This window comes from Priestia iocasae (assembly GCF_016909075.1).
Classification (GTDB): domain Bacteria; phylum Bacillota; class Bacilli; order Bacillales; family Bacillaceae_H; genus Priestia; species Priestia iocasae.
This window is the reverse complement of the sequence record NZ_JAFBFC010000003.1, coordinates 1-55,144: the sequence shown is the minus strand read 5'-3', so window position 1 is coordinate 55,144 and position 55,144 is coordinate 1. Positions and strand designations below refer to the sequence as shown.

73 protein-coding genes and 1 riboswitch are annotated in these 55,144 nt (G+C 39.1%); of the genes, 56 read left to right on the top strand and 17 right to left on the bottom strand.

Annotated elements, in window-relative coordinates; translation table 11 throughout:
• The first annotated feature begins 191 nt into the window (after positions 1–191).
• The 7 genes from JOC83_RS08430 to acuI all read left to right on the top strand — a co-directional run bounded on the left by JOC83_RS08430 (position 192) and on the right by acuI (position 5,600).
• Entirely contained in the window at positions 192–413 is a 222-nt protein-coding gene (locus tag JOC83_RS08430) for a helix-turn-helix domain-containing protein (protein WP_205186192.1), read from the top strand.
• 172 nt (positions 414–585) lie between these two features.
• Positions 586–1,692: a tyrosine-type recombinase/integrase gene (locus JOC83_RS08425; protein WP_205186190.1), complete on the top strand. Its 1,107-nt coding sequence runs from the start codon at positions 586–588 to the stop codon at positions 1,690–1,692.
• A 121-nt stretch (positions 1,693–1,813) separates the two neighbouring features.
• Positions 1,814–2,344: a S66 peptidase family protein gene (locus tag JOC83_RS08420; protein WP_205186189.1), complete on the top strand. Its 531-nt coding sequence runs from the start codon at positions 1,814–1,816 to the stop codon at positions 2,342–2,344.
• Positions 2,345–2,489: 145 nt separating this feature from the next.
• Positions 2,490–2,585, top strand: coding sequence for a putative holin-like toxin (locus JOC83_RS19980; protein ID WP_239583430.1), 96 nt, complete (start codon positions 2,490–2,492; stop codon positions 2,583–2,585).
• A 273-nt stretch (positions 2,586–2,858) separates the two neighbouring features.
• Positions 2,859–3,818, top strand: coding sequence for a glycerophosphodiester phosphodiesterase family protein (locus JOC83_RS08415; RefSeq protein ID WP_205186188.1), 960 nt, complete (start codon positions 2,859–2,861; stop codon positions 3,816–3,818).
• 16 nt (positions 3,819–3,834) lie between these two features.
• Entirely contained in the window at positions 3,835–4,320 is a 486-nt protein-coding gene (locus tag JOC83_RS08410; RefSeq protein WP_205186187.1) for a GNAT family N-acetyltransferase, read from the top strand.
• Between the two features lie 308 nt (positions 4,321–4,628).
• Positions 4,629–5,600, top strand: a complete 972-nt coding sequence (acuI, locus tag JOC83_RS08405) for an acrylyl-CoA reductase (NADPH) (protein WP_205186186.1) — start codon at positions 4,629–4,631, stop codon at positions 5,598–5,600.
• Between the two features lie 37 nt (positions 5,601–5,637).
• Here acuI and JOC83_RS08400 read toward each other — a convergent pair whose 3' ends face one another.
• Positions 5,638–5,760 (bottom strand): FbpB family small basic protein, encoded by a 123-nt coding sequence (locus JOC83_RS08400; protein WP_205186185.1) that lies wholly within the window; start codon positions 5,758–5,760, stop codon positions 5,638–5,640.
• Between the two features lie 323 nt (positions 5,761–6,083).
• Here JOC83_RS08400 and JOC83_RS08395 point away from each other — a divergent pair, with 323 nt between their 5' ends.
• From JOC83_RS08395 to JOC83_RS08385, 3 genes are all read left to right on the top strand, one after another.
• Positions 6,084–6,320 carry a hypothetical protein gene (locus tag JOC83_RS08395; protein WP_205186184.1) on the top strand — a complete coding sequence of 79 codons (237 nt, stop codon included), beginning with the start codon at positions 6,084–6,086 and terminating at the stop codon, positions 6,318–6,320.
• 82 nt (positions 6,321–6,402) lie between these two features.
• Positions 6,403–6,834 (top strand): hypothetical protein, encoded by a 432-nt coding sequence (locus tag JOC83_RS08390; protein ID WP_239583429.1) that lies wholly within the window; start codon positions 6,403–6,405, stop codon positions 6,832–6,834.
• A gap of 24 nt (positions 6,835–6,858) precedes the next feature.
• Positions 6,859–7,314 carry a hypothetical protein gene (locus JOC83_RS08385; protein WP_205186182.1) on the top strand — a complete coding sequence of 152 codons (456 nt, stop codon included), beginning with the start codon at positions 6,859–6,861 and terminating at the stop codon, positions 7,312–7,314.
• 21 nt (positions 7,315–7,335) lie between these two features.
• Here JOC83_RS08385 and JOC83_RS08380 read toward each other — a convergent pair whose 3' ends face one another.
• Positions 7,336–7,896 carry a DedA family protein gene (locus tag JOC83_RS08380; RefSeq protein ID WP_205186180.1) on the bottom strand — a complete coding sequence of 187 codons (561 nt, stop codon included), beginning with the start codon at positions 7,894–7,896 and terminating at the stop codon, positions 7,336–7,338.
• A 161-nt stretch (positions 7,897–8,057) separates the two neighbouring features.
• On the opposite strand from JOC83_RS08380, the gene JOC83_RS08375 reads away from it, so the two are divergent.
• The 7 genes from JOC83_RS08375 to JOC83_RS08345 all read left to right on the top strand — a co-directional run bounded on the left by JOC83_RS08375 (position 8,058) and on the right by JOC83_RS08345 (position 13,747).
• Positions 8,058–8,561 (top strand): GNAT family N-acetyltransferase, encoded by a 504-nt coding sequence (locus JOC83_RS08375; RefSeq protein WP_205186178.1) that lies wholly within the window; start codon positions 8,058–8,060, stop codon positions 8,559–8,561.
• A gap of 712 nt (positions 8,562–9,273) precedes the next feature.
• Positions 9,274–10,050, top strand: coding sequence for an NUDIX domain-containing protein (locus JOC83_RS08370; RefSeq protein ID WP_205186176.1), 777 nt, complete (start codon positions 9,274–9,276; stop codon positions 10,048–10,050).
• A gap of 71 nt (positions 10,051–10,121) precedes the next feature.
• Entirely contained in the window at positions 10,122–10,670 is a 549-nt protein-coding gene (locus JOC83_RS08365; protein ID WP_205186174.1) for a cysteine hydrolase family protein, read from the top strand.
• 24 nt (positions 10,671–10,694) lie between these two features.
• The gene (locus JOC83_RS08360; protein WP_205186172.1) at positions 10,695–12,146 is read left to right on the top strand and encodes a nicotinate phosphoribosyltransferase; all 1,452 of its coding nucleotides are present in this window, start codon (positions 10,695–10,697) and stop codon (positions 12,144–12,146) included.
• A 15-nt stretch (positions 12,147–12,161) separates the two neighbouring features.
• A complete protein-coding gene (gene nadD, locus JOC83_RS08355; RefSeq protein WP_205186170.1) occupies positions 12,162–12,779 on the top strand; it encodes a nicotinate (nicotinamide) nucleotide adenylyltransferase in 618 nt (205 codons plus the stop codon).
• A 36-nt stretch (positions 12,780–12,815) separates the two neighbouring features.
• Positions 12,816–12,986 (top strand): hypothetical protein, encoded by a 171-nt coding sequence (locus JOC83_RS08350; protein ID WP_205186168.1) that lies wholly within the window; start codon positions 12,816–12,818, stop codon positions 12,984–12,986.
• A gap of 215 nt (positions 12,987–13,201) precedes the next feature.
• Complete coding sequence (locus tag JOC83_RS08345) at positions 13,202–13,747, top strand: GNAT family N-acetyltransferase (RefSeq protein ID WP_205186166.1); 546 nt, start codon at positions 13,202–13,204, stop codon at positions 13,745–13,747.
• A 29-nt stretch (positions 13,748–13,776) separates the two neighbouring features.
• Here JOC83_RS08345 and JOC83_RS08340 read toward each other — a convergent pair whose 3' ends face one another.
• Positions 13,777–15,075: a voltage-gated chloride channel family protein gene (locus JOC83_RS08340; RefSeq protein WP_205187199.1), complete on the bottom strand. Its 1,299-nt coding sequence runs from the start codon at positions 15,073–15,075 to the stop codon at positions 13,777–13,779.
• Between the two features lie 65 nt (positions 15,076–15,140).
• Positions 15,141–15,201, bottom strand: a riboswitch (Fluoride riboswitch).
• Positions 15,202–15,284: 83 nt separating this feature from the next.
• Here JOC83_RS08340 and JOC83_RS19975 point away from each other — a divergent pair.
• The 7 genes from JOC83_RS19975 to JOC83_RS08305 all read left to right on the top strand — a co-directional run bounded on the left by JOC83_RS19975 (position 15,285) and on the right by JOC83_RS08305 (position 24,679).
• A complete protein-coding gene (locus JOC83_RS19975; protein ID WP_205186164.1) occupies positions 15,285–15,941 on the top strand; it encodes a VanZ family protein in 657 nt (218 codons plus the stop codon).
• 83 nt (positions 15,942–16,024) lie between these two features.
• The gene (locus tag JOC83_RS08330) at positions 16,025–17,494 is read left to right on the top strand and encodes an S-layer homology domain-containing protein (RefSeq protein ID WP_205186162.1); all 1,470 of its coding nucleotides are present in this window, start codon (positions 16,025–16,027) and stop codon (positions 17,492–17,494) included.
• A gap of 249 nt (positions 17,495–17,743) precedes the next feature.
• The gene (gene mprF, locus JOC83_RS08325; RefSeq protein WP_205186160.1) at positions 17,744–19,414 is read left to right on the top strand and encodes a bifunctional lysylphosphatidylglycerol flippase/synthetase MprF; all 1,671 of its coding nucleotides are present in this window, start codon (positions 17,744–17,746) and stop codon (positions 19,412–19,414) included.
• 189 nt (positions 19,415–19,603) lie between these two features.
• The gene (locus JOC83_RS08320) at positions 19,604–20,836 is read left to right on the top strand and encodes an MFS transporter (RefSeq protein ID WP_205186158.1); all 1,233 of its coding nucleotides are present in this window, start codon (positions 19,604–19,606) and stop codon (positions 20,834–20,836) included.
• Between the two features lie 133 nt (positions 20,837–20,969).
• On the top strand, positions 20,970–22,094 hold the full coding sequence (locus JOC83_RS08315) for an MBL fold metallo-hydrolase (RefSeq protein ID WP_205186156.1): 1,125 nt from the start codon (positions 20,970–20,972) through the stop codon (positions 22,092–22,094).
• 105 nt (positions 22,095–22,199) lie between these two features.
• The gene (gene cdr / locus JOC83_RS08310) at positions 22,200–23,849 is read left to right on the top strand and encodes a CoA-disulfide reductase (RefSeq protein ID WP_205186155.1); all 1,650 of its coding nucleotides are present in this window, start codon (positions 22,200–22,202) and stop codon (positions 23,847–23,849) included.
• 113 nt (positions 23,850–23,962) lie between these two features.
• Positions 23,963–24,679 (top strand): cytochrome c biogenesis CcdA family protein, encoded by a 717-nt coding sequence (locus JOC83_RS08305; RefSeq protein ID WP_205186152.1) that lies wholly within the window; start codon positions 23,963–23,965, stop codon positions 24,677–24,679.
• A 47-nt stretch (positions 24,680–24,726) separates the two neighbouring features.
• On the opposite strand, the gene JOC83_RS08300 is transcribed toward JOC83_RS08305, so the two are convergent.
• Together JOC83_RS08300 and JOC83_RS08295 are read right to left on the bottom strand one after the other, a co-directional pair.
• Positions 24,727–25,179 (bottom strand): SRPBCC family protein, encoded by a 453-nt coding sequence (locus JOC83_RS08300; RefSeq protein WP_205186150.1) that lies wholly within the window; start codon positions 25,177–25,179, stop codon positions 24,727–24,729.
• Positions 25,176–25,520, bottom strand: a complete 345-nt coding sequence (locus tag JOC83_RS08295) for a MerR family DNA-binding transcriptional regulator (RefSeq protein ID WP_205186148.1) — start codon at positions 25,518–25,520, stop codon at positions 25,176–25,178. The genes JOC83_RS08300 and JOC83_RS08295 overlap by 4 nt, the downstream gene beginning before the upstream one ends.
• A 542-nt stretch (positions 25,521–26,062) precedes the next feature.
• On the opposite strand from JOC83_RS08295, the gene JOC83_RS08290 reads away from it, so the two are divergent.
• The 11 genes from JOC83_RS08290 to JOC83_RS08240 all read left to right on the top strand — a co-directional run bounded on the left by JOC83_RS08290 (position 26,063) and on the right by JOC83_RS08240 (position 31,387).
• On the top strand, positions 26,063–26,323 hold the full coding sequence (locus tag JOC83_RS08290) for a metal-sensitive transcriptional regulator (protein WP_205186146.1): 261 nt from the start codon (positions 26,063–26,065) through the stop codon (positions 26,321–26,323).
• Positions 26,324–26,406: 83 nt separating this feature from the next.
• Complete coding sequence (locus JOC83_RS08285; protein ID WP_205186144.1) at positions 26,407–26,634, top strand: sulfurtransferase TusA family protein; 228 nt, start codon at positions 26,407–26,409, stop codon at positions 26,632–26,634.
• Positions 26,635–26,695: 61 nt separating this feature from the next.
• Positions 26,696–27,172, top strand: coding sequence for a DsrE/DsrF/DrsH-like family protein (locus tag JOC83_RS08280; protein WP_205186142.1), 477 nt, complete (start codon positions 26,696–26,698; stop codon positions 27,170–27,172).
• Between the two features lie 16 nt (positions 27,173–27,188).
• Positions 27,189–27,548 (top strand): rhodanese-like domain-containing protein, encoded by a 360-nt coding sequence (locus JOC83_RS08275; protein WP_239583428.1) that lies wholly within the window; start codon positions 27,189–27,191, stop codon positions 27,546–27,548.
• Between the two features lie 13 nt (positions 27,549–27,561).
• Positions 27,562–27,858 carry a rhodanese-like domain-containing protein gene (locus JOC83_RS08270; RefSeq protein WP_205186140.1) on the top strand — a complete coding sequence of 99 codons (297 nt, stop codon included), beginning with the start codon at positions 27,562–27,564 and terminating at the stop codon, positions 27,856–27,858.
• Positions 27,859–27,896: 38 nt separating this feature from the next.
• On the top strand, positions 27,897–28,460 hold the full coding sequence (locus JOC83_RS08265) for a sulfurtransferase TusA family protein (protein WP_205186139.1): 564 nt from the start codon (positions 27,897–27,899) through the stop codon (positions 28,458–28,460).
• A gap of 14 nt (positions 28,461–28,474) precedes the next feature.
• Positions 28,475–28,651, top strand: a complete 177-nt coding sequence (locus JOC83_RS08260) for a thioredoxin domain-containing protein (protein ID WP_338038889.1) — start codon at positions 28,475–28,477, stop codon at positions 28,649–28,651.
• Between the two features lie 53 nt (positions 28,652–28,704).
• Positions 28,705–29,097, top strand: coding sequence for a DsrE/DsrF/DrsH-like family protein (locus JOC83_RS08255; RefSeq protein ID WP_205186137.1), 393 nt, complete (start codon positions 28,705–28,707; stop codon positions 29,095–29,097).
• A 41-nt stretch (positions 29,098–29,138) separates the two neighbouring features.
• Positions 29,139–30,266, top strand: a complete 1,128-nt coding sequence (locus JOC83_RS08250; protein WP_205186135.1) for an MBL fold metallo-hydrolase — start codon at positions 29,139–29,141, stop codon at positions 30,264–30,266.
• A 61-nt stretch (positions 30,267–30,327) separates the two neighbouring features.
• Entirely contained in the window at positions 30,328–30,555 is a 228-nt protein-coding gene (locus tag JOC83_RS08245) for a sulfurtransferase TusA family protein (RefSeq protein WP_205186133.1), read from the top strand.
• Between the two features lie 55 nt (positions 30,556–30,610).
• Positions 30,611–31,387: a sulfite exporter TauE/SafE family protein gene (locus JOC83_RS08240; RefSeq protein ID WP_205186131.1), complete on the top strand. Its 777-nt coding sequence runs from the start codon at positions 30,611–30,613 to the stop codon at positions 31,385–31,387.
• A gap of 55 nt (positions 31,388–31,442) precedes the next feature.
• Here the strand turns inward: JOC83_RS08240 and JOC83_RS08235 are convergent, their stop codons facing one another.
• Positions 31,443–32,444, bottom strand: a complete 1,002-nt coding sequence (locus tag JOC83_RS08235; protein WP_205186129.1) for a DUF3231 family protein — start codon at positions 32,442–32,444, stop codon at positions 31,443–31,445.
• 265 nt (positions 32,445–32,709) lie between these two features.
• Here JOC83_RS08235 and JOC83_RS08230 point away from each other — a divergent pair, with 265 nt between their 5' ends.
• The 3 genes from JOC83_RS08230 to JOC83_RS08220 all read left to right on the top strand — a co-directional run bounded on the left by JOC83_RS08230 (position 32,710) and on the right by JOC83_RS08220 (position 34,312).
• Positions 32,710–33,309 (top strand): YdhK family protein, encoded by a 600-nt coding sequence (locus tag JOC83_RS08230; RefSeq protein ID WP_205186127.1) that lies wholly within the window; start codon positions 32,710–32,712, stop codon positions 33,307–33,309.
• 260 nt (positions 33,310–33,569) lie between these two features.
• Positions 33,570–33,917: a hypothetical protein gene (locus JOC83_RS08225; RefSeq protein WP_205186125.1), complete on the top strand. Its 348-nt coding sequence runs from the start codon at positions 33,570–33,572 to the stop codon at positions 33,915–33,917.
• 119 nt (positions 33,918–34,036) lie between these two features.
• Entirely contained in the window at positions 34,037–34,312 is a 276-nt protein-coding gene (locus tag JOC83_RS08220) for a hypothetical protein (protein ID WP_205186123.1), read from the top strand.
• 38 nt (positions 34,313–34,350) lie between these two features.
• Here JOC83_RS08220 and JOC83_RS08215 read toward each other — a convergent pair whose 3' ends face one another.
• Together JOC83_RS08215 and JOC83_RS20315 are read right to left on the bottom strand one after the other, a co-directional pair.
• The gene (locus JOC83_RS08215; protein ID WP_205186121.1) at positions 34,351–34,605 is read right to left on the bottom strand and encodes a hypothetical protein; all 255 of its coding nucleotides are present in this window, start codon (positions 34,603–34,605) and stop codon (positions 34,351–34,353) included.
• Positions 34,606–34,618: 13 nt separating this feature from the next.
• Positions 34,619–34,831 carry a hypothetical protein gene (locus tag JOC83_RS20315; protein ID WP_378913287.1) on the bottom strand — a complete coding sequence of 71 codons (213 nt, stop codon included), beginning with the start codon at positions 34,829–34,831 and terminating at the stop codon, positions 34,619–34,621.
• 188 nt (positions 34,832–35,019) lie between these two features.
• On the opposite strand from JOC83_RS20315, the gene JOC83_RS08205 reads away from it, so the two are divergent.
• The 3 genes from JOC83_RS08205 (at position 35,020) to JOC83_RS08195 (ending at position 37,138) form a co-directional block, all read left to right on the top strand.
• The gene (locus JOC83_RS08205; RefSeq protein WP_205186119.1) at positions 35,020–35,550 is read left to right on the top strand and encodes a sigma-70 family RNA polymerase sigma factor; all 531 of its coding nucleotides are present in this window, start codon (positions 35,020–35,022) and stop codon (positions 35,548–35,550) included.
• The gene (locus JOC83_RS08200) at positions 35,543–36,574 is read left to right on the top strand and encodes a DUF4179 domain-containing protein (RefSeq protein ID WP_205186117.1); all 1,032 of its coding nucleotides are present in this window, start codon (positions 35,543–35,545) and stop codon (positions 36,572–36,574) included. The genes JOC83_RS08205 and JOC83_RS08200 overlap by 8 nt, the downstream gene beginning before the upstream one ends.
• A 132-nt stretch (positions 36,575–36,706) precedes the next feature.
• Positions 36,707–37,138: a GNAT family N-acetyltransferase gene (locus tag JOC83_RS08195; RefSeq protein ID WP_205186115.1), complete on the top strand. Its 432-nt coding sequence runs from the start codon at positions 36,707–36,709 to the stop codon at positions 37,136–37,138.
• Between the two features lie 57 nt (positions 37,139–37,195).
• Here the strand turns inward: JOC83_RS08195 and JOC83_RS08190 are convergent, their stop codons facing one another.
• A complete protein-coding gene (locus JOC83_RS08190; protein ID WP_239583427.1) occupies positions 37,196–37,384 on the bottom strand; it encodes a hypothetical protein in 189 nt (62 codons plus the stop codon).
• A gap of 203 nt (positions 37,385–37,587) precedes the next feature.
• On the opposite strand from JOC83_RS08190, the gene JOC83_RS08185 reads away from it, so the two are divergent.
• Positions 37,588–37,851 carry a hypothetical protein gene (locus tag JOC83_RS08185; RefSeq protein WP_205186112.1) on the top strand — a complete coding sequence of 88 codons (264 nt, stop codon included), beginning with the start codon at positions 37,588–37,590 and terminating at the stop codon, positions 37,849–37,851.
• 65 nt (positions 37,852–37,916) lie between these two features.
• Here JOC83_RS08185 and JOC83_RS08180 read toward each other — a convergent pair whose 3' ends face one another.
• On the bottom strand, positions 37,917–38,681 hold the full coding sequence (locus JOC83_RS08180) for a MerR family transcriptional regulator (RefSeq protein ID WP_205186111.1): 765 nt from the start codon (positions 38,679–38,681) through the stop codon (positions 37,917–37,919).
• Positions 38,682–38,833: 152 nt separating this feature from the next.
• Here JOC83_RS08180 and JOC83_RS08175 point away from each other — a divergent pair, with 152 nt between their 5' ends.
• The 8 genes from JOC83_RS08175 to JOC83_RS08140 all read left to right on the top strand — a co-directional run bounded on the left by JOC83_RS08175 (position 38,834) and on the right by JOC83_RS08140 (position 46,312).
• The gene (locus tag JOC83_RS08175; protein ID WP_205186110.1) at positions 38,834–39,286 is read left to right on the top strand and encodes a GNAT family N-acetyltransferase; all 453 of its coding nucleotides are present in this window, start codon (positions 38,834–38,836) and stop codon (positions 39,284–39,286) included.
• Between the two features lie 431 nt (positions 39,287–39,717).
• A complete protein-coding gene (locus JOC83_RS08170; RefSeq protein ID WP_378912934.1) occupies positions 39,718–40,293 on the top strand; it encodes an RNA polymerase sigma factor in 576 nt (191 codons plus the stop codon).
• A complete protein-coding gene (locus JOC83_RS08165) occupies positions 40,268–41,026 on the top strand; it encodes a hypothetical protein (protein WP_205186108.1) in 759 nt (252 codons plus the stop codon). Before JOC83_RS08170 ends, JOC83_RS08165 begins: the two co-directional genes overlap by 26 nt.
• Positions 41,027–41,899 carry an ABC transporter ATP-binding protein gene (locus JOC83_RS08160; protein ID WP_205186107.1) on the top strand — a complete coding sequence of 291 codons (873 nt, stop codon included), beginning with the start codon at positions 41,027–41,029 and terminating at the stop codon, positions 41,897–41,899.
• Positions 41,896–43,167, top strand: a complete 1,272-nt coding sequence (locus tag JOC83_RS08155) for an ABC transporter permease subunit (protein ID WP_205186105.1) — start codon at positions 41,896–41,898, stop codon at positions 43,165–43,167. The genes JOC83_RS08160 and JOC83_RS08155 overlap by 4 nt, the downstream gene beginning before the upstream one ends.
• 13 nt (positions 43,168–43,180) lie before the next feature.
• A complete protein-coding gene (locus tag JOC83_RS08150) occupies positions 43,181–44,323 on the top strand; it encodes a hypothetical protein (protein WP_205186103.1) in 1,143 nt (380 codons plus the stop codon).
• Positions 44,324–44,442: 119 nt separating this feature from the next.
• Positions 44,443–45,408, top strand: a complete 966-nt coding sequence (locus JOC83_RS08145) for a nucleoside hydrolase (RefSeq protein WP_205186101.1) — start codon at positions 44,443–44,445, stop codon at positions 45,406–45,408.
• Between the two features lie 130 nt (positions 45,409–45,538).
• Complete coding sequence (locus tag JOC83_RS08140) at positions 45,539–46,312, top strand: SDR family NAD(P)-dependent oxidoreductase (RefSeq protein ID WP_205186100.1); 774 nt, start codon at positions 45,539–45,541, stop codon at positions 46,310–46,312.
• Between the two features lie 59 nt (positions 46,313–46,371).
• Here the strand turns inward: JOC83_RS08140 and JOC83_RS08135 are convergent, their stop codons facing one another.
• From JOC83_RS08135 to JOC83_RS08115, 5 genes are all read right to left on the bottom strand, one after another.
• The gene (locus tag JOC83_RS08135; protein WP_205186099.1) at positions 46,372–46,656 is read right to left on the bottom strand and encodes an antibiotic biosynthesis monooxygenase family protein; all 285 of its coding nucleotides are present in this window, start codon (positions 46,654–46,656) and stop codon (positions 46,372–46,374) included.
• Positions 46,653–46,802: a hypothetical protein gene (locus JOC83_RS08130; protein ID WP_205186098.1), complete on the bottom strand. Its 150-nt coding sequence runs from the start codon at positions 46,800–46,802 to the stop codon at positions 46,653–46,655. The genes JOC83_RS08135 and JOC83_RS08130 overlap by 4 nt, the downstream gene beginning before the upstream one ends.
• Before the next feature lie 263 nt (positions 46,803–47,065).
• The gene (locus tag JOC83_RS08125) at positions 47,066–47,230 is read right to left on the bottom strand and encodes an MFS transporter (protein ID WP_205186097.1); all 165 of its coding nucleotides are present in this window, start codon (positions 47,228–47,230) and stop codon (positions 47,066–47,068) included.
• A gap of 533 nt (positions 47,231–47,763) precedes the next feature.
• Positions 47,764–48,630, bottom strand: a complete 867-nt coding sequence (locus tag JOC83_RS08120) for a Cof-type HAD-IIB family hydrolase (protein WP_205186096.1) — start codon at positions 48,628–48,630, stop codon at positions 47,764–47,766.
• A gap of 1 nt (position 48,631) precedes the next feature.
• Positions 48,632–49,411, bottom strand: a complete 780-nt coding sequence (locus tag JOC83_RS08115; RefSeq protein WP_205186095.1) for a DeoR/GlpR family DNA-binding transcription regulator — start codon at positions 49,409–49,411, stop codon at positions 48,632–48,634.
• A gap of 154 nt (positions 49,412–49,565) precedes the next feature.
• Here JOC83_RS08115 and JOC83_RS08110 point away from each other — a divergent pair, with 154 nt between their 5' ends.
• The 4 genes from JOC83_RS08110 to JOC83_RS08095 all read left to right on the top strand — a co-directional run bounded on the left by JOC83_RS08110 (position 49,566) and on the right by JOC83_RS08095 (position 52,601).
• Positions 49,566–50,153: a histidine phosphatase family protein gene (locus tag JOC83_RS08110; protein ID WP_205186094.1), complete on the top strand. Its 588-nt coding sequence runs from the start codon at positions 49,566–49,568 to the stop codon at positions 50,151–50,153.
• 35 nt (positions 50,154–50,188) lie between these two features.
• Positions 50,189–50,638, top strand: coding sequence for an SRPBCC family protein (locus JOC83_RS08105; RefSeq protein WP_205186093.1), 450 nt, complete (start codon positions 50,189–50,191; stop codon positions 50,636–50,638).
• Between the two features lie 20 nt (positions 50,639–50,658).
• Complete coding sequence (locus tag JOC83_RS08100; RefSeq protein ID WP_205186091.1) at positions 50,659–51,141, top strand: GNAT family N-acetyltransferase; 483 nt, start codon at positions 50,659–50,661, stop codon at positions 51,139–51,141.
• Positions 51,142–51,350: 209 nt separating this feature from the next.
• On the top strand, positions 51,351–52,601 hold the full coding sequence (locus JOC83_RS08095; protein WP_205186089.1) for a S8 family peptidase: 1,251 nt from the start codon (positions 51,351–51,353) through the stop codon (positions 52,599–52,601).
• A gap of 64 nt (positions 52,602–52,665) precedes the next feature.
• Here JOC83_RS08095 and JOC83_RS08090 read toward each other — a convergent pair whose 3' ends face one another.
• A complete protein-coding gene (locus tag JOC83_RS08090; RefSeq protein WP_205186087.1) occupies positions 52,666–53,283 on the bottom strand; it encodes an NUDIX hydrolase in 618 nt (205 codons plus the stop codon).
• A 147-nt stretch (positions 53,284–53,430) separates the two neighbouring features.
• On the opposite strand from JOC83_RS08090, the gene JOC83_RS08085 reads away from it, so the two are divergent.
• The gene (locus tag JOC83_RS08085) at positions 53,431–53,946 is read left to right on the top strand and encodes a methylated-DNA--[protein]-cysteine S-methyltransferase (protein ID WP_205186080.1); all 516 of its coding nucleotides are present in this window, start codon (positions 53,431–53,433) and stop codon (positions 53,944–53,946) included.
• A gap of 162 nt (positions 53,947–54,108) precedes the next feature.
• Positions 54,109–54,696 (top strand): DUF6944 family repetitive protein, encoded by a 588-nt coding sequence (locus JOC83_RS08080; protein WP_205186079.1) that lies wholly within the window; start codon positions 54,109–54,111, stop codon positions 54,694–54,696.
• 248 nt (positions 54,697–54,944) lie between these two features.
• Here JOC83_RS08080 and JOC83_RS08075 read toward each other — a convergent pair.
• A partial coding sequence (locus JOC83_RS08075; protein WP_205186078.1) for a zinc ribbon domain-containing protein occupies positions 54,945–55,144 on the bottom strand: 200 nt, incomplete at its 5' end.

Here is a 55,144-nt window from a genome sequence, read left to right as displayed (position 1 = left end):
GCGGGCTGTTACAGATGAATCCAGCCAAGGTTTGAATAGAGGGAAATATATTAAAAGACATCGTAACCAGAAGGCTAGAGAAGCGAAAAAGCTAAATCAAGAAGCTCCTAAAGACAAAACTATGTGAACTGCCAATTGGAGATATGTCATGCTAATCATAAGTATCAAGGTGTTGTTAAAGGAGTGTTATAATGAATAGTTTAGATCAGTACCCAGATGTGCTAAACGTTGATGATATTCAAGAGATTTTAGGAATTGGCCGACGCCAAGCTTACGAATTGGTTTCTTCAGGCCAGTTTCACACAGTGAGAGTCGGCAAGAGAATTAAGATTTTAAAAGCTGTATTTGTACGTTGGCTGGACGGTGAGGAAGAGACGGATAACATTCATGAAAAAATTAGCAATTTAGATTAATAGGTTGATTAAACATGCAGATCCCATATATATTTGAGATGGTATATACTGTCACATCTCAAAAGTTAAAATTGAGATGTGCTATAACAAAGCACTCTCTTCTAAAAAGGTGCTGTAGCCGTTCATTGAGATGGCTTAGCACTTTTTATTTTCAAAATGGGGAGAGATTTGTATGAAAGGAACCGTAAAAAAGGAAGGGAAAAGTTGGTACTATGTCTTTACGTTAGGATATAAGGCTGACGGTAAACGCCAACAAAAGAAAAAGCGGGGATTTAAAACAAAAAAAGAAGCACAGCAAGCACTGGCTGAGGCCATAAATACTGTAAATACAGGTAGCTATATTGAACCATCCACTATCTTATATAAAGATTACTTAGACGACTGGTTTTTGACAAAGCAAAACAGTATTGGTGTTCAAACCACAAAAGTTTATAAAGCCTACCTACAAGGAAGAATTGTACCGGAGCTGGGGAATTACAAGCTATCAAAGCTCTCCACGATTCAAATTCAGTCTTTCATCAACCGCTTGAGTGAAGAGGGCCTGAGCAGTTCTACGATTAAAAAGATTCATGAAATTATAAGAAATTCGTTGGAGCATGCAGTGGATTTTGAGTTAGTGCCTAAAAATGTGGCCTTGAAGGTCAAACTGCCAAAAGCAAATAAAAAAGAGATGACGGTATGGAATGAAGATGAGGTAAACCAATTTCTTAAGGTAGCTAGAGAGGATCCCTCCTATATCGTCTTTCACTTAGCATTAACCACTGGAATGCGTCAAGGTGAGGTACTTGGGTTACGCTGGAAGGATGTCGATTTGGAGAAAGGGTTAATAAGGATTAAGCAAACGCTCAGTCATGATGGAAAGGAAATGATGAGTGGGGCCAAAACCCAATCAAGCCTCCGTGCAATCAATTTGTCAGAGGTAACAATAAGGGCGTTAAAAACTCGTAAATTAACCGTTTCAAAAGAAAAGCTTAGCTTAGGGACCATTTACGAGGATTTCGATTTAATAGCTTGTACACAGCATGGCACACCTTTTAATCCAGCAAATGTGAGAAGGACTTTCAACCGACTGATTAAATTAGCTGATGTTCCTAAAATCCGTTTCCACGATTTAAGGCATACTCATGCAACGTTACTTCTATCAAAGGGTGTAAATGTCAAGGTTATCTCCGAGAGGTTAGGTCACAGTAACATAAAAGTTACACTTGATACGTATTCACATGTGCTTCCAACTATGCAAGAGGAAGTGGCCCGAAAATTAGATGAAATGATTAAATGAGTGCGTGTGTGACCAAATGGTGACCAAACGATAATTTAATGAGTGTTCCCGTAAGTGAGATAAACCTAGATAAAAAAGAAGAAACCTTGATATATCAAGGTTTATCCCGCTTGCATATGGTATGGAGCATAGGGGGCTCGAACCCCTGACCTCTACACTGCCAGAGATGTGGTCAGATGAAGCCGTCAACTGGGAAACAAAAACGACAGAAAAGACACTATATCAAAACGAATGGATTTGCGCAGCGGAAGGAGTTTCAGAAGGACGCTTAATCGGTGGAAACTTAAATGCGATGTATGGAATTCTAGGAAGCTCTTATATGCCTACGATTCAAGAAGGCGACATTTTACTCATTGAAGATTGTGCAAAAAACATAGCAGTTGTTGAAAAAAACGTGGCGATGCTGAAAGTAAATGGGATTTTTGATAAAGTTGGCGGAATTATTCTTGGTAAGCATGAGCAATATGATGACTTAGGAACAGGACGCAAACCATATGAGGTTCTTTTAGAAATCATGGATGACAGGAATATTCCAGTTCTAGCGGACTTTGATTGCTGTCACACACATCCGATGCATCCGATGCCAATTGGACGAAAAGTGACGTTAGACGCTACAAATAAAAAGGTGAGTTTAATAGAAGAATGGCTTTAATTTGGGAAGAATGAATGAAAGTAAATGCTAGCAAACAAGCAATTAGATAAATATGGTATAATAAAAGAACAATATAGCGCTTCGGTTCAAGTGTGGTCGGCTAAGCTCCTTGTTTCATCTAAAGGTAATTAGGTGAAAGGGGGTGATGCCTATAATGTCAATCGCGGAAGCTTTGTCGTTAATGATTTCGTTTTCGATGCTTGTTATTGCGATTTTATCTTTTCATAAAGATAAAAAATAGACCTCACTTGACGGCAATCAGGCGAGAGGTCTATTTTGAGTAGGCCGATCCTTAACGGAACGCTATATTGGGATGACCGTCGATGTTCCACCATCTGCGGTCATTTTTATGCTGTGTATCTTCTACCATGATATTACCATATTATGATGAAAAAGAAAAAGAAATCTGGTAAATTTTCAGAATCTTATCATATGAATATGATTTTGATGCAATTGAACAAGGAGAATGTTCCTATTATGATAAGAGCGATTTCATACATAATGGGGGATGACAATGAAAAAGAAAAAGGTAATAGTAGGACTGATGCTCGTTATTGGATTGGTTTATCTCAATAATACGACGCTGCTTGCAAGTCCAACTTCACAAGAGCCAGAGCTTCTTGCACATAGAGGGCTTGCTCAAACCTTTCATCGAGAAAATCTTGAAAATGACACGTGTACAGCTGAACGCATTTACAAGCCGGAACATCCTTATCTTGAAAACACGATTTCATCAATGAAAGCAGCATTTGAAGCAGGAGCCGATCTTGTTGAGTTTGATCTTAAGTTAACAAAGGATGATCAGTTTGCCATCTTTCATGATTGGACGCTTGATTGCCGGACCGATGTCAACGGGAAGGTGAGTGATTATACGATGGAAGAGCTAAAAAGCATAGATATTGGTCACGGATACACAGCCGATGGAGGTAAGACCTATCCATTCCGTGGAAAAGGAGTTGGAATGATGCCATCACTCGATGAAGTGTTTGCATCTTTTCCAAAAGAATCATTTTTACTCAATATAAAAAGCGATGATCCAAATGAAGGAAAAGCACTTGCTGCTTACCTAAAAAACCTACCTAAAGACCGGCTAAGCCAGTTAGCGGTATATGGAGGAAGTCAACCAATTGATGAACTTGAAAAAGAGCTGCCAGAGCTACGTACGATGTCGATGGATTCTCTAAAGTCATGCTTGTTGTCTTATACAGCAGTTGGTTGGACGGGTTATGTGCCACAAGCTTGTGAAGAAACACAGCTTCATATTCCAGAAAGATTTGCTCCTTTCTTATGGGGATGGCCAGAAAAGTTCGTGAATCGAATGGAAAACCATCATACACGCGTCATTCTCGTGGCTGGAAAAGGGAAATGGTCTGAAGGATTTGATACAACAAACGATGTGACACGTATTCCTTCTACCTTTAAAGGAACGATTTGGACAGATCGAATTGATGTTATTGCACCGTTATATGAATAATAAATGGGGGAGTACAGTGGGAATTTATATTGAACTATTAAAAGAAGAAGATGCGTACGAGTTGCTGCGTTTTGAACGTGACAACCGCGCGTTTTTTGAACAAATGGTACCAAGTCGAGGAGAAGAGTACTACGATTGGGACACGTTTCAAGTGAGGCATAACGAGCTGTTAAAGGAGCATGATGACGGAACGTCTTTTTTCTATTTAATCCGAAACGAAGAGGAACAACTTGTTGGACGTGTTAATCTAGTTGACATCAATTTCGTTGAAAGAAGTGGTCACATTGGCTATCGTGTAGGGGAAAGGCATGTCGGCAAAGGCATTGCCTACCAAGCGGTTCAGCTTTTACTAACGGAAGTGATGCAAAAAGGGATTAAAACGATTCATGCAAAAACGACGAAAGAAAATGTAGCGTCACAAAAGGTATTGAAGCGAAATGAATTTGAAGAAGAAATCGATAACGAACCATTCTTTGTTCACTATCGTTGGCATGCCAAGTAATAAGCGTCCTTGCAACAAGACGCTTATCACTTTATTAATAATTCACCATTCATTCGCGTTAAACCTGTTGGAATAATTGTGTAACGCCTTGTGAATGGATCAAAATCGACACCGAATGTGACGTTCCCTTTATTAAATTCTAAGAGAGTGTTGTCTAAATCTCCTTTCACAAGACGAATAAGCTAATTTGACTAACATTACCTCTTTTTATTTTAAAAATTCTGAAATATATAAGCGTAATAGTTGAGTTATGACCTTTAAAAGTCGTACACTACATATAAAGTCAAAATAAAGAGAGGGATAATAGAATGAGTCATTTCCAAGCACTTGTGTTAAATAAGGATCCAGAGATTAAAGAGCTTTCAGTAGATGAATTACCAGAAGGAGAAGTTCTTGTTAAGGTTCATTATTCAAATTTAAACTATAAAGATGGACTAGCCGTAACGGGAAAAGGGAAAATTGTGCGCGAGTTTCCATTTGTTCCTGGTATTGATTTTGCTGGTGTGGTAGAGGAATCAAGCTCCCCAGATTACAAGCCTGGTGATGAGGTTATTTTAACAGGTTGGGGCGTTGGAGAACGTTATTGGGGTGGCTATGCACAATACGCACGAGTGAAAGCAGACTGGCTCGTTCCACTTCCAGATGGACTTACGTTAAAAGAAGCGATGATTATTGGTACAGCAGGCTTTACGGCAGCACTTTCAGTCGTAGCACTTGAAGAACAAGGTGTCAAAACAGGAGAAGAGGTGCTTGTAACAGGCGCAACTGGTGGTGTAGGAAGCTTTGCTGTGTATCTTTTAGCTAAACAAGGCTACCACGTAACGGCATCTACAGGAAAAGAATCTTCTCATGATTACTTACGTAAACTAGGTGCGTCAAATATGATTGATCGTGCACTTTTATCTGAAAAAGGAAAGCCACTTGATGCGCAAAAATGGGCAGGGGCAATTGATACGGTAGGCAGTCAAACGCTCGCTAACGTACTAAGTCAAATGAAGTACGATGGAACAGTGACGGCGTGTGGACTAGCAGGCGGAAATGATCTACCTTCAACGGTCTTCCCATTCATCTTGCGTGGAGTAAAGCTTGTTGGCATTGATTCCGTAATGGTTTCATATGAAAAACGAGTAAAGGCATGGAAGCAGTTAGCAGAAACGGTTGATGCGACTGTTCTTGAATCAGTGGTCACGGAAATTACATTAAAAGACGTTCCTGAATATGCAGAACGCATTACAAACGGCGAGATTCAAGGACGTACCATTGTAAACGTACAAGCGTAAATAAAGAAGACTTCCCAAACATATGGGAAGTCTTTTTTTATACTTCGTGTCGCTTTTCAATTCGTTTTTCAATCTTTTCTATGGCTTGCTTGTCTTTTAATAATGCTTGTTTGTTTTCTTTAACAAGCTCTTTTAATGATTTTTTAAATTTACGTCGCATTTGCTCACTTCTTTCCTTAAAATAATATCTAATTATCTAAATAATAAAATAATTCTGTCTTTTTAGGAAGGTCCAAATGTCACAATTATGTGAACTTTTTAACGTAGTTGACACTGGGCTTCAATCTTTTCTTATCGAAGTGAGGAAAATACCCAAAACATCGTGAGGTATGATAGAAGGTTTACCATTTTAGTTATGTATGGAGTGATAGACAGACGAAGATGAAAAAATCTGGAATTTAAGTGGAATAAATATGAAAAATTTGAAACTTTTTCCCTTTCTTTTCGTATATACTAATAACGAACAAAAAGGGGGTTGTTTTGATGGAAATGTTTGTTTTGTTTATAATCATTGCATTTATTTTTATCGTAGGAATGGTAGCGGTGAAGGGATCTGTATCTCCATCAAAGAAGCGAGGAATTCGTACGCAAAATCATAGTACAGATAGCTCTGCAGGCAGTATCGGCTTCTTTAGTGGCGACAGCGGTTCAGACTGTGGAAACGGCGGCTCGGGCGGTGGAGATAGTGGCGGAGGCTGCGGCGGCGGTGGCGGAGATTAAAGGTACCAAAAGCTGTAGCGAAACGACTAAATGAGTCGAAAGAAGATAAGTGCCCTTTTGTAAGAATAGGAGGAAGCTTCGCATGAGGAGAATGGGGTTATTGATAGCTGTTGGGCTGCTGCTAACAGCATGTTCACAAAAGGAAACGACTCATTACGACTATACGTTTAAAGGAGAAAGTGAGCACTGGACCGGAGCATACTCAGCAAAAGGAACAGAAGTGTGGAAAGAAGAGAATGAACGCGCTGGCTACGAACATAAGAGCGAAGAGGCGCTCATTATCACTTACAAAGGCGCACCCGAACCCATTCAGTTGGTGAACTATACTTATGAAACGACTGCAGGTAGTGGAAGCGGGACAAGGGACTTTACAAACGCTAAGCAAGATGATGATGTCTCTATTAAAACTCACTCCTCTTCAGAAGGAAGCGCCAAAGTAAATGAAAACGATCTGATTCATGTGACGGTCAAGTGGAATGGTCAAGAGGAGACCATTGAATTGAAAAACAAATAGAGTTGAAGGATTAGAGGATGAGAGATGTTCAAAACGATTCGACGATTTTGTAGTCTTTTAACAATAGTCAGTGTCATGCTTCTATTCGGGTGTTCCTCTTATTCGGAGCCTCCAAAAGCAATCGTGAAAATCAACAATGAAAAAGTGAAAGCCGTAAAAGGTACGTATCAATGGCAAACAAAAGGGCTCTTTTCAAGCCGTGTCGTTGTGGCAGATGCAGCTTCTCCCTTTCAAATTTCAGAAGAGATGGATGCTAAACAAATTAGACAAAAATCAGTGGCTATCATTCAATTCAATAATGGTTCAGAGCCTGAGTTAGAAGCGTATACATGGAATGAAGAAGGAAGAGAGACGGAGCTGAGCATTGATGAAAATGAACTAAGCTTACCTTCACACAAAGGCAGACACGTAATCGAAATTAGGGGAGTATGGCCAAACGGTGATGCTTCTTATACGCTGGTGATAGAGTTGAAGGAATAAATAAAAAAACGACGCGTTCCCTTAATGACAAGGAACGCGTCGTTTTTTCCATATATATATAACGGCTATAATGACCACAAAGATGACAGCTATCCACTGCGCTTGATCAATGATTCTTAGAACGTCTTGCTTACTTCCATCATAAAACTGTCCGAGGCTTAAAAATAAAAATGTTGTAGGTGCGATGCCTAGCATCGTTAGCAACGTATAAGGAAGTAATTTCATTTTCGTCATGCCAGCTAAAAAAGGAATGACATTGCCAAGAGGAAGAGGACTTGAGATGGCTACGGTCCACATTCCGTATTTATGAAACGACTGTTTTGCTTTTGCAAATTGCTGACTATTCACCTTGTTTTCGACGGCATCACCAAGTTTAAACCCAATCCAATAAGGAATATAACTACCAACTGCATAAAGAAAGCTTCCAAGTAGAGAAATGCTCATCATCTCAAGCCATGATAAGTTTTTAATAAAACCAATCGTAATGATATAAACAGTGCCCACAAAAGGAAGCGCACTGCCTTCAATGAATAATGAAAGCCATACACCTAAAAGTCCTAACTCGTTTAATACAGTCATCATGTTTCTCACTCCGTTTTCTTTCAATACCCAAAGTATAGCGGTTGTTAAACGTAATCAATAGAAGCGGAAGCTGTAAAAGTGACTCGGTCTAGAGTCGTAGTTTACGAGTAAGGAATAGAAAAAGTATGATGATGAAAAAAAGATGGAAGGGGAATAAAGAGATGCTCATTAGACAGTTAAACCCATCAGATGCAAAATCATATAGAGAGTTACGATTAGAAGGATTAAAGTTTCATCCAGATGCGTTTGGTGCTAGCTATGAAGAAGAAAAAAATAAGCCACTTTCTTTGTATGAAGGGCGCTTTCAGTCCGATCAGTCCTATACGTTTGGTGCATTTGTGGAAGGAGAGTTAGTAGGTGTAGTAACGCTTCTTCTAGAATCAGCGATGAAAATGAAGCACCGAGCAAACATTGTTGCGATGTATGTTACTTCATCGGTACGAGGACAAGGAATTGGAAAGCAGCTTTTATTAACAGCACTTACCCAAGCAAAACAGTTATCGACAATTGAACAAGTACACCTTACTGTCGTTTCAACGAATCAAGCGGCGAAAAAGTTGTATGAGTCCGTTGGGTTTCAATCGTATGGCATTGAAAAGCGGGCGTTGAAGATAGGGGATGCATATATTGATGAAGAGTTGATGGTGAAATACTTGATAAAATAAAACAAGAACATTAATCGTAATATCCTATAATTTTTATAGTGTTTGTAGAGGTGTTTCTTCTATTTTATCATTCTTACCGATTCATCCCCCACCTCAAGGAACACAGTGAGTAGGTGGGGGATGAATCGGTTTTTTAAACTTTTTTTCATTTAATCTTTACGTTAAAGATATTGATGAGGCTGACACGTTTGTGAAAGGCAGGGGGAATAACGGTTGTGAAAGAAATTGAGCGTATTGGTGAATTTGCCTACTTTAATATTGAAGACTTAGATGGAAATGTACTAATGATTTGCAATTGTTAAATGAGTGAGCCGTGGTTAGCGAAATCTAATCATGGCTATTTTTTATTCTGTTCAATTCTATACACTTAATAGTATCTTTTAACATGTCGGCTCTTTTCTAAAAGGCTGTTGATTTTAAATCGTTTTTTAAAGATAACTGTTTAAAGTTCATTAGAGCGGAAGGGAAAAGACTCCGGTAGGAACTACGAATGAGATAAGGTCTTACAGGAGTTTAACGATGAGTGTGCTCATCACGCATCTCGTAAACCGAATTGAAAATCAATCATTCTTCACTACTTTATAAACGGTAACGAAACTTATGGAAATAAACTAAATAAAAAAAAACTACCCATTTTTGTAGACATTTTCTGAAAAATGGATATAATATAATTAACAATTAACATATCGTTAATTAAAAAGGAGGCGACATCGTGTCCAACGAAGAAGCATTAACACAATACAACGTATCGAAATATCGAACACCAGACGGCTATACATCTGATATCGCGGTGTTTACCATCGTCTCTGAGCAAGTGATGGAATACAAGCCACCTAACATGACACTCAAGCTCATGCTTATTAAACGCTCTTCTCATAATGCAGAAGGGAAAGTGAACATTGAAGCGAGCAAGTGGGCCTTACCTGGAGGATTTGTGCAAGAAGATGAATCCGCTTTTGAAGCAGCCAAGCGAGAATTAGAAGAAGAAACAGGCGTACAAGGTATTCATATGAAGCATTTTGGCGTCTATGACAAGCCAGAGCGAGACCCGCGTGGTTGGATCATCTCAAACGCTCATTATGCGATTGTACCAGAGTACTTATTAACAAAGCGACAAGCGAACGATGATGCGGCAGAAGTCGAATTATTTTCATTAGAGGAAATTCACACGCTCGACTTAGCATTTGATCATGCAGACATTATTCAAGCGGCAATTGACATCATTACAAATGACTTGCTGCAAACAACAGTTGCGAAGCAGTTTTTACCAGAAACCTTTACGTATTCAGAGTTACAAGCGGTACTTCTTACTGTTACAAATGATCCCGCAATCGCAAGTGATCAAGCATTCGCGCGAAAAATTAAAACGTTGCCATTTATTCAAGCTGTTGAAGGACAAAAAACACAGCGAACGTCAAAAATTCCAACACAGCTTTATCGGTTTGTTGAGATGAACGTCATCAAGCCAATTTACACAGCGCGTTATTGACTAATTTAGCTTTTAGTTTTGGAGACAACTAAATAACGATGATTAGAAAAGGGATATGGGAGGAATAAACAATGAAAAAAGCATTAATTCACATTGATTATACAAATGATTTTGTTGCACAAGATGGCGCGTTAACATGCGGAGAACCAGGTCAACAAATCGAAGCAAAGGTTGCAGAGATTACGAAGCAATTCATTGAAGAAGGCGACTATGTCGTATTTGCGATTGATTTACACAATGAACATGATGCATATCATCCAGAGACAAAATTGTTTCCACCTCATAACATTCAACATACAGAAGGTCGTCATCTTTACGGAGACATTCAAGGAATTTACGAAGAATCAAAAGAAAAAGACAACGTGTACTGGATGGACAAAACGAGATATTCCGCATTTGCAGGGACCGATTTAGAGATAAAATTGCGTGAGCGAGGCATTACAGAGGTTCATTTAGTAGGGGTTTGTACCGATATTTGCGTACTTCACACCGCGGTCGATGCCTACAATAAAGGCTTTACCATTGTCGTTTATAAAGACGCTGTCGCAAGCTTTAATTCAGCAGGACACGAATGGGCACTGACTCATTTTGAAACGTGCATGGGAGCAACCGTAAGATAAAGGTAGACAAACGGAGGGTGAAAGATGAACGACGATAGCTTAACATTACACACAGATTTGTATCAAATTAATATGGCCGAAACGTATTGGAATGATGGGTTTCATAACAGAAAGGCCGTATTTGACGTCTATTTTCGGAACTTACCATTTGGAAATGGGTATGGCGTATTTGCAGGATTACAGCGTGTGATTGAATATTTAGAAGGCTTTCGGTTTACAGAGGATGATCTAGCTTATTTAAAAGAGCAAGGGTACGCGGACGATTATTTAGCTTTTTTAAAAGACGTTCGTTTTACAGGAAATGTTCGCTCTGTAGAAGAAGGAGAGCTTGTATTTGCCAATGAACCAATTTTACAAGTGGAAGCACCGATTGTGGAAGCACAACTCATTGAAACAGCAATTCTAAACATGATTAACTATCAAACGTTAATCGCCACAAAAGCATCACGCATAAAGCAAGTAATCGGTAACGATGTAGCAATGGAGTTTGGAACACGCCGAGCACATGAATTAGATGCGGCAATTTGGGGGACAAGAGCGGCATTTATTGGTGGGTTTAACGCAACGTCAAACGTGCGCGCTGGTAAACGATTTGGCATCCCAATTGCCGGAACTCATGCGCATTCGATGGTGCAAGCATATGGAGATGAGTACACGGCATTTAAAAAGTACGCAGAACGTCATAAAGAGTGCGTCTTTTTAGTTGATACGTATGATACGTTAAAATCAGGTGTGCCAAATGCGATTAAAGTCGCCAAAGAGCTCGGGAATACGATTCAGTTCAAAGGTATTCGTCTTGATAGTGGCGACTTAGCGTACCTATCGAAAGAAGCACGTAAAATGCTCGATGAAGAAGGGTTTACTGAAACAAAAATTATTGCTTCAAACGACTTAGATGAACAAACCATTATCAACTTAAAAGCACAAGGAGCAAAAATTGATAGCTGGGGAATTGGCACAAAACTCATTACTGCTTACGATCAACCAGCGCTTGGAGCAGTTTATAAGCTTGTTGCGATTGAAAATGAACAGGGTGACATGGTTGATCGTATTAAAATTAGTGCGAATCCTGAAAAAGTCTCCACTCCTGGTCGTAAAAAGGTGTATCGAATTGTCAACAAAGCGAATGGCAAATCAGAAGGAGATTACATCACGCTTCACGACGAACAGCCGCAGCAAGAAGAACGATTAAAGATGTTTCATCCCGTTCACACCTTCATTAGTAAGTTTGTGACGAACTTTGAAGCACGTGAGCTTTTAAATCCGGTTTTTGAAAACGGCCAATGTGTGTATGACCTCCCATCTCTAACAGATGTTCAAGCATTTGCGAAGAAAAATTTAGAGCTATTGTGGGATGAATACAAGAGACCGATCATGCCAGAGGAGTACCCAGTCGATTTAAGTGAAGCGTGCTGGGAGAATAAAATGAAGCGAATAGCTGAAGTAAAAGAAAACGTGAAACAAATGCGTAAATAAAGCGGGGGGATGACGATGGCGAAAATCGGAATTTACGGATCCTCATTTGATCCAATTACAAATGTACACCTTTGGACGGCAAGCACTGTTGCGCACCGCTGTCGACTAGATCAGGTGATTTTTCTCCCATGTTCAAGCAAGCGAAAAGATAAGCGCCTGCATACAACTGATGAGCACCGCTGGAACATGATGACGCTTGCGATTGAAGGAAATGATACGTTTGTAGCCGATGATTATGAAATGAAGCAAGAAGCGTGGAAGCTTTCAACGTACGAAACGCTAAAGCACTTTAAAGAAAAGTACCCAAATGACGATATTTATTTTATTATGGGGGCGGATTTACTTATCGACATTGGTAATCGCAAGTGGGCGTATGCAGAAGAATTAGTGAAAGAAAACAAGTTCATCGTCATGGCGCGAAATGGCATTGATATGTTAAAAGCCATTAGCAAGTCACCCATTCTTCGTAATAACGATGATGGTGGTACGTTCCAACTCATTGATAAAGGACTTGCGATGGAAATTAGCTCAACGTATATTCGTGATGAGCTTGCACTTGGAGGAGAACCGCGCTATTTGCTGCCAGAGGTGTGCTATGAGTATGTGAAGGAGCATAGACTATATACAAGCTAATGTACTTCACCCAATCAAAAGAGAGGGGAGAATCCGATGCTTGATTTAGTCATTGGCCTTGTTCTTTTAGCGATAGGTGGATGGTGTTTAGTAAAAGCGTTTCAACGTTCACCACGCTTGAAAGCACGTGATGAGCATGATGAAAAGAACTCGACAGATGAATCGAGCTCTCCGTCAAACCATTCGTCAAACGGACCAGGTATTTAACAAAACGAGGCACATCTCTTGCTTCTATTATCCGTCATCATCTATGGATAAGTGAAGAAGAGGTGTGTTTTTTGTACATACGATGAAACTTCTTTTTCTGCCAACTCGTACTAATTAGTAGAAGGAGGAGTTGAAACGTACTTATCGAATAGAAATAAGTCAGCTCAAATTAAAAGGAGTGCTCGTATCCCTCCAAATAGAAAGGTGAGAGGGTCATGACCTTCCCTATTTTAGAAACAAAACGACTACAATTACGTGAACTTACGCTTGACGATGTAGATACGCTGTATGACTACTTCTCAAACCATGACGTCACACGCTACTATGGAATGAGTGCATTCACGGGTATTTATCAAGCTGAAAATCTCATTACTCACTTTGAGCAAATGGCTCGGGACCAAAAGGGAATTCGATGGGGAATCATGCTGAAAGAAGAAAACGAGTTAATCGGAACCATTGGCTTTCATTCAAAAAGCTCGCTACATAAACGAGCGGAAGTGGGCTATGAGCTACACCCAGCTCATTGGGAACAAGGTTATGCGTCTGAAGCGTTAGATGCTGTTATGATATACGGCTTTGCCCATTGGCAGCTTAACCGAATTGGTGCGGTTGTGTTTGTTGAAAATGAAGCTTCGCACCGACTTCTTCAAAAGAAAGGCTTTCAAAGAGAAGGGATTTTGCGCGAATACATGGTGCAAGACGACATCACTCATGATGCTGTCAGCTACTCCCTCTTAAAAAAAGAGTGGGAACAAAACTAAGCCGTTCTTGAATTAAGAACGGCTTAGTTTTAGATGTTTAGCTGTTTGTTGTCTGTTTCTCTTTCACTAGTTAACGTATCTTGTTCACTCTTTATGGCAAAGCGACCTTTCCTAATGGCCACTTTTTGAGAGGTATAAATACCTGTATGACTTGAAAAAAGATAGCTGACGATACAAACGAAAAACAAATAAAAACTTGCTTCTGCACCGAATAATTCAATTCCCATAATAAAGCAGGCAATCGGCGTATTGGTTGCACCGCAAAATACACCAATAAATCCAAGCGCAGCTAAAAATGGAACCGAGACGTTTAAGACATCACCGAGTGAGCTTCCAAGTGTTGAGCCAATAACAAACAATGGTGTAACTTCTCCGCCTTGATAGCCAGCACCTAGTGTAATAGACGTGAAAAGTAGCTTAGTGATAAACGCAAAAGGAGAGACGTCACCAGCGAAGGCGTCGTCAATAAGCGGTATCCCTAATCCGATATAGTCACGTGTGCCAACGATGTACACAAGCGCAATAATAAGTAATCCCCCTATGAAACTTTTAATCATTGGGTTTGGCATTAGCCTCGTGAGGTGATTTTTAAGTTGATGTGTAAGCTTAGAAAAAAGTGTAGCGGTTAAGCCAAACAAAATAGCCGCGAATCCAATCTTTAAGAAAAGGAAAGCAGATACACTTGGAATCGCTCCAATTTCATAAGAATGATGATGCACTCCCCAAGCGGTTGTGACGAAGTCACCAATAAATGCAGCCATAAAAGCAGGGAAGAGCGCTTCATGACGAATGAGCCCGAGTGCTAACACTTCTAAGCCAAAGACCGTACCGGCAAGCGGTGTGCCAAAGACCGAAGCGAATCCGCTGCTAATGCCACAAATGATGATGATTTTACGATCAATGGCGTCTAACTTGAACAGCTTTCCAACGGCCTCGGAAAACGCACCTCCCATTTGTACCGCCGTTCCTTCTCGTCCTGCTGAACCTCCAAATACGTGCGTCACAATGGTGCCAACTAATACAAGTGGCGCCATTCGAAACGGCACGCTTTCACTTGCTCCATACGCTTGTTCAATAAGGAGGTTGTTTCCTTTTGCTGCATTTAAGCCATATTTCCAGTAAAGAAAGCTAACGAACACCCCTCCAACTGGTAATAAAAACAATAGCCACGCATTCGCTTCACGCGCTGAGGTTGCCCAGTCCAGGCTTACTAAAAAAAACGCAGAGGCAGACCCTGCAAGAACCCCTACAATGCCGCTTAATAGTGTCCACTTTACGAGATAGAACACTAGATTCATTTGTCGTTGATTTTGAATAAATGATTTCATCACAAACTCCTTCTTCTGTTTATAAAACAAAGAAACTCCTCCCAGTAATTGATCACTTCAGATCGATACTGGAAGGAGTCATTAGCTCGTTGGCGGTTTATGGCGAACTCCATCGCCTATTTGAATAGCTTTATTTTACCAAAGAATGTATATCTTGCAAACCTTTTTCCTTCCTCAACCGTCTTATAAATAGAAAAGGAGGGAGAATGGTGAAGTCAGTATATAAAAGATTTGCATTAGGCAGCGTATGTCTTTATTTTCTCTATAATGGTCAACAAACAAGTTTACTAAATACGACAGTAAATATGCTGCTTTTACTGTTACTATCAAGTTGGATCATTCATCGAGCTAACGTAAAAACAGGTGTTCAATGGGGAGTATTGGCGGCATTTCTGTTGTACTTATGCATCTTGCATTCCTATGTGACCTATATCGATGCGTATTATTATATGAATCAACCATATGTGGGGTATCACACAATTGACTATGAACAGATAAATATCGTTCCATTTCAGACCATTTACCAAAATGTCATGGGAAGCAATGTATCACTTGTGACAGTCGTTCAAACAATAGGAAATCTTCTATTACTAACACCACTTGCTTTTTCGTTATTACACCTTAAAATGATGAACCGTCTGTTTAGCGTTCTTCTAATCATCTTTTTCACAACGCTTGGAATTGAGTTGACTCAGCTAGTAATGAATTACATAGGATCAGGCTATGAATTTGGACAAGAAGGCGCGCGTGCAATTGATGTAGATGATGTACTATTAAATACACTAAGTGGTGGCATTGGCATTGGGTGTTACTTGATTTATCAACAAATCTTTTTATCTAATCAAAAAGACCACTCAATCTATTAACCTTTCATCTCCTTCTATCTTATGGTAGATTTAGTTAGTAGAGTTAAAATGATGAAGAACGGTATTTTTGGAGGGGAAATAAGTTGAAAAAAAGCATAGTTAAATCTGTCGCTGTTTCGGCTGTTGCAGCGGTTTGGTTGGCAGGATCGGCGCTGCCACTTCATGCACAGGCTGCAAATTTTACCGATGTGCCAGATAATCACACGCATAAGGAAGCGATTGATCGGTTAACGGAGCGTGAAATGATCAACGGATATGGCAACGGAGAGTTCGGTCCAGAAAACGAAATTACACGTGGACAAGTGTCAAAGATTTTTGCACGTTACTTGCCAGGCGACGGAAAGGTTGAGCAAGTCTTCACAGATGTTCCAGCCAATAGTAAAGATCAAGAATTAGTAACAGCAGCATATGAAATGAAGGAAAAAGGGATTTTTTCTGGAGCAAATGGAAAGTTAAACTGGAAAAACAACATCACGCGTCAACAAATGGCAAAAGTGTTAGTCGAGACGTTTAAATTAGAGGACGATCCTAGTGCACAAAGCAAAGTAACGGATTTAAACGAAGCCTTTGATGATCAATATCGCACGTACATTACGATTCTATCAAAGAATGGTGTAACGGCTGTAGAAACGTTTAATCCAACCGCTAATGTGTCTCGTGGTCAATTTGCAACGTTTGTCTATCGTGCTTTGGATAAAGCGTCATCATGTAGCGAGCATGGCGAGCTAAAGCCAAACACAAACCCAACCATACAGCATACAAATTGTTTACTAACAGAAGCAGCGTTAAAAGCAAACATTCCACCTGAAGTAGTGAAAGCAGTCGCGACACAAGAAAGTGGAAATTGGACTCAATTTAATGCAGATGGCACGCCTGTTTTATCGAATGATGGTGGAATTGGTATGATGCAAATTACAAATCACCCAGGATATAATCAGGAAAAATTAAAAACAGATATTCAGTATAACATTGACTCAGGGGTTGCAATTTTAAATGAAAAATACAACTCCTCAGCCTTACCGAAAGTAACGGGAGCAAGTCGTGATGATATTGAAAGCTGGTACTTTGCGGTGATGGCGTACAATGGAATCAAACCGGTCAATAGTCCAATTGAACAGTTGACTGGAAATCGAAATGCAAATGCGTACCAAGAAGAAGTGTTCGCGCGTATTTTAAGTGATAGCTTATGGGGAGATCGTCAGTTTGCGGATTTTACATTCACACCTGCAGACTTTGATTATGATCGTAACAGCTCTGACAATATCAAGTTTACAAAAATGACCTACACATTAGCTGAGTCGATGAACAAAACGAGTTACAAGTTTAAAAAAGGTGATCAAGTGACGGTAACCGATTCAAATGTGAATGTAAGAAAAAATGCAACAACGGATTCTCAAAGTGTAGGAAAACTTGCAAAAGGCACGAAATTAGTCATTGATGGCCGCTTTGTCTATGAAACAAGTACGCAACGTGATAATAAATTTGTATGGTATCCTGTACGTACAGTAGACAATCGTGTCGTTGGCTATATGGCGTCGTCTTACCTGAAGTAATGCAAAGCACATGGATGATTCTCACTCATTCATGTGCTTTTTTTAATCAAAACGTGACGTTCTTTGTCGGAGAAACGGGTCTAGGAAATCCACGTTATTAAAAGGAATATCAAATCACAAAATATTTTCTTGAAAACAGAGAACGTATGCTTCATCATTTATTTCAAGACGATGAAGATTTGACGGATTCATAGATTTGTATAAAATGAGAATAAGACTATTTTCATCGCTACAATCAAAGGAGCAAACATGAATTTACTAGGAATAAATGAAGTGAAGGATGTCGTTATTCAGTCAAAGCTTGGACAATCGTTAAAAAAGTACCGATTAATCCCTGAGCATGTGATTCCAAACGTGAGCCACTGGATGCTTTCGTTTTTAGTGTTTGTGAGTGGACTCATTTTATTAGGATCAGCTGCCACGCCAGGTGTCCTTGAGCGAATTACCATTGCAGAGAAAGTATTGTCGGAAACGATTTTAAATGTATCCAATCAATTGTCTGTGACAGCGGGAATTTCGCTTTTACTGTTATCAAGAAGCATTTATTTAAAAGTAAAACCGGCGTATAAATTAACATACATCGTCTTATTAAGCGGTGCACTCTTTACGTTCTCAAAAGGCTTTGATTTTGAAGAAGCGTTGTTTTTACTCGTTATTGCGGCACTTTTACGCTTTTCGAAAAAGCGATTTTATCGTAAAAGCTATCCGTACTCATGGACCGGCTTTTTAACGATGAGTGCTTTAACCATTGCTTCAATTGTTTCTTATGTTGCCATTGGTTATATTAATCAGCCGCTCTCGAAAGTATCATTGCCACCGCAAGTTCAAAGCATTTTAATTAAACAGCCTGCCGATTTAATTGTGACAGGTATGGTTGGCTTTATTTTAGCGTTACTATTTAACATGGCAGGCTTTCGCTTTTTAGTAAATAAAAAACAAAAGCCAAATGCCAATGAAGACGAGTTACAAGCATTTTTACAAGAACAGCGTGGAAATGTGTTAACACACTTTGCCTTTTTACGCGATAAGGAGTTTTTCTGGTCAAGTGATCGACAAGTGTTCTTTATGTTTTCAACCATTTCGAATAAATTAGTCGTATTAGGAGATCCAATTGGGAACGAAAAGGCATTCCCACAGGCGATTTGCGAACTTCATGAATATGCAGATATACGAGGATTAACACCTGTATTTTATCAAGTCGAATCGAAGTACCTTCCGCTTTATCATGAAAATGGCTGTCAGTTTTTTAAGCTTGGTGAAGAAGCGTATGTGGACCTTGACGAATTCACATTAGTAGGGAAAAAGAAAACGAATCTGCGAACGGTTTTAAATAAGTTTGCCAAAAGCGGCCATGCATTTACTGTTCATGAACCACCGTTTTCAGATGCATTTATTCAACAACTCAACGATGTTTCAAATGAATGGCTCGGAAATCGACGAGAAAAAGGGTTTTCACTTGGTTTTTTTGATCGTGATTATTTACAAAAATCACAAATTGCCACCCTTTCTAATGAGGAAGGGAATATTATCGCCTTTATGAACCTTGTACCTATGTATGATGAAGGACACACGTTATCGGTTGATTTGATGCGTCATAAAAACGAAACGCCAAACGGGACGATGGATATGATGTTTCTTTCTGCAATTCAGTATGCAAAAGAAAAAGGGTATCGTGCGTTTAACTTAGGGATGGCTCCATTATCGAACGTTGGGCGCAATAAACATGCGTTTTTAGATGAAAAGGTAGCGGCGAATATTTATCGTCACGGCCATTATTTGTATCAATTTGATGGCATTAGACGTTTTAAAGAAAAATTCGCTACAAGATGGGAGCCGAAATATTTAGCATGTCGACGAAGACAGTCGCTGCCGATGATTGTTTTTCAATTGTCGTTGTTGATTGCGAGAAAAAGAAAGTAAAATGGCAGTAATCGTACAAGTAGATAAGAGAAATCATAGAAAGAGGGTCAGTGAAATAGACAAAGAAATCTAAGTTGACTGACTATGTTGCATCCCTTGCTCATAAAATCCAGTAAAGAAATGGATCGATGGGCAAGGGATGTTGCATGAAAGAGATCTTTTTTATTCATTGGCTTGGAGGTAAACAGCTTGAAGAACGTACAGATAGGTATTAAAGAGAACATCATCAACTTTATTTTATTAGTGATAACGAATTTCTTTGTAGGCTCGATGGTGGGGCTAGAGAGAACAATCCTTCCTATTATTGGCGAAGAAGAATTTGGGTTAGCATCCGTGAGTGCCGCATTATCATTCATTGTAAGCTTTGGGTTTTCAAAAGCGATTGTTAATTACATCGCAGGTGGAATTGCAGATCGGTTAGGAAGAAAGAAAGTTCTTCTTTTTGGGTGGAGCTTTGGATTACTTGTGCCGCTGATGGTGATATTTGCAACGTCTTGGTGGATGATTGTTGTAGCGAATATCTTTTTAGGAATTAATCAAGGATTAGCTTGGTCAATGACAGTCAATATGAAAATTGACATAGCCAAGCCAACGCAACGAGGATTTGCCGTTGGATTAAATGAATTTGCAGGCTACACAGGGGTAGCGGTGATGGCTGCAGTGTCAGGCTTTATCGCGTCTACTTACTCTAATCGTCCAGAGCCGTTCTATATAGGAATAGCTCTTGTAGTAGTAGGGTTTCTGCTGTCGTTGCTCGTAAAAGATACGAAGGAGCATCTTGCCTTACAATCACAGGGTGCTTCCCAAAGCGCAACGTTATCAGCAGGTGAGGTATTTAAAAAGACAACGTATCAAAATAAAAACTTATCTAGTATTACATTTGCAGGGATTAGCACCAATTTAAAAGATGGAATGGCTTGGGGGCTATTTCCGTTGTTTTTTACAAATGCAGGCTTAACTGTATCAGAAATTGGTGTGGTTGTCGCTCTTTATCCAGCAGCGTGGGGGTTTTTTCAGCTGTTTACTGGAACGTTGAGTGATAAAATCGGGAGAAAATGGTTCATTGTAGGTGGGATGTGGCTTCAAGCATTATCATTGTGGCTCATTTTAGCGGTAGGCAGCTATAGTATGTGGATAGTAGGAGCTGTCTTATTAGGCTTAGGTACGGCTATGGTTTATCCGACATTGCAAGCAGCCATTAGCGATGTCGCTCAACCAGGGTGGCGGGCATCGTCAATGGGTGTTTATCGCTTTTGGAGAGATAGTGGCTATGCATTTGGTGCGTTATTGGCAGGCTTATTAACGGATATATTAAATGTCAATTGGGCAATCGGGTTAGTGGCGATTTTACCATTAAGTGCAGGAATTGTAGCAGCCATTCGATTAAGTGAAACGTTACCTTCTTTAAGCAAGGAAACGTAAGGATAAGCATCATTCAATACAAACGTGTTGAATGATGTTTTTTTGTTTAGATGTATACCTAAAGAGGTATACATCTAAACAACAGGGTACACACTAAACGAGGAATGACATTCGGACAAAAGAGGTGATCGCGATGGAAAAAATCAACCATCTTTCAGTAAAGGAACTTACAAAAAAGATTCTAAATCACGAAAAGCTGTTCATATTAGATGTGCGGCCCAAAGATGCATTTGACGATTGGAAAGTAGAAGGAAAAAATGTACATATTATCAACACGCCTTACAGGGAGTTAATGGAAGGCATTGATCCAGTTGTGAACGATTTACCCAAAGATGAACCTGTTTACGTGATTTGTGCAAAAGGTGGCTCATCACAAAAGGTAGCCGAACAAATTGCTGACGCAGGTTATGACAATGTGTATTCGGTTGAAGGTGGCATGAAAGCATGGAGTGAGCATTTAGAGCCAATTAAAATTGGTGATGTAAAAGGTGGAGCGATTTATCAATTTGTACGTATTGGAAAAGGATGTTTATCTTACATCATTGAATCAAATGGTGAAGGTGCGATTATTGATACGAACAGAATGCTTGATCAATATGAAACGTTTATAAGTGAGCACAATATCAAGATTACACACGTATACGATACGCACCTTCATGCCGATCATATTTCAGGAGGAAGAGAGCTTGCTGAGAAAATGGGGGCAACGTACTATCTGCCACCGAAAGATGCGGATGAAGTTGTGTTTGACTATACACCTTTACGTGACGGTGATGAGTTTAAGGTTGGAGAAACGAACATCAAATCGGTGTATTCTCCAGGACACACAATGGGGAGTACCTCGTTTGTAATTGATCATCAATACTTGTTAACGGGGGATATATTATTTATCGACTCAATTGGCCGACCAGATCTAGCAGGTAAAGCAGAAGATTGGGTAGGAGATTTACGAACAACGCTCTATAAACGCTACAAAGAATTAACAGATGATTTACTCGTATTACCGGCGCATTTTATGACGAGTAAAGAAATGAATGAAGATGGTAGTGTATGTGAAAAGCTTGGTATGCTTTATCATGAAAATCACGGGTTAAACATTTCAGATGAAGGGGAATTCCGCAGTCTTGTAACGGAGAATTTACCCCCTCAGCCGAATGCTTATCAAGACATTCGTCAAACGAATATGGGCAAGATTAGTCCAGATAACGAAGAAAAGCGTGAAATGGAAATTGGTCCAAATCGCTGTGCTGTGCGTTAAGTATGTCAAAAGTGTGAAAGTACTTAAAAAAGCCTTTCGCACTTTTTGTTTTTTTGTTATCATACCCCTATAGGTATAAAGGTGTTTTTGTAGGGGGAGATATAAATGAAGAAAATATTAATTGTTGGTGGCGTTGCAGGTGGAGCTTCTGCAGCTGCTCGATTACGTCGTTTAAGTGAAAAAGATCACATTGTGATGTTTGAGCGAGGAGAGTATATTTCATTTGCAAACTGTGGGTTGCCTTATTACATCGGTGAGGTTATTGAAGAACGAAGCAAATTACTCGTTCAAACGGTAGAAGGTATGTCAAAGCGATTTAATCTGGACATTCGCAATTTAACAGAAATTGTGCGCATTAACTCTGATGAAAAAACCGTAACGGCACGCAATGTGACAACAGGGGAAGAGTACGACGAATCCTATGATGTGCTTATTTTATCACCAGGATCAAAGCCCATTGTTCCACCGATTCCGGGCATTCATGAAGCAAATGCACTGTTTACGTTGCGTAACGTACCTGATACAGACCGCATCAAACAGTACGTTGATAACGAAAAGCCAAAGCGAGCAGTCGTCATTGGTGGTGGCTTTATCGGAGTGGAAATGGCTGAAAATCTAGTAGAACGTGGGATGGATGTTACACTTGTTGAAATGGCTAATCAAGTAATGGCGCCGATGGATGTTGAAATGGCACAGCTTGCTCATACACATATGCGTGAGCAAGGAGTTAATCTTATACTAGAAGACGGCGTTCAAGCATTTGAACAGCAAGGAAACATGGTTCGCTTAACAAGCGGAAAAGAGCTTGAAACAGATATGATTATTCTAGCGATTGGTGTTCAACCTGAAAGTACGCTTGCGAAAGAGGCAGGATTAGAGCTGGGCTTACGTGACACAATCAAAGTAAATGAGCATTTACAAACGTCTGATTCATCCATTTATGCTGTTGGAGATGTGATTGAGGTAAAAGACTTTGTTAATGGATTTGAAACGTTTGTTCCGCTTGCATGGCCAGCAAACCGTCAAGGCCGACTTGTAGCCGATCATATTCATGGAAAAGACGTCCGCTATAACGGGACGATGGGTACATCCATTGCAAAAATCTTTGATTTAACCGTTGCAGCAACAGGAAATAACGAGAAAACGTTAAAACGAATTGGTATACCTTATGAAGTGGTTCACGTTCATCCAATGAACCATGCAGGGTATTATCCAGGCGCGTCTCAAATGACGTTAAAGCTTATTTTTAGTAAAGAAACAGGTGAGATTTTTGGCGCGCAAGCCGTTGGAAAAGACGGTGTAGACAAACGAATCGATGTCATTGCAACCGCGATAAAGGGTGGATTAACGGTTCAGGACTTACCTGATCTAGAATTAGCTTATGCACCACCGTTCTCTTCCGCAAAAGATCCTGTTAACATGGCTGGATATGTTGCAACGAATATGATGGAAGGTACAGTCGAAACGGTTCAATGGCATGAAATCGATGATCTTGTCGCAAATGGCGGTTATTTAATTGATGTGCGCGACCCAGGAGAGGTTGCTCGTGGTGCCATTAAGGGTTCTGTTACTATTCCCGTTAATGAACTGCGTGAGCGTCTAAACGAAGTTCCAACTGACAAAGATTTATATATCACATGTCAAGTGGGCTTACGAGGTTATTTAGCTTCACGCATTTTAATGGAAAATGGTTTTAAGGTGAAAAACTTAGACGGTGGATACAAATTGTATGCATCCGTGTATCCGAAAAAGTAAACGTTACGAAAAAGCAGAGGACATGTTCTTCTGCTTTTTTTTATGTTCTTCATCAAAATTTAACAAATACCCGTTACAATCAGTAGAAATAACTATGTAAGGAAGGTGAAGATATGGAACAAGTATCATTATGGATTGCATTAGGGGCAGGGGTATTATCATTTTTTTCTCCTTGTATTTTTCCGATTCTTCCGGCTTATTTATCGCACTTAACGGGTGGAAGCATTCAAGAACAAAAATTACAAGTGAACCAACGAGTGCTTCTGCAACGCTCCATTGCATTTGTGCTTGGCTTTAGCTTTGTGTTTATTTTAATGGGAGCATCCGCTACTTTTTTAGGGCAGTTTTTTCAAATGAATCGTCAGTTGATTGAACATATAAGTGGAATTTTAATTGTCATGTTTGGCTTGCAGATGCTAGGGGTGCTTCAATTTGCATTCTTAATGAAAGAAAAAAAGTGGGATCATCGCCTTGAAAAGCCGAAAAATTGGTTTTCATCCGTATTGCTAGGCATTGCGTTTGGAAGCGGGTGGACGCCGTGTGTCGGGTTCACACTGTCATCCATTTTACTTCTTGCTAGTTCGAGTGGGACGTTAAGTGAGGGAATGATGCTATTAGTCGTGTATTCAGTAGGAATGGCGATTCCATTTTTATTGATTTCATTTCTTATGACTAAATCAGTGCGCATCATTCGGGTAATTAATCGGTACTTAGGAAAGCTAGCGATTGTAAATGGCTCGATTATGATCTTACTTGGCGTGCTCGTCTTTACCGGTCAAATGACTAAAATTAGCGCGTACTTTGCCCGATTTACACCCTTTACGTTTTAGAATGAGGAAGGGGACAAACGGAGCAAAGGATGCTCCGTTTGCCTTCATCATGAGTGAATCGCTTCTTCTCTCACTCGCTGCATAAATTCCTCTACCACTCTACGGTTGCTTTTTTCACTACCAAGTTTCAACATCGCTCTACCAACAAAATTGACGCCTTTGTTTTGCCCTTCATAAATAAATTTTGTGTGCGTTTCATTGATTTTAACTAAGCAAAACGAAAGGGTAATCTCAAATGCTTTACCAAGAACAAAGGTGATTTTCTTATACTTTCTCTCTGGATCATCTTCATAATCTAGCGTTTCAACAATATATGTTTCCACGCGCTTGCCTTCACGATACGTTTGACGATGCTTGGCGCCTATTTGATGTTCATTTTTTTCGATTAAGGTATGTTCCTCGACTTTAGGCATAATTCGTTTAATATGCTGATCAGAAAATAACGCCCAAACGTTCTCAATATTTGTTTCAATCACGATTTCTTCTTTCCATTGAATCACAAGCTTTCATCCTTTCCAGATGCGAGAAATTCATCAATTTCCTCAACTTGAAGTTGAAGATCCTCCATCTGAATGTGTATTTTTTTCTTTTTTTGTTTTAACAAATCTTCTAAATGTGCAAAAGATTCGTCCTCCATGACAGACGTCATCTCTTGAACCGTAAATCCGAACCTTCTCAGTTTTCCTAAAAGGATAGCAAGAAAGTAACTTCCATCATCGTAATAACGGTAATTGTTATTTGGATCAATGAAGGCAGGCTCAAGTAGTTTCACTTCTGCATAGTATCGTAATGTTTCTTTGCTTAATCCAGTCATTTCAGCAAACTCGCTAATCTTATACATGTCCGTCCTCCTATCATTATCATAAACCGTGGGGTACACCACAGAGTCAATGGTTATTTTCTTTCATTGCTGTGGAAAAAGAACGAATGGTTACCGTTCTAGCATAACACCTTCTCTTCTATTATGAATGGCTTATGACAAGTGAAATAATCTTCTCGTTCTTATGCTTTTATATTGATTGTAATCGAAACTTCCATTTGAATCATAAAGAAGTTGTTTTAATAGGAGAGAGTCGATGAAAGAATCCGCTCAATAGTAGATGTTAAAAAAGATTTTAAATAAACGGTTGACATTATACCTATAGGGGTATACAATAAACATTGTCAGCGATACTTCTTCTGAAAACAACTAAGAAGGAGCGCTTTAAAATTAAAAAACAAATGATTTTAAAAAAACATAGAGCTTTATAAAAAAAGGTTGTTGTTTATAGAGTGGTTGGAGCGAAAAGCGATCAACCTGAAGTGGACATTAACTACACGTTAAACAACAATCGAAGAAGTAGACGAAGCATAAAACAACTAAATAGAAAGGGGGCGTTCTACATGGAATACAACGCTCAAGTGAAAAACCGATTAAAGCGTATGGAAGGTCAGCTTCGCGGTATTTTAAAAATGATGGACGAAGAGAAAGACTGCAAAGAAATTATTACGCAGCTATCAGCCGTTCGCACAGCCGTTGATCGTACAGTCGGTGTCATCGTAAGTACAAATCTAGTTGAATGTGCACTAGAAGCAGAAAAAAACGGTGAAGCAGCGGATGATATGATTAAAGAGGCAGTAAACTTACTTGTAAAAAGTCGTTAAAATAAACGGTTGACAATTATTTTTTTACTTGTTACTATACCCCTATAGGTATAAAAATGATAAAGAACACGGAGGGAATACAAATGAACGTAAATAAAGTATTAGATGCAAAAGGATTAGCTTGTCCAATGCCGATTGTCAAAACAAAGAAAGCAATGAACGAATTAGAGTCAGGTCAAGTGTTAGAGATTCATACAACGGATAAAGGTGCTAAAAGTGATTTAACAGCATGGGCAAAATCAGGTGGTCATGAATTGCTACAGCATGAAGAAGAAGGTAACGTATTTAAATTCTGGATTCAAAAAGGATAAATTTTTTTACACACTCATATACCTATACAGGTATTAGTAATTACACCAAGGAGGACTTACAATGGAAAAGAAAAAAACAACAATCGTCTTATTTAGTGGTGATTATGATAAAGCAATGGCAGCGTACATTATCGCAAATGGTGCAGCAGCATATGATCATGAGGTAACCATCTTTCACACATTTTGGGGATTAAATACATTACGTAAAGAACAATTAGTTCCTGTTAAAAAAGGTTTCATGGAGAAAATGTTCGGCAAAATGATGCCGCGTGGAGCAGATAAAATGGGCTTATCGAAAATGAACTTTGCAGGTATGGGACAAAAAATGATTAAAGAAGTCATTAAAAAGCATAATGCTGTTCCATTACCACAATTAATTGAAATGGCACAAGAGCAAGACGTAAAGCTTGTTGCATGTACGATGACGATGGATTTACTCGGTTTGCAAGAAAAAGAATTATTAGACAACATTGATTATGCAGGAGTTGCCGCTTATTTAGCAGATGCTGAAGAAGGCAATGTAAACTTATTCATCTAAAAAGGAGAGAGGCTCGTTGGAATATATTCAATACGTACTCTTTGGACTAGTCGCTTTCTTTTTACTAAGACGGTTATTACCAACAAGCGGTGTTCGCAACATGACAACTACTCAATTAAAAAATGAGTTAGGTGATAAAAACAAGCAATACATTGATGTTCGTACACCAGGTGAGTTTAAAGGAAGAAACATTCGAGGTTTTAAGAACATCCCACTACAGCAACTACCAAATCGAGTGAATGAATTATCAAAAGAAAAAGAAGTCGTAGTGATTTGCCAAAGTGGCATGAGAAGTAACGCAGCAAGTAGACAGCTAGTGAAACATGGCTTTAAAAACGTAACAAACGTCAAAGGCGGCATGAACGCTTGGCGATAAGGAGGAATTAAGGATGAGAGAGATTTCACCAAAAGAATTAGAGCAGTTCATTGATGAAGGAAAAACGTTAAATATGATTGATGTACGTGAAGTAAGTGAAGTAGCGGAAGGGAAAATTCCAGGTGTTATTAACATTCCATTAGGCTTAGTTGAGTTTCGTATGCATGAGTTAGATAAAGAAAAAGAGTATATTATCATTTGTCGTTCGGGTGGCCGAAGTGGTCAAGCGTCACAGTTCTTAGCATCACAAGGGTTTAACGTCATCAACATGACAGGCGGTATGCTTGCTTGGGAAGGACGCACAGAATAAATTTTTTTAACAGAAAATATACCCTAGGAGGTAAAAGAATGAAAGCAAATGTAACGTTAGACGCAAAAGGATTAGCATGTCCAATGCCAATTGTGAAAACGAAAAAAGCAATGAATGATGTAGAACCAGGTCAAGTGTTAGAAGTGCAAGCAACGGATAAAGGTTCAAAAGCAGATATTCAAGCATGGGCTGAGCGTACAGGTCATCAATATTTAGGCACGATTGAAGAAGGGGACGTATTAAAGCACTTTTTACGTAAATCATCAAACGACGAAGCAATTGAGAAAAAGCACCCGCATGTAGCAAGCAACGAAGATCTAACAGCTAAGCTTGATGCAAACGAAGACATTGTCGTGTTAGACGTACGTGAAGAAGCAGAATATGCATTCAATCATATTCCCAACGCTGTCAACATTCCATTAGGAGAGTTAGAAGCACGCGTTAGTGAATTGAACAAAGACGCACACATCTTTGTTGTATGCCGCACAGGAAGTCGTAGTGATTTAGCTTCTCAAACGTTAACAGAGAAAGGTTTTACAAATGTCATCAACGTTGTACCTGGCATGAGCCAGTGGTCTGGAAACACAACGAGCACAAACTAAAAGGAGCGACTGATATGAAGTCCCATGCAAGCTGTTTGTATGGTGTCATGTTAAAGCACTTTTTATCAGCTCAACGAATTCCATTTCGTGAAATGAACGTGGAATATGACCCATTCCTTATGCAGAAGCTTGTGATTACAACTAGACAAATGGGTGTGTCACAAACAGAAGTAAACCACAATGGGTCATAGGTTTCGGCCTGCATTCAATCATATCATTATTACAAAACTAGGAGGAACTTTAGATGAGTAACAAAGTAGCAATTATCGCAAGTAACGGTGGATTATTTGACGCATACAAAGTATTTAATATCGCAACGGCAGCAGCAGCTACCGAACAAGAGGTCGCGATTTTCTTCACATTCGAAGGATTAAATTTAATTCATAAAGAAGCAAATGCAAATCTTCCAATGCCTGAAGGAAAAGAACAGTTTGCAGAAGGATTTGCGAAAGCAAACGTACCATCAATCCCAGAGCTAGCAGCAATGGCAAAAGAAATGGGTGTCACATTCATCGGTTGTCAAATGACAATGGACGTGATGGGATTAGAAAAAGAAGATTTTGTTGATGGAATTGAAGTAGCAGGAGCAGTCACATTTTTAGAATTTGCGAAAGATGCAATGACATTAACATTTTAATATTTTTTTAACTAAAAATATACCTTGGGGGGTAATTGAAAATGGCAGTAAAACCAATGACAGCGAAAGAAGTTACGAAAAAAGTAATCAATAAAGAATCATTGTTTATTTTAGATGTGCGTAATGAAGATGCATTTCAAGATTGGAAAATCGAAGGTGAAAACTTTAACTACTTAAACATTCCTTATTTCGATTTATTAGACGGTGTGGAAGAAATCATGGATAAGCTTCCAAAAGATCAAGACATTTTAGTTGTCTGTGCAAAAGAAGGTTCATCCATTATGGTTGCTGACATGCTTTCAGATGAAGGATTAGACGTTTCTTACCTACAAGGTGGCATGCGAGCATGGAGTGAGCATTTAGAGCCAGTTAAAGTGGGCGATTTAAAAGATGGCGGTGAACTGTATCAATTCGTACGAATCGGTAAAGGTTGCTTATCGTACATGGTTGTATCAAATGGTGAAGCAGCAATTATTGATTCAACTCGTATGACAGATGTGTACATTGAGTTCGCCAAAAGCATTGACGCAACCATTACACACGTATTTGATACGCACTTACATGCCGACCACATTTCAGGTGGACGCGTCATTGCAGAAAATACAGGTGCAACATACTGGTTACCACCGAAAGATGCAGAAGAAGTAACGTTTAAATACGAAGCATTAGAAGACGGTCGTGATGTGACAATCGGAAACACAACGATTAACATTCACGCATTGTATTCACCAGGTCATACAATTGGTTCAACATCATTTATCGTTGATGAGAAGTACTTGTTATCAGGTGACATTTTATTTATTGATTCAATTGGTCGTCCTGATTTAGCAGGTATGGCTGAAGATTGGGTAGGAGATTTACGTGAAAGTCTTTATACACGCTATAAGGCGTTATCAGATGAGTTAATCGTATTGCCAGCTCACTTTATGATCATTGAAGAGTTAAACAGTGACGGAAGTGTAGCGAAAAAATTAGGTGCACTTTATGCAGAAAACCATGGTTTAAACATTGAAGACGAAGGTGAGTTCCGTAAATTAGTAACAGAAAACTTACCACCTCAGCCGAATGCATACCAAGAAATTCGTCAAACAAACATGGGCAAAATCGCACCAGACGAAGACAAACAACGTGAAATGGAGATTGGTCCAAACCGTTGTGCGGTACGCTAAACAATCAATTGTGGAGGGATCAAGCTCCCTCCCAACTAACACATTCTAGGAGGTACTTATGATGGAAGCAACAAAAGTATTAGATGCAAAAGGATTAGCATGTCCAATGCCAATCGTACGAACAAAAAAAGCAATGAACGACTTACAGTCAGGTGAGGTATTAGAAATTCACGCAACAGATAAAGGAGCAAAAAGTGACTTAACAGCTTGGGCAAAATCAGGCGGCCACGAATTAGTGAAACACGAAGAAGAAGGCGACGTGTTCAAATTCTGGATTAAAAAGGGTTAATGAATAAAGGGAACCAAGAAACGGTTCCCTTTTCTTGATTAAAGGAGGAGTCAGCATGGATTTTGCATTTATTATTACCATTTTCTTAATTGGCTTTATTGGCTCTTATATTTCAGGGATGCTTGGGATTGGGGGTTCCATAATTAAATACCCCATGCTATTATACATTCCACCATTATTCGGTTTAGCTGCCTTTAGTGCGCATGAAGTGTCAGGAATTAGTGCTGTACAAGTGTTCTTTGCGACAATCGGTGGTGTATGGGCATATCGTAAAGGTGGCTATTTAAACAAAACGCTCATCGGTTACATGGGTGTGAGTATTTTAATAGGTAGCTTTATTGGTGGTTTCGGTTCACGTGTGATGTCAGAAGGTGGCATTAACGTCGTCTATGGAGTGTTAGCCCTAATTGCAGCGGTTATGATGTTCATACCTAAAAAAGGAATTGATGACATTCCATTAGATCAAGTGAAGTTTAATAAGTGGCTAGCAGCCGTTTTAGCGTTAATCGTCGGAATTGGATCAGGAATCGTTGGTGCAGCAGGTGCGTTTCTACTTGTACCTATTATGCTCGTTGTGTTGAAAATTCCAACGCGTATGACCATTGCGTCCTCTCTTGCGATTACGTTTATTTCATCCATTGGAGCAACCATTGGTAAAATTACGACAGGTCAGGTTGATTACTTTCCAGCTTTCATTATGGTTATTGCTAGTTTAATCGCATCTCCATTAGGGGCGATGGCAGGTAAAAAGATAAATACAAAGATTTTACAAGTTGTCTTGGCTCTTCTAATCTTTGCGACTGCGGTTAAGATTTGGATGGATATTTTATAAAAAGGAAGGGTTGTGTCAAATGAGGAGCTTTAGCTTCCTTCGACACAACCCTTCTTTATTTCGTTAATTCATTACGGTCTTCTGTTCCTGGTGGTTGTTCCATCCATCCGTTTTTAGCCATGATTTTACCAGAATCTTGCGCGTAGGTTAACACATCTTTTGCGACAGTAAGTAGCTTTAAGGGCAAATCTGCTCTTAGGCTGAATGTTGTACCTAAGGCGTTACTTCCTAAGCTGAAGCTGCAAAATAAGCTCGTACAATACATCATCAGTTTATCTGAAAATGGAGAAACCTTCGAATCTGTCGCTTTTGCTCCCCATGTCGAAGGAGCTTGAATGTCACTTTGAAGCAAAATTTGCGTATAGTCCGTTACAATTTTTTTTGATAGCTCTTTTCCTTTAATAAAAAATTTCTTTACTTCCGTCTCATTTGCCGCTTGAGCGAACCCAGTCATCAGCTGCATCCCAAAAATATTGGCCTCGATCGCAAAATAAATATGAGCGAGCTCAACCGTGTTTAATGATCGCTTATCTGAAAATAAATTGATACCCGACATATAGCTAGGTCCTGATGCAAATTCAACTCGCTTAGGCATCGTGACAGATGGAGAGGTAATCAATACATCTCTCTCTTGTAAGAAGCTAACACATCGCTCGTATACGGTTTGGGTAAAGGCTGTTAGCTCTTTATATAAAAGGATGATGTCGTGTCGATATGCCATGGCAATATGCAAGGTGTGTAACCCCATACTAATTTCTTTAAATTGACGAAGAAACATGATGTCAAAATGATGGTCATACAGCTTAGGTGCACCTACGTTCACATCTTCTTCTGTAAATCCAACGGGAATAACGGCGCCTTCGCTTGTAAAAATAGATTGAATTTGTTGAATGTATTGAATAACTTGTTGATGGGTATACTCTAAAATTTCTTTTGCTTGTTCATCATCGGCTTTCTCAATAAAATATTCTAAAAACCGCTGTATCATGGTTTTTTGCTGATAAGTCATCCAAAGTGTAGCAAGTTCACTTCCGCTAAGCGCTTTTTGGTGTGACATGTTATTCATCCTTTTCATCGTTAATTCGCTTATATGTATGATGCCTCATTTCCTTATCAATACTGAGTAGGAATGCAACACATTTAACTAGTACAAAGTATGCGCTAAATTGGCTAGAAAGATACGAATAGTTGTTTTTTAACCTGAGTGTTTAGGACAATTTAATAAGGGAAATATGAATGCTAGAAACGTGTATTATCTTTGTGCATTTATTTACTTTCTTTGTGGGAAGTAAAATAAGAAGATCATCGTTAGGAGGCTTATCATGAAAAAGAAAATGACGATAGGGATGGCTTCTGCACTTTTAGCTTTGGCTCTATCCGCTTGTGGTGCAGGTAGTGAAGATAACTCTCAGGAGCAAAACACAGAAGAGCCAAAAAGCTCTGAAGAAAGCATGGAGGAAAATCACAGCGACATGGATCATTCTGATATGGACCACTCTAGTTCAGGTGAAGTTCCAGAGGGGTTAAAAGAAGCAGAAAATCCTACTTATCCAATAGGAAGTCAAGCTATAATTGAAAAAGGGCATATGAAAGGCATGGAAGGTTCAGAAGCAACCATTGTTGGCGCTTATGACACAGTCGCATATGTGGTTTCATATGATCCAACAAACGGTGGAGAGCGTGTAGAAGACCACAAGTGGGTTATCCATGAAGAAATCAAAGATGCAGGTGACAAGCCACTCGAACAAGGATCAGAAGTCACACTAGAAGCGGATCATATGGAAGGAATGAAAGGCGCAAAAGCGGCCATTGAATCAGCAGAAGAAACAACCGTGTATATGATTGATTATACGTCTAGTGAAGGTGAAGAAGTGAAGAATCACAAATGGGTAACAGAAGACGAGTTATCAGCTAAGGAATAAGGTCATGAAACAATAGAGAGAGAATTGAAAGCTGAGTATAAAATCGCAAAGGTTTTATACTCAGCTTTTTTATGATTTAGAGAATAGTTAGTAGAATTGTAAAAAATGAAAAGATTAAGAGGAAATTTATGTTAAAATAAAATGGATAAAAATCCCTCTTTTCTGTAAAAGAGCTGTTAAATGGAATCACTCGAAGTCTATGCATAAGCTATTCCTGACGTAAGTAAGAAATTAATTAAAATGAAAGGAGGGAAATTAGAATGAAATATGTGTTTGATTTTATTCTAGCGGTATCTTTGAATGGATTTTCTTATTTTATCGCCAGTTTAATTTTTAAAACCGAATTACCTTTTTGGCAAGCACTCATCATTGGCTTTGCGGTCGTTTCATTAGGTGCTTTAACCGAAGCCGTAGGAAGTCCAATGTGGTTAATTGTATTGGTTCCGTTTCCAGTAGGGATGTTCTTACTTTACACATTTCTTAATGTAGCGGTTCCTCAATGGTTTTTGACATATGTCATCACTCTTGCCATATACACAGCTATTCATATACCGATGAGCTACTTCTTTCACTTCCATTCTTTAATTCCGGCATGGAAATTATCTTAAGCTCGTCATTTAGTTAGAAAAGCTATGAATATTAAATTTCCTATTGAGCTTATTGTTTTACTATCTGTAGAGAAAATTTGCTAAAATAAAAAGATGATAAGCTAAAAAGGAGCAGAATAATGTACCAATTGTCACATGAAGCAAAGAGAACGAAAAGAATCACAAAACTTTATGAAATCATGTTTGGATTAGTAGCTATTATAAATGTTATCTCATTTTTAACTAAAGAGGAATACATACAAGGGATGATGAGCGCACTTCTTTTCTCGCTTGTCTTTTGGTTTGTAAAGCGTAAAAAGGAATGGGCTAAATTCACGTTGAAAGTTGTTGTGTGGGTGCATGTTGGATTGTTAGGACTCATTATCGTTGTGTCACTTGTTCAACTAATGAGGTAATAGTTTTCTGAGGAAGAAGGGAGACGTGCGGTTCTCCCTTAAGCTTTTTTCTTAAATGCGTAGACAGAGACAATAATCGGTAGTAAAAGTGGGATAAATACGAAAAATGAAGCGGTCCACAATGTACTAAAAGTAAACGCTATATCGCTACAGCCAACCGTTCCACATTCGGTTGCACGAAGCCCTTTTTGTTGAACAGAGTCCACGTAGCCAATTAATCGAATACCAAAAAAGAACACCCATACGATCACAATGACCGCAATGGTTAATAAAAAACGAATGGTTTGTTTCACTCTATTTCTCCAATCATCTTAAGTAAAAAACATAGACGTAGCGATCAGCAACACGAGCATACCTATCGTTTGGAAAAATGAAATGCCCCTTTTCTTCTCTCTTGTAAGTATACTCCAACACACCCCGTATAAAGTTTTTAATAGCAAAAAATAAAAAGAATATAATCAGGAAATGGTTGTCTGAAGAGGCGATAAAACAGGTCGTAAAGAGAAACGCACCAAAGATAACGATTGGATTCTATAGAAGGCATTCCTCTTTTTTACAGTGCATTTTGTGGTTTCTTCATGGAAAGCGTGAACAGAAGCCTCTATCGCCAAAAGGATAGGGGCTTTTACATAATTAAAAATATTTCTCCTTTTTTTGCAACGAACTTTTCACTTCAAACGACTACTAGTAAAGAAAGGAGCAAAGAGATGAACATTTCAGAATTAGTAAAGCATGCACAAAAGGGAGATGATGAAGCATTCGAACAGCTTATAGCAACTGTTCGTCATCGGCTGTATAAAACAGCGTATCTTTATGTGCGAAATGAACAAGATGCGCTAGATCTCTATCAAGATGCAATTTATCAAGCCTATCTCTCTCTTAAAACATTAAAGAACCGTGAGCATTTTCAAGCTTGGATTGTAAAAATCGTCGCAAATAAAGCAATTGATTTTATTCGAAAGTCATCAAAACAGTTTATCGCCAACTCAGATTCATTCTCTCATTTATGTTCAGTTGATATGATTCGTCATGTTGAGCATTCGCTCGACTTAACAGCTGCTTTTGCGGCGCTAGATCATGAGCAAAAAACGTTGATTTTACTTCGCTATTATTACGACTTACCAGTAAAAGAAATTTCCAAGCTCACAAACAGTCCTGAAGGAACGATCAAATCGAGTTTACACCGAGCTAAGAAAACGATGCGTCCAATTTTAAAGGAGGGATATTTACATGGATAAACAAGAATTTAATCAGTCAATGGATGAAATGGTTTTTCCTGAACAGAAGTTAAAAGAGCGTGAATCCATTGCCATGCTGCAAGCCAAAAAGAAAAAACGAAGCGTTAAAAGGTGGGTATCAAGTACGGTGGCAGCGGGACTTTTACTGACTAGTATGCTAGGGGCTGGGTTTCTTTCACCTGCTTTGGCACAAACATTAACGAAAGTTCCCGTTATTGGTTCTATCTATTTAGAGCTTTATGATATTGCAGGAAAAGAAATTGAACAGAAGCAGTTAGCAAATTCGATTGAGGAAGAAGATACAAAAAATGGTATCACGATGAAAGTAAAAGAAGCCGTTTATGATGGAAATCGATTAGTTGTCACAGTTGAATATACAGGAAGTGACGGTTTATTAATTGGTGAAAAAGGAGAAATTCATCAAGGGTTGCGCTACATTACCATTAATGGAAACGAGCCAGAGCTAGCAATTGGAGGGGCAAGTTCAGATTCCGTTGATGAACATACCGTGATTGAATCTCATCAATATACGATGGAACAACTCGACCAGTTCGGTGATAAAATTGATATAGCCGTTCGTGGAGAAAACATTTTTGGTCAAAAAGGAACGTGGGAAGTCGCGTTTCCTTTAGAAAAACGAAGTGATCAACGCGTCGTTGTTCAACCGAATGAACGAGTAGAAACAAAAGATAAACAATATGCGATGACCGTAAAGCAAATTGCCTTTATGACTCTTGGAACAAGAATTGACTTAGGGATTGATTATCCAACTGAACAAGACAAGAACGATACATGGCCGATGTTTCGTTACGAAGTAATCGATGATAAAGGAAATGTGTATCGAGATTTAAAGCTACAAGTTGGAGCAACAGGAGAAAACGGTCGTGAAATTATGTTACTTTTACCACCATTTAAAGACGTGCCAAAGTCTTTCACCATTCAACCTTATGATGATCATGACGGAACCACTCATTGGGAAAACCATCCTATCACCGAGCTACAAACGAACGTGACGCTACCGTAATCTTTTTATGTAAAAAATGCAAGCGAATGATGTACCTAGTGGGTTGAAAAATGGTTTCTTTTAGAAAAAGCGAGGGAATGGATACTTTGCTCTCGAATAAAGAGAGTTAGCGATACAAAAGGAGGAGCGAGATTGAACATCCGTCTTATAGAGGTAAAAGACGCACCTGCCATTGCACAACTAATGACACAGCTAGGATATATAACAACAGAAAAGCAAATGCAAGACCGATTGAACAAACTGAAGCATCACGAAGATTATGAAGGGATTGTCGCTGAACAAGACGGAACAATCGTTGCGTTTGTCGGTCTACACGATGGCCTTCTTTTTAAAGATGATCAATCCTATGTAAGAGTGATTGCTTTTGTTGTTGATGAAACATGTCGAGGTCAAGGAATTGGGACCGCTCTTTTAAAGGAAGTAGAGCGTTGGGCTAAACAAAAAGGGGCGACTAGCGTCACCCTTAACAGCGGCAACCGAACAGAACGAAAGGATGCTCACCACTTTTATATCGAACGAGGGTTTCAACCGAAAAGCACAGGGTTTGTGAAGAAGATGAAATAAAAAACGATAAAAGAGTTGCTTATAGCTGTGTGCTACAAGCAACTCTTTTACGTGAATTTAGAGTGTTGGACCATTCGTATCATTGCCTTGTCTCGTATTGTGTAAATGAGTCTCTACATACACACGCTCGGATTCAGACGTATGTTTAATGCCTTCTTCAGGGTCAAGATTGATTTTGCGTTTCTTGGCTACTAAATCAATAACAAACCCTAGTCCTAGTAAGCCCCCAATTAAGACAATCCACATTATAAATAGAATGACCATTTTTAGCATATGTAATATGATAGATTAACAGTAAGGTTTCACATCTGGAGGGATTAGATGACGGTTATTAACATCATCGTTCCAGTTGTGTTCACGACGTCCTTAAATACGTTCCTGTAGAGATGCCATTCTATTCCTTGAGTCTCTCTGCAGGATCGTATGTGATCTCAAGGAGAGGACGTGTTGTGAACATGGAACGCAACCGAGCATATCGCAGACACCAACGTCGGCGAGTTATTCAACGAAAATTGTACATAACAACAGTAGCGAGAGGATGGAATGAAGAGCAAAAGCTCATTCAACAGCCTGGCCGCTTGTCAAAAGCCAAAACACATTGCTCATGTGCAATGTGTAAATACGAAAAGCATTATAAGGTATTGAAAAAGCAATATCGCGCAAAATTAGATGGGGTGGAAAAAGAGATTGATTATCTACGCGCTGATGATTGAGTAGAGAGAAGAGGCTGAGCCAAACGGAGGAAAACCGCGTAATTTGACTCAGCCTACTCGCTTTTTTATGATTTTGTACCTGCATAAATCAAAACCGCATCGCGTAAAAACGCAGCCATACCAGGTTGCCTTTTATCATAGTAAGCCGTAAAACGCTCGTCATCGACATACATTTGCGCAAGACCTGCGTGTGCTTCTTTTGAATACTCATCCCAATAAGAGCTAAGCCACTGACGGTGTAAATCGGCTGCTTTTTGTGCTAAGTCGCTTGCAGGATCTTCAGTCTGAAACGCCTCGTGTAACACATTCAGCACTTCTTCACCAAGTCTTTCTGCTTCTTCGTATTGTGCTTGTGACATTCCTTTTAGTTTTTCATTTGATTTATTTACTTGGTCATCACCATATTTTTCACGGACTTCTTTTCCGTGTTTTTTCTCGTTTTCGTCAATTAATTGCTGTTTGAATCCTTCGAATTTTTCTTGATCACTCATCATCATTCTCCCTTCTTTTGCGGCTAAGGTTTGATTCACGTTTTGAATTAACAGATCTAACTGCTTTCGCTTTGTCAGAAGTTTTTCGCGGTGTTCTTCTAATGCTTTAACATGATCAAAAGTCGGAGAAGACAACAAGTGATGAATCGTTTCTAAGTCCACATCGAGTTCCCGATAAAAGAGAATTTGTTGAAGACGATCCACTTCTTCTTCACCGTAAATGCGATAGCCTGATGAATTGATTCTAGCCGGCTTTAGAATCCCAATTTCATCGTAGTATCGTAATGTACGACTCGTCACTCCAGCCAACTTCGCAAGTTTTTTTACTGTATATTCCATGCGTTCACCTCCTGACTATTTCACTATACAGGTTGACGTTGCGTGAATGTAAAGGGTTTTTATTCATTATAGTTAACAAAAAAGAGGATAGCTAACGACGTCTATTTTTAGTAGGATAACACTATGAAGAAATTGGTAAAAGGAGGAACCGTATGAACATTCGATTAGCAGAAAAAAACGAACAGCCTCCCATGCAGTTACTACTACTAGCTGATCCATCTCCACAATTAGTCAACGACTACATAAAACGAGGACAATGCGTTGTGATAGAAGAAAAAGAAGAGGTCATTGGTGTGTATGTGCTCCTTCCGACAAGACCTGAAACTGTCGAGCTTGTGAATATAGCGGTGGCAGAGTCACAGCAAAATAGAGGGATTGGCAAGCAGTTAGTACGAGATGCCATTGTAAGAGCTAAGCAAGCAGGATATAAAACAATCGAAATTAGCACGGGAAATTCTAGCATCGGCCAATTAGCTCTTTATCAAAAATGTGGGTTTCGTATTGTAGGAGTCGATCAGAATTTCTTCCTTCGTCACTATGAAGAAGAAATCTATGAAAATGGCATTCAATGTGTCGATATGATTCGCCTGTCGCGAGATGTGTAGGTAAGTGAAGGGAGTCTTTTCGGTCGAAAAAGTGTCACATTAATCAATGATCAGTCAAAGCGTCTGGACAAAACAGGCGTTTTTTTCTTTATCAGGAGCAACAAAAGATGATTGATCATCGTTTTACATATGCAACCAAACTTTTTTTTATGGGTGACTGTAGAGATAGCTGTATCAGGTTGAGTGGGGTGCAAGGTGAAAACGCATGAGTGAGGTGTCGAGTCTAAGATGCTTATTCAACGGCCAGGGAGACAGAAATCCCGCCGAAGTTAAGCGAGCAACCTGGAGTAGAAATCAACCAAACTCGATTATTTAGTCAACAGCAAGAAAAAAGTTTTAACTATTTTTCATGTTTTTTAAAACTATATGGAACTTTTTTACGACTATACACATGAACGACCAAACAACGAGCTGGGAATGGACGAGGTACTATGTTGAACAAAGAGAAAAAGTGGATTAAGCTCATTCAGAAAAAATCAGATGAGCATGCGGCGAATGAGTTGGTATCGATGTACTATTCGCAAATGTATGGATTTGTGTACAAGCAGACGATAAACAAAGAGTTGGCGCTCGATTTGACGCAAGAAATTTTTATAAGCATGCTTCAGTCGATTCACCATTTTGAAGGAAAACGCGCGTCCTTTAAAACGTGGCTTTATAAAATTGCGACAAATCGGATTGTGGACTATTATCGTTCAAGGCATTACAAGTATGATCGGATGTCTGATGCGATGGAAGAGCTCTTTATTTCAGGTGAAGAAGATTTTACAGTGACATTGGAACGAAAAGAAGAGGTCGAAAGAGTAACGTTTCACATTAACGAGCTTGATTTGTTTCCACAGCAGATTCTGCGTTTAAAGTTATTTGCTGATTATACGTTTGCAGAAATTGCAACAACGCTTGATGTTCCTGAGTCGTCTGTGAAAACGAAATATTACGCGACCATTCGAACATTAAAACGAAGATTGGAGGAGCAAAACGATGAAAAAAGAAACATGGCGCGTTGACTATCCAGATGAGCAGACGATGAAAACACAGATTCGTGAAATCGTCGCAAAAGGAGTGAAAAAGCCAACCTCCTTTCCAGCGCATTTAAACGAAATGTACAAGCAATTGGGATTTCGTTATTTGTTTCATGATGCGACTGACGTGTTGTTTGTGTTCTTCATAGGGCTTTCCGTTCTTGGATTAGGCTGGTTTTATACAGCTGATCAACTCTATTCAATAAATCAGCTATATTCCTTACTTTTTGTTTCGTCACCACTTTTGTATTTACTCATGGCTGTTTTCTTTCTTGTTCGAGCGAGTGAGCGACGTACATTTGAAGTGGAGATGACGTGTAAATATCACGTGTTTCAGTTAGCCGCGTTTCGCATGCTAGTGTTTGGGCTAGGCGCAATTGTATGTAATGGAGCGGTCGTTGTCATTCTTTCGCTCGTTTACGAATCGCTTCATGTTTTAGAAGCACTATGCATGTCCATGAGCTCGCTCAGTCTGTTTGCCACAAGCTTTTTATACGTGTCACAAAAAGTGAGAAAGAAATGGGGCAGTTATGGATTTATCGGCGCTTGGCTTTTGATAAACGTGACGGCAGCTGTATACAGTATAGAGGTTTATCTGGTAATCCTGCGTCATATTCCGATATACGGATACGTTATTGTGTTTGCTCTGTGTACGTATGCTTATTTTTTACGTTTGAAAAAAATGATGTCTTATCAACAAGTGAAAGGGGTTTTATAGATGTTAGTGGTACAAAATGTATCTAAAAACTTTGGCTCGTTTCAGGCTTTACATGATGTGAATCTTGAATTTCATTATGGTGTATACGGTCTTCTTGCCCCAAACGGAGCCGGAAAGACAACATTAATAAAAATGCTCACGACACTTCTGTTTCCAACAAGTGGAGAAATCTTATATGAAGGTCAAGAGATTATCAAGCTAGATGAACGATACCGAGCAGTACTGGGCTACCTGCCGCAAGAATTTGGCTACTATAAGCACGACACACCAACGAAGTATCTACTTTATCTTGCAGCGTTAAAAGGAATGAGCCGTAACGAAGCAAAAGAAAGGGTAGTGGAATTATTAAGACTCGTTGCTTTAGAGGATGTGGCGCATAAAAAAATGAAGAAGTTCTCTGGAGGCATGATTCAGCGTGTAGGAATTGCACAAGCGATGTTAAATGACCCAAAGATTTTAATTTTAGATGAACCAACGGCAGGACTTGATCCGAAGGAACGTGTGAGATTTCGAAACTTAATTACCGATTTAGCACGAAATCGCATTGTCATTTTATCGACGCATATCGTCTCCGATGTTGAATCAATTGCGAACGAAATCATTATGATTAAAGACAAACAAGTGTTATATAAAGATACTGTTTCCAACATTTGTCGTAAGATTACTGGACTCGTGTATGAAACGGAAGTTCAGTTTGATGAAGCCGCTAATTTTCGAAAAAAATACCTTTCATTATCGGAAAAACAAGAAAATGGAAAGATGCTTATACGCTTTTTAACCAATGAGCCTGCGCAACATCATTGGAAAGAGGTATCACCAAGCTTAGAAGATGTATTTCTTCACCTTTATCAAGATGAAGTGTCACCGTCATGATAACGAGATTAGAGTTGAAAAAGATTATACGGTCACCCATTGTTTGGGTGTTACTTCTTTTATTTACCGCTTTTAATAGCTATCAAATCTATTTACATGCACCGATGCGTGAGGGCATGAGTCTATTAAATGCCATTATCGACGAGCATGGGGTGCTAATGGATAAGAAGGGAAGAGCTAGTCTTGAAGCGGATTACCGTGCAGAGTTACAAGCGTGGAATGAGCTTTCAAAAGAAAAGAGTGGACACACATATGAGTCCATGCAGGCGTTTTTTAATCCAGAAACCTATTATTCCATCATTGAAAAGAACGTATACACTGAAAAAGAGCTTATCCAAGCTAGTGAATTAGCGGTAAAAGAGTCTTATGTCTTTTCGACAGAAGAAATTATTCAAAGATATAACACTCTGAATCTAGAAGAAGTAGCAGCCATGTATATTCGTTTGTACGGGCTAAGTGGTGATGCAGCTGAAATCGTAAAAAAACAATACGAATCCTTTCAGCCACGACTAGATGAATTAACGGACAATCAGGAGCACTTATCTCTCTTTTTCAATGGAAAGGCATATGAGACTCACAGCTTATTGTTTCAAACATTATTTCTCTCTGTCATGATTGAAGCGTTATTGCTAATCACGTTGGTCACTGCTTTTGTTGTTAACTATGAATTTGATCAACGTACATCATTGGTTACGTATTCTACAAAACGAGGAAGAAAAGTCGTAAGAAATAAACTGTGTGCAGCCATTGTTGCATCGATGACGATGACGGCTTACTTGTTAGGAAGCACGCTCGTTGTTTATTTTCTCGTATTTGATTATTCAAGATTATGGCACGTTCCCATTAGCTCAGGGTTTTTAACAGAAGGTAACAACATGGCGTTTATGAGCTGGTGGAATTTGTCGTTCATTCAGTATGTCTTTTTAAGCTGCTTGCTCGTCTTTATCTGTCAGTTTCTTGTGGTGCTAATGACGTTTATTCTCTCAATGTGGACTCGAAATAGCTATGTTGTGTTTTTTACTTTTTTACTCATAGTTGGTTCATTCGTACTGCTACCAGGGGAGCTTCCACGCAATAGTGAGTGGATGATTTACACGCATTATACACCGTTTCCACTCATGCTCGGAGTGAAGAAATGGTGGATGGAGAGTGGGGCATTTACGACATTTCAATATTACGAGCTAGTAACCGTTAGTACGTGGCTAGTGTTGCTAGTGACAACAAGCTTATATTGTATACACCGTTTTTATAAACAAAATTTATCATAAGGAAGCGAAAACGATGATTATTTGGAATGAGTTAAAGAAAATGTTTACACTTAAAACCATCATCCTTCTCGGTCTTGTTACATTTATTTTTTATCATCTGTTTATCATGTTTGATTTTGACCATTTTCCAAATGGTAGGCCTGTAAGAGATGAGTTTGAGATTACAAAGGGAATGATTGAGGAGTACGGAGAATGGATGGATGAAGACGAATTCGAGCACTTCAAGCAACTATATGAGCAACAGAAGCAAGAAGCAGAGGTGTACATTCGTTCACAAAAGGAGCTTGTGCGAGCCGGAATCGATTCCTATGAAGCGTTTAGGCAATATGATGGAAATGATCAACGCGTTAACAAGGTGCGAGATAACATTCACTTTGAAGAAGAAATGGATGTATTTTGGGAATTACAAGCAAGAGAGAGTATCATTGAAAGATACGAGCACCCAGAACATTTAGGACACGCTTCCTCAATTGAGCCGTTAACAGAAAAGCAACAAAGTCGAATTGATGAACTGCTTCAGACAAAGCAACATACATCGACGATGAGTTGGATTGTCTATGAAAACTACAACAACTTAATTGGAAATATGGCGATTCTTATTTTTCTAAGCATTATGATTCTTGTCACACCTCTTTACTTACAAGATCGCAAAAATCACGTGTTATTGCTTCAGTATACATCAAAGGTTGGAAGAAGGCTGTTTTCACAAAAGTTTGTGGCAGCGTTCATCGCAACAATCGCAGTAATGACGGCGCAGCTTTTCCTTTTCTTTACGCTCTATAAAGGAAATGGCACATCGGCGTTTTTATCGTTAAATGTTAATTCCATTTTTAATTATTTGATTTCGTGGTACAACCTTACTTTTTTTCACTATATTTTATTAACAATTGCAGCGATTTATCTTGTAGGAGTAGTGGTTCTCTTACTAGTCGCTTACATTTCGAGCGTTGCGCCTAACTATATGACGAACATCGGTAGTCAAATTCCTCTTATGTTTTTACTTGTTACGTTCGGAGTCAATTACTTAGTAAGAGAGATAACGAGTGTATATTTGCCACAATATCTCTGGCCGATTGTACTAATGAGTGTAATAGGCTTAACGTTAATGCTATTTATGATAAAAGTGAAAAAAGAACGAGCAAGAGACATCTTATAACAAAGAGCCCTGTAGGAAGAAAGGGCTCTTTTTTCCTGTCTCATTGATCAACAAGTGCTATTTGATAAAAAGAAGACATATATACTATTACAAAAAATGGAAATAAAAAGGAGAGCTTTATGACGAAAAAGGTGTTGCTTTTTTGTGATCCGGGCATTGATGATGCCATTGCCATTATGTATGCATTGTTAAATCCTGATATTGAACTTGTAGGTGTGGTAACGAGCTTTGGAAATGTGACGAAAGAACAGGCTACACGCAATGCGGCGTATTTGTTACAAATAGCAGGTAAATCAGACATCCCCATTATCCCTGGTGCTGCTCAACCGATTCAGCAAGAAAACATGGTGTATTATCCTCAAATTCACGGTGACGATGGAATTGGTCCAATTGAGCCACCAGAAGATTTGATCTATCACGTATATCCATTTGATACGATTCGTGTACTAATTGAGCACTATAAGGATGAACTCATCATTGTCGATGTAGGAAGGTCAACCTCATTAGCTTCTGCTTTTATTTTATTTAATGAACAAATTAAAAAAGTAGGCGCATTTTATCTCATGGGAGGCTCTTTTTTTAGACCTGGAAACGTGACGCCGATTGCGGAAGCGAACTTTCATGGAGACCCAACCGCGTCGAATTTTATTTTGAAATTTGCTCATAACTTAACCATTTCACCTTTAAATGTGACGAGCGATGCTTATTTAACACCAGAAGTGATTGATGAGATTTCACAAACCGTTAAAAATCCTTATTACTTAATGGTTCGTCCAATTTTTCAATACTATTTTCATGCTTATAAGAAGCTAGCTCCAGACATTGTTGGTGCTCCTATTCACGACATTGTTCCGCTTATTATGATGATTAATCCTAGCGTCGCCGATTATCTTTACTATGATGTAAAAGTAGTCGAACAAGGAGATGCTAAAGGGTTGTCCTATGCGGACTTACGACCAAATGGTGTCGCAGGACAAACGCGAATAGGGATGAAATTAAATTACGATATATTTTTAGAAGAAGTAAAAAAAGTGATGGAGATGAGGTATGCAGAAAATAGAGGCTGTTCAAGTGAAAACAATTGACATGAGTAGCAGACAATGATATATTTCCGTATGTTTAAGAGTTTAAACATATAAAAAGAGTATGAAAATGATTGATCATAAAGCTTTACTTATGATTTAGAGATTTAAAGCAGAAAGAGGGAACTTGTATATGAAAACCGCACTTGTAACAGGAGCATCAACAGGAATTGGCAAGCAATTTGTTTATTCCTTAGCAGAAAAAGGATACGATGTCGTCCTAGTGTCTAGAACAAAAGAAAAACTCGACCAAATAGCAACAGACGTTCAAAATCAATTTGGAGTCAACACGTATGTCATACCGAAAGATTTAAGTGAAGAATGGGCAGCACAAGAGGTGTACAATGAAGTGGAGGCTCAAAATCTCTTTATCGATTTGCTTGTTAATAATGCAGGAGCAGGTACAACTGGCGAACTATTAGAGACTTCGAATGAAAGAAATCATCAGCAAGTGATGCTCAATGTTAATGCAGTTGTCAATATGACACAGCTATTCTTACGAAAAATGGTTGAAAAGGGAAGAGGAGAAATCATTAATGTTGCTTCAATGGCATCTTTTCAACCCATTCCATATATGTCAATCTACGCTGCCACAAAAGCATTTATTCTTTCCTTTACGGAAGGGTTGCATGAAGAGTATAAAGAGAAAGGCATTCATATTATGGCTGTATGTCCTGGGAATACGGAAACGGAGTTTTTCAATACAGCCCCAGATTCAATCAAGGTAGGAAAGATGAGAAGCTCAAAGCAGGTTGTCGAAACAACGTTTAACGCGATCTCAAAACGAAAAAGTGTCACAATTGATGGGAAACGAAATTTCATGACCGCTCAGCTTCCTCGACTTCTACCACGTAAGTTCATTTCACAAGTGAGCGCTAGTTTAATGAAAAAAAGTATGAAAAAGTAACACGAAAACGCCTTGCCAATTCAACCTATATGTAAGTGGTTGAATCGGCAAGGCATTTCTTAAAAATGATAATGAAGGACAGTAGGTGCATGTGAAAAATAAGGAGAAATAAGTTCTTCCCATTTCGCAAATGCTTCGCTTTTTACAAAATGCTCTGTATGATCCTCCATAGTTGTCCATGCGATCATTAATAAAAACTGATTGTTGTTTTCGATGTTTTGAATGAGCTCATAGCCTTCGTACCCGTTAGCATCTTTTACATAGTGAATCCCTTTATTGATCGCTTCAACAAATTCTTCGTGCAGGTCGCCTTTAATCGTCAAATGCGCATGTTCAATAATCATTCGACGAGTCCTTTTTGTTCTAAAAAGTGTTTTGAACATTCTACTGCATAGTCCACTAAAAGTAAGCCGAGTGTTAAGGAATCTTCGTTTGTAAATGTAATAAATTCGATATTGTGTTCTATTTGCTCTAATTGAATCGTACTCATCTTCCATCTCTCCCTTAAAATAAGTGTTGTTTTTTATCAAATGATAGTTGATGACAGCAAGAATACATGCAAGAAATGCCGTAAAGGCACCAATCACGTTTCCCATTGCAACTGCTGTAATGATTCGTGGTAGCAATAAAATGTTATAGAACCTCGAGATTGCCAACAGCCCATTTCCTAGAAAAAATGGAAATTGGCGCTAATAGCAATCCTTTCTTCGGAATGCTGCTTGTTAAAAACGTGAAAATTGGGGTACCAATTGCTCATGCAGCTCCATAGCCTGAAATTAATGTGCCTGCTTTCGTGACAGAAATTAATAAATCAGAAGCAACGGTTTGCAAGAGCCCAACAATGACAAACTCTGTTGTACCAATCGCAAACGCGCTAATTGCTAATGAAAATAACGCTATATATATCTTCGTCGTCAAGGTTGTCCTCTTCCTTCAAAAACAGCTTATTTTTCTAGAATTTGTGTAATTTTTTCTACACACTATCAGTTTCGTGCTTAATTCTTTGTCTTTCTTCTCTTTCATACAAGACTTATCATACAAACTTCATCGTAAAAAAAGAAACAAATACACTCTTCTCTTTCTTAATACAAAGGGGTTTTATCATAAACAAGTGAGAAGACTCCACTTCAATCCATTCAATTCATTGGATTGAAGTGGGGGGGAGTTCAAGTTAAGATATACACAAGCGTTTGTTCGCATAAAGGGAAGTTTTTGAAAGAAGAGGTTACAGTACTTCATGCATAACTGAGCCAAGCTTATGAACGTGAAATGACGATAAGAGGTGAAACATAATGGGGAACTATGAAGTTTTGACAAATACGACACCCACTATGACAGGCATGTTTAAGGTGATTTCTAATTGAGTTGACAGAAAAACGTATGAAGAAGTGTTTTAGAATGAGCTGAGCCAAACAGGGGTGTTCTTTGCCTCTTTGTCTCAGCCCTTTTTCTTATTTTTCTTCTAACAATCGATAAATGGCATGTGCCACACCGTGCTCGTCGTTTTCTTTCGTAATGAACGTGGCAATGTCTTTAATTTCTTGACGTGCATTGCCCATTGCGATTCCTGTTTTAGCAATGGAAATCATCGAGTAATCATTCATGCTGTCGCCAATCGCAGCCGTTTCGTCTAGGGGGATCCTTAATTGTGACGCTAGTCGCTTTAATGCATTTCCTTTTGAAGCGTCCTTATGTTCAAGCTCAAAGTTATGATGCGCAGATGTAACAAGCGTTAAGTCTTCGCGGTCTTTAAAGCGATTCCATCCTCTTGTCAGTTTTTCGTCATCAAATGAAAAGGCTAAGATGTTATAAATCGATAACGCCTCGTCCTCAAGCTCTTTATAAGAAGGGATAAAAGCAAAGCCTGATTGACTAAATTGCTTAGAGGCGGCAAGGCGTAACGGAGCTAAATCAAGCTCTGGATTTGCACTCTTTAAACGATCCATTTCAATTGCAATGAGCTCTCTACCATTTTGAGGAGTGTAAATGGCTTCTTCACTAAATACCTCGTAATAATAGCCGTTTTCTTCTAGCCATTTTAAACTATCAAGGGCATCTGATTTTTTCATTGGAACCGATAAATATGGTTCACCATTTGGCTGATGAATGGTTGCTCCGTTGGCGGCAATGATCCACGTGTTGATATCGGTTTGCTCAAAAATCTTTTTCACGTCAAACGCTGCTCGGCCTGTCGCCACAACAACTTCAACACCTTGTGCTTGCGCTTCTTTCATCGCTTGTAAATTTTCAGCACTAATTTCATTTTGGTTATTTAATAGTGTTCCATCTAAATCAATTGCGATTAATTTGGTTGTCATCTTAATCGTCCTCCTCGATGTCGTCATTCGCAATCAACAAATCAACGGAATGTTTGTTTAAGAGATTGCGAAACTTTTTTGGTGGTGTTTGATCGGTAATTAATAAATCAATGTCTTCTAACGATGCAAAGCGATAGAAGTCTGTCACACCTAATTTTGTATAATCGGCTAATACAATGACTTGTTTGGCTTGTTTGATCATTTTTCGCTTGACCATGCCATCTTCTTCGTGTGCGATGGTTAACCCATTTTCAGATATCCCCACAACCCCTAAAAACAATTTGTCTACATGATAATGACTAAGGCGTTCAATCACTGATTCGCCGTATAAAAAGCGATGATCCTTTTCAAGCTCTCCACCTAACAGTTGAATACGGATTTTGTTCTTTGATGATAAAATGTCGGCTTGATAAATAGAGTTTGTAATAACGGTACAAGGCTCATCTTCCATCAGCTCCGCACATGCTTGCACGGTTGTAGATGAATCTAAAATGATGCGATCGTCATGTTGGATAAGAGAAGCTGCTTTTTGACCAATTTGTTTCTTTTCAGTAGAAGCGGTTTGAAGCCGAGTTTGGTAGCCTTTAACTTCATTGTGCGCAGCGGGTAACAAAGCCCCTCCACGTGTACGGATAATCTTTTTTTGTTCTTCAAGCTTGACGAGATCTCGTCTGGCTGTATCTCGAGACACGTCATAGAATGAGCAAATTTGATCGACCGTAATGCGTCGATGCTTCGTTAAAAAATCTAAAATGAAAAGAAGTCGTTCATCTTGATACAATGTGTTCACCACACTTACTATTGAATTATTCATAAGTAATTATAAGTTAATGTTATTGTTTTGTGCAAATATTTTAAGTTTAAATAAGTTTTTTTAAGTGAAATCATCCTGTTACATGAATGGATGGTAAATTTAAGGAGAGGGGGAAGGAGTTATGCAGATTTCATTGATTCGGCATGGAAGGTCTAGCTACAACGAAATGAGACCTCTTTCTAGTAACCAATTTAGTGATTGGGTGCGAGGGTACGATCAAGGTGGCGTAGAGGAAGAGGAGGAATATCCAAGTGAAACGTTACAACGAGTAATGGAAGCTAAGCTTGTTGTAACAAGTGATTTAAAAAGAGCGAAACATTCAGCGTCTCTTTTAGGGATTGAGACATCCCTTGAGAACGCCTTGTTTCGTGAAGTGGAACTACCAGAGCTTTCTATTTTGTCTCCTCCTATGAATCCGAGCGTGTGGGCAATCGTGTTTCGATGCTTGTGGTTTGCTGGATACTCAAAAAATTGTGAATCGTATCGTCATGCGAAAAGACGAGCGAAGAAAGCAAGTCAGGTGTTAATGGACTATGCGAAAAAGCATGAATCCGTTGCTTTAATTGGACATGGCTTTTTCAATCAGCTTATTGCAAATGAGTTGCGAAAACACGGATGGGAAGGGAAGAAACGAAGTGATAAAAAACATTGGAGTTGTACGACTTATTTTTTGGAAAATAGAGTCATAGAAACTGAACGCGTGCTATAATCTTTTCAGATAATGGTAGAAAGAGGAGAAATAGGTTGAAATATACAATTGAAATGGTCATAAATGCATCACAAGAGGACGTATTTGCAGCTATCAATGAAGATGATCAAATAAAAGAATGGAACAGTATTTTTGTTGAAAATCGCTATGAGTCAGAAGAAGATCGCTACACATATAAGCCAGGTACGAAATACACGAGCATCACGAAAGTAGGAAAGAAAGAATACGCGTTTGAAGCCGTTTTGCTTGAATATGAAGCGCCTTATCGCACGACTGTACAATCCGTGACAAAAGAAGGGATTAGTACAGCGACCTACGTATGTGAGCCATTAGCTGCAAATCGCACACGAGTAGTATTGGATTTTGAAGTGGAGCCAAGTAATTTCTATTATAAAATCATGATCAAACTATTCGGCTGGATTACAAAAGGGATTTACATGGAGCAATTTGAATCGCTAAAAGAGTACTTAGAGTCACTCTACTAAATTTACAGAGGATGAATGATATGCTTCAAACAGAGCGATGTGTAGTAACGCCGATACAAGTAGAAGATTACGAGCTTGCGAAAGCCCTTTATACGAGTGAACAAGTGCGAGCTTATTTAGGGGGAGTAGTAGCTGAAGAAGTAATTGAACAACTATTTCCACAGATCGTTGCGAAAGCAAATGATGGATATATTCAAGTCATTCGAGTAAAAGAAACAAACGAAGCAATTGGCATTATTTCATTAGATACGCATCACGACGGGAAAAGCACGGAAGTCTCATATCAGTTTTTGCCGAGTTCATGGGGAAAAGGCTATGCAAAAGAGGTTGTCAAAGCGGTTATTCAGTATGCTTTCACCGAACGCAATGAACCTTATCTCGTAGCAGAAACACAATCAGCAAATGAAGCATCATGCCGCTTGCTTGAACGAGTCGGGATGACAGTCAGTGACACGTTAGAACGGTTTGGAGCAAAGCAAACCATCTATAAAATCAATAAGTAGAGAGAACACTCCCTGCTTATTGAACCGCTCATTTCATTTGCTTATAGTCAGAAAGAACGATGAGTTTTCTTTGTTAAACGCCATTTAAGAATCTATTAAACTACTAAAATCTCTTTGTTTCTCAATACATAACGTTCGTTCTCTATGATAAGATGGATTACAATCTTAATTTTTTGATTTTTTAAATAATTTAAAGAGGGGGAAATGAGATGAAGAAATTAAAAGTAGTTAGTAGTTTAGTAATGGGAGCGATGCTTACGATGCCAATGTATACATCATCGGCTGTTGCTCAAGTAGATGAAGGGAAAACGGTGCGCGTATTCATTAGTTCAACAAACGAAAACGCAGCTCAAAGCGCAAAAGCAAACTACAACGTACGTTGGGATTTTGGTAAAAAAGGATTCACAACTGAAATGAATCAAAAACAATTCGAAGCGCTTCAAAAAAATAAAAACTTGAAAGTGGAGCTTGTAGACAAAGTAACAACGGCTGCAAAGCCAGGAGGGGGTACAACCACTCGTACAATACCGAGTGACCAAACACCTTGGGGAATCGAAGCAATGTATCAAAATAAATCAATCGCTACAACATCAGGTGGTAGTGGAGTAGCAGTAGCGGTTCTTGATACAGGTGTTAACATTGCACATCCAGACTTAGCGGGTACATCACAACAGTGTAAAGACTTTACACAACGAAAATCACCACTCGTTGACAACTCGTGTAGCGATAAAAATGGTCACGGTACCCATGTAGCGGGAACGGTATTAGCGAACGGTGGATCTGATGGACAAGGTATTTACGGTGTTGCGCCTGAAGCAAAGCTGTGGGCATATAAAGTACTAGGCGACCGTGGATCAGGGTATTCGGATGATATTGCCAATGCAATTCGCCACGCAGCCGACGAAGCAACGCGTTTAGGGCAAAAAACGGTTATCTCCATGTCATTAGGTTCTGCTTCGAAAAATACATTGATTTCTGATGCAGTAACGTATGCGAAGAATAAAGGGGTACTTGTCGTTGCTGCTGCTGGAAACGAAGGACCAGGTGAAAATACAATCGGCTATCCAGGTGCATTAGCAGATGCTGTAGCGGTAGCGGCGTTAGAGAACGTTCAAGAAAACGGTACATATCGTGTTGCAGACTTCTCATCTCGTGGTACATCTGCAACAGATGGAGACTATGTCATTCAAGAGCGTGATGTGGAAGTATCCGCTCCAGGACGTGCGATTGAATCAACATGGTTTGACGGATCCTATAATACAATTAGCGGAACATCCATGGCAACTCCACACGTATCAGGCTTAGCGGCAAAAATTTGGGCATCAAATCCAAACTTAACTTCGAACCAACTTCGTACTGAACTTCAAAACCGTGCAAAAAGCAACGATATTTTAGGTGGAAGTGGTGCATCAGCTGGTGACGACTACGCATCAGGATTTGGTTTCCCGACTGTAAAATAATGAGTGAACAAAGCTAAAAAACGAGAAGCGCTACATTCATGGTAGCACTTCTCGTTTTTATGTTTTAGTCGATTGTGATAGGTTTATTAGCATTTCGTTCATATTCAAACAGCATCTGAAGTTGAGAGAGGGTATTTCGTGATGTTGAAAGAGCAGGAAGGTTTGTTTCTGAGAAGAAGTTCACATCACTCGTTTCAGTTCCGATGAGTGCTTCACCCCCAACAATGTCACATTGAATAAACAGCTTATAATAATGATACGGCTGCGGTGGATGAGGATGCTTGTTCATATCGAGTACGGCTAATAGTTTTGTTGCGGTGACGTCGTACCCAGCTTCTTCTTTTATTTCTTTGACCGCATTTTCACGAGGAGACAGTCCTACTTCACAAAAGCCTCCAGGTAATGCCCATTTGTCGTCATGCTTTTCTTTGACTAATAAAAGCTTTCCATCTTTAAAAACAACGCCTCGTACATCTACTTTTGGTGTTTGGTAACCTTTTTCTTGTTTGAACAGATCGATAATGTGATTCATTTCAGTATTTGTATAGGAAGCGATAATTTCAGCACTCAACTTTTGGAGCTCTTCGTAACGTTCAATATCAAACACATCTTTTGAAAACGTTAGTCCAGCTTGCGAAATGGATTGAATTCGCTTCGCCCATTCTAACCATTGATCACTCATGTTAAGTCTCCTTTGTTATTTAAGTTCACTCTATTATCTAGTATACTATATGTGGAAATTAGTAGACATGTATAAGACAAGAACCTATGTCAAATGAATGTTAACCGTTAAGCTTACAAACATATAAACAAGGGAGTGGAGAGACTAATGACGACAATTCAATGGGGCATCTTAAAAACAGAGAAATTAACGTTCCATCTTGCCAAAACAGAGAAAGGGCTTTGCTATGTCGGTTCACCGGTACAAGAACGAGACGAATTTATCGCTTCCGTTGCAAAGAAATTTAAAGACGCGACATTTGAAGAAAATGAACAGGCCCTTCAGCCGTATGTAAAAGAGCTACAAGAATATATAGAAGGAACAAGAAGCGTGTTCTCTCTACCCGTTGATGTGACTGGTACGGCTTTTCAACAAGAAGTGTGGGAAGCATTAAAGCAAATTCCATATGGGAAAACATGCTCATACTCTGATATTGCTAAACGAATTGGGCGACCTTCAGCGGTTCGCGCAGTCGGAACCGCTATTGGTGCAAACCCAGTTATGATTACCATTCCATGTCATCGCGTTATTGGAAAGAATGGGGCAATAACCGGGTACCGTGGAGGAATTGCAATGAAACAATTATTGTTAGAACGTGAAGGTATTCAACATGTTAAGTCGTAAGTATCTGTAGAAAATAGTGAAGTTTTACGAAAAGGTTCACAGTAGAAAGTCTTTGCTAAGAATGAATGAGCAAATAGCAGAAAAGTTACACCCGTTCAAATGTTCACATCTCATCGCTACTGAATAAACTAACATATGCTGACATGAACGGGTGGGGATAACATGGAACATACACAACAACAGGAAGAAGAAATTATTTTATCAGGTGCATTACTCCTTGCGCTTGGAACGGTCATTGCTGCAATTGGACAAACGCGAGATACCTTTTTTAATGATGAAAAAGGCAGAGTTCTCGTTGTTGAAGGGAATAGTGTGGAAGCAGTGGGCAATGCCGTTCAAGCGATTGGACGAACGAAGCAGTTTGAAAAAGAGCGATTTCAGCCTGACCTTTATACGATTGCTGGTTGTTGGATACAAGCTGTTGGCAATACAACCAATGCATTTGCGACGAACTTAGAAATACAAGAGAATGAGGAAGAAGGAATACCTTTAAATGCGTTAGGAAGTGGGGTTCAGTCTGTAGGTGCAGCGTTTGAAGTAGTTGGATTATCCGCAAGGCCAACAAGAAGAGGGCGAATTGAAGTATTAGGAAATGAGCTCATCGCTGTTGGTTCAGCCATTGAATCATCAGGACATGTGTCGCGAATTAATGAACAGGAAGAGACAGGTAAAATCCTTTTATTTGTTGGAGGCTGGGTTATTGTTACTGGAGCATTCATTGAGTTGTATGGTTTTAGTATCGATAACTAGTGGTGGGTTGACGAGTAAATCATGATCTCTTGGGGGGGCATTTTTTTCTTATTCTTTTTAGGCGTCTATTTTACAAAATTTAACCCCTGTAGCAAAAGCAGAATAACAAACTATGTTCACAATTGGTCAAAAGGATTTCACATGTCTTTGTCGAATGATGTTCATTGAACTACCCACCACTTATTGACCTCACGGTCTAATTGAAGTGGGGGATTCCTAAGAACACAAACCTATCGGTTTGTTATTGATTAGGCTATCCCCGCAGTTCCTGCGGTTAATCGCAATGCTTCATTACGAATATTCATACTTGCGTTCAAATCCCTTTGGTGATGGCTTGTGCAAGAAGGGCATTTCCATTCACGCAAAGTGAGACTTTTAACGGCTTGATGTTTGTGACCACACGTTGAACAAAGCTGACTAGAAGGAAAGTTTTTAGCAACCGCAACAA

Coding starts and splice junctions, on each gene's coding strand:
- JOC83_RS08430 (WP_205186192.1), top strand. CDS start 192: ATGAATAGTTTAGATCAGTACCCAGATGTGCTAAACGTTGATGATATT.
- JOC83_RS08425 (WP_205186190.1), top strand. CDS start 586: ATGAAAGGAACCGTAAAAAAGGAAGGGAAAAGTTGGTACTATGTCTTT.
- JOC83_RS08420 (WP_205186189.1), top strand. CDS start 1,814: ATGGAGCATAGGGGGCTCGAACCCCTGACCTCTACACTGCCAGAGATG.
- JOC83_RS19980 (WP_239583430.1), top strand. CDS start 2,490: ATGCCTATAATGTCAATCGCGGAAGCTTTGTCGTTAATGATTTCGTTT.
- JOC83_RS08415 (WP_205186188.1), top strand. CDS start 2,859: ATGAAAAAGAAAAAGGTAATAGTAGGACTGATGCTCGTTATTGGATTG.
- acuI (WP_205186186.1), top strand. CDS start 4,629: ATGAGTCATTTCCAAGCACTTGTGTTAAATAAGGATCCAGAGATTAAA.
- JOC83_RS08400 (WP_205186185.1), bottom strand. CDS start 5,760: ATGCGACGTAAATTTAAAAAATCATTAAAAGAGCTTGTTAAAGAAAAC.
- JOC83_RS08395 (WP_205186184.1), top strand. CDS start 6,084: ATGGAAATGTTTGTTTTGTTTATAATCATTGCATTTATTTTTATCGTA.
- JOC83_RS08390 (WP_239583429.1), top strand. CDS start 6,403: ATGAGGAGAATGGGGTTATTGATAGCTGTTGGGCTGCTGCTAACAGCA.
- JOC83_RS08385 (WP_205186182.1), top strand. CDS start 6,859: ATGTTCAAAACGATTCGACGATTTTGTAGTCTTTTAACAATAGTCAGT.
- JOC83_RS08380 (WP_205186180.1), bottom strand. CDS start 7,896: ATGATGACTGTATTAAACGAGTTAGGACTTTTAGGTGTATGGCTTTCA.
- JOC83_RS08375 (WP_205186178.1), top strand. CDS start 8,058: ATGCTCATTAGACAGTTAAACCCATCAGATGCAAAATCATATAGAGAG.
- JOC83_RS08365 (WP_205186174.1), top strand. CDS start 10,122: ATGAAAAAAGCATTAATTCACATTGATTATACAAATGATTTTGTTGCA.
- JOC83_RS08360 (WP_205186172.1), top strand. CDS start 10,695: ATGAACGACGATAGCTTAACATTACACACAGATTTGTATCAAATTAAT.
- nadD (WP_205186170.1), top strand. CDS start 12,162: ATGGCGAAAATCGGAATTTACGGATCCTCATTTGATCCAATTACAAAT.
- JOC83_RS08350 (WP_205186168.1), top strand. CDS start 12,816: ATGCTTGATTTAGTCATTGGCCTTGTTCTTTTAGCGATAGGTGGATGG.
- JOC83_RS08345 (WP_205186166.1), top strand. CDS start 13,202: ATGACCTTCCCTATTTTAGAAACAAAACGACTACAATTACGTGAACTT.
- JOC83_RS08340 (WP_205187199.1), bottom strand. CDS start 15,075: ATGAAATCATTTATTCAAAATCAACGACAAATGAATCTAGTGTTCTAT.
- mprF (WP_205186160.1), top strand. CDS start 17,744: ATGAATTTACTAGGAATAAATGAAGTGAAGGATGTCGTTATTCAGTCA.
- JOC83_RS08315 (WP_205186156.1), top strand. CDS start 20,970: ATGGAAAAAATCAACCATCTTTCAGTAAAGGAACTTACAAAAAAGATT.
- cdr (WP_205186155.1), top strand. CDS start 22,200: ATGAAGAAAATATTAATTGTTGGTGGCGTTGCAGGTGGAGCTTCTGCA.
- JOC83_RS08305 (WP_205186152.1), top strand. CDS start 23,963: ATGGAACAAGTATCATTATGGATTGCATTAGGGGCAGGGGTATTATCA.
- JOC83_RS08295 (WP_205186148.1), bottom strand. CDS start 25,520: ATGTATAAGATTAGCGAGTTTGCTGAAATGACTGGATTAAGCAAAGAA.
- JOC83_RS08290 (WP_205186146.1), top strand. CDS start 26,063: ATGGAATACAACGCTCAAGTGAAAAACCGATTAAAGCGTATGGAAGGT.
- JOC83_RS08285 (WP_205186144.1), top strand. CDS start 26,407: ATGAACGTAAATAAAGTATTAGATGCAAAAGGATTAGCTTGTCCAATG.
- JOC83_RS08280 (WP_205186142.1), top strand. CDS start 26,696: ATGGAAAAGAAAAAAACAACAATCGTCTTATTTAGTGGTGATTATGAT.
- JOC83_RS08270 (WP_205186140.1), top strand. CDS start 27,562: ATGAGAGAGATTTCACCAAAAGAATTAGAGCAGTTCATTGATGAAGGA.
- JOC83_RS08265 (WP_205186139.1), top strand. CDS start 27,897: ATGAAAGCAAATGTAACGTTAGACGCAAAAGGATTAGCATGTCCAATG.
- JOC83_RS08260 (WP_338038889.1), top strand. CDS start 28,475: ATGAAGTCCCATGCAAGCTGTTTGTATGGTGTCATGTTAAAGCACTTT.
- JOC83_RS08255 (WP_205186137.1), top strand. CDS start 28,705: ATGAGTAACAAAGTAGCAATTATCGCAAGTAACGGTGGATTATTTGAC.
- JOC83_RS08250 (WP_205186135.1), top strand. CDS start 29,139: ATGGCAGTAAAACCAATGACAGCGAAAGAAGTTACGAAAAAAGTAATC.
- JOC83_RS08245 (WP_205186133.1), top strand. CDS start 30,328: ATGGAAGCAACAAAAGTATTAGATGCAAAAGGATTAGCATGTCCAATG.
- JOC83_RS08240 (WP_205186131.1), top strand. CDS start 30,611: ATGGATTTTGCATTTATTATTACCATTTTCTTAATTGGCTTTATTGGC.
- JOC83_RS08235 (WP_205186129.1), bottom strand. CDS start 32,444: ATGTCACACCAAAAAGCGCTTAGCGGAAGTGAACTTGCTACACTTTGG.
- JOC83_RS08230 (WP_205186127.1), top strand. CDS start 32,710: ATGAAAAAGAAAATGACGATAGGGATGGCTTCTGCACTTTTAGCTTTG.
- JOC83_RS08225 (WP_205186125.1), top strand. CDS start 33,570: ATGAAATATGTGTTTGATTTTATTCTAGCGGTATCTTTGAATGGATTT.
- JOC83_RS08220 (WP_205186123.1), top strand. CDS start 34,037: ATGTACCAATTGTCACATGAAGCAAAGAGAACGAAAAGAATCACAAAA.
- JOC83_RS08205 (WP_205186119.1), top strand. CDS start 35,020: ATGAACATTTCAGAATTAGTAAAGCATGCACAAAAGGGAGATGATGAA.
- JOC83_RS08200 (WP_205186117.1), top strand. CDS start 35,543: ATGGATAAACAAGAATTTAATCAGTCAATGGATGAAATGGTTTTTCCT.
- JOC83_RS08190 (WP_239583427.1), bottom strand. CDS start 37,384: ATGTGGATTGTCTTAATTGGGGGCTTACTAGGACTAGGGTTTGTTATT.
- JOC83_RS08180 (WP_205186111.1), bottom strand. CDS start 38,681: ATGGAATATACAGTAAAAAAACTTGCGAAGTTGGCTGGAGTGACGAGT.
- JOC83_RS08175 (WP_205186110.1), top strand. CDS start 38,834: ATGAACATTCGATTAGCAGAAAAAAACGAACAGCCTCCCATGCAGTTA.
- JOC83_RS08170 (WP_378912934.1), top strand. CDS start 39,718: ATGTTGAACAAAGAGAAAAAGTGGATTAAGCTCATTCAGAAAAAATCA.
- JOC83_RS08165 (WP_205186108.1), top strand. CDS start 40,268: ATGAAAAAAGAAACATGGCGCGTTGACTATCCAGATGAGCAGACGATG.
- JOC83_RS08160 (WP_205186107.1), top strand. CDS start 41,027: ATGTTAGTGGTACAAAATGTATCTAAAAACTTTGGCTCGTTTCAGGCT.
- JOC83_RS08155 (WP_205186105.1), top strand. CDS start 41,896: ATGATAACGAGATTAGAGTTGAAAAAGATTATACGGTCACCCATTGTT.
- JOC83_RS08150 (WP_205186103.1), top strand. CDS start 43,181: ATGATTATTTGGAATGAGTTAAAGAAAATGTTTACACTTAAAACCATC.
- JOC83_RS08145 (WP_205186101.1), top strand. CDS start 44,443: ATGACGAAAAAGGTGTTGCTTTTTTGTGATCCGGGCATTGATGATGCC.
- JOC83_RS08140 (WP_205186100.1), top strand. CDS start 45,539: ATGAAAACCGCACTTGTAACAGGAGCATCAACAGGAATTGGCAAGCAA.
- JOC83_RS08135 (WP_205186099.1), bottom strand. CDS start 46,656: ATGATTATTGAACATGCGCATTTGACGATTAAAGGCGACCTGCACGAA.
- JOC83_RS08130 (WP_205186098.1), bottom strand. CDS start 46,802: ATGAGTACGATTCAATTAGAGCAAATAGAACACAATATCGAATTTATT.
- JOC83_RS08120 (WP_205186096.1), bottom strand. CDS start 48,630: ATGACAACCAAATTAATCGCAATTGATTTAGATGGAACACTATTAAAT.
- JOC83_RS08110 (WP_205186094.1), top strand. CDS start 49,566: ATGCAGATTTCATTGATTCGGCATGGAAGGTCTAGCTACAACGAAATG.
- JOC83_RS08100 (WP_205186091.1), top strand. CDS start 50,659: ATGCTTCAAACAGAGCGATGTGTAGTAACGCCGATACAAGTAGAAGAT.
- JOC83_RS08095 (WP_205186089.1), top strand. CDS start 51,351: ATGAAGAAATTAAAAGTAGTTAGTAGTTTAGTAATGGGAGCGATGCTT.
- JOC83_RS08090 (WP_205186087.1), bottom strand. CDS start 53,283: ATGAGTGATCAATGGTTAGAATGGGCGAAGCGAATTCAATCCATTTCG.
- JOC83_RS08085 (WP_205186080.1), top strand. CDS start 53,431: ATGACGACAATTCAATGGGGCATCTTAAAAACAGAGAAATTAACGTTC.
- JOC83_RS08080 (WP_205186079.1), top strand. CDS start 54,109: ATGGAACATACACAACAACAGGAAGAAGAAATTATTTTATCAGGTGCA.